The organism is Micromonospora sp. NBC_01405, from assembly GCF_045040155.1.
Lineage (GTDB): Bacteria > Actinomycetota > Actinomycetes > Mycobacteriales > Micromonosporaceae > Micromonospora.
In genome coordinates this window covers 4,246,515-4,303,039 of the sequence record NZ_CP109532.1, presented here as the reverse complement: position 1 = coordinate 4,303,039, position 56,525 = coordinate 4,246,515, and the positions used below count along the sequence as shown (strand labels likewise).

The window sequence follows — 56,525 nt, the reverse complement described above, 5'->3', positions numbered from 1 at the left end:
CGCCACGGCGCTGACGGTGGACGGCCCGTGGACCTTCAGCACGTCGAGCATGCGCCGACGCAACGGATGCGACATGGCCGCCAGGACGCGGGAGTCGGTGATCTGACGGATGCCGGCTGTGTCCACGCCTGCACGTTTTCAGGTAAACGCATGTTGCGCAAGAGTTGTCGTGCAACTTGGCCGCCCCATCGTGACGCCGCTGGCAGGCACCGGAACGCAACCGCCTCGCTCTCGACTCAGGCGTACCCGGCACGCCGCCGGCCCGTCGATGACCAGATGCCCCGACCAGAGGCCGAGTTCGATGCGGGGCACGCCCCGCCCGACCGCCCGCCCGGGGGCGCGTCCGGCGACGAAGGCGGCGACGACGCCACCGGACGGCACCCGGGACGGACGGGACGGGCGGGGCTGGCAGGCAGGGCCGGTCGGCGTACCGTCCCTGCCTCCCCCGCGTCCGTGGTGCGTGGTGCGTGTGCCTGGTGCGTGGTGCCGTGGTGCGCGGGCTCCCGGCGCGGCCGGGGAATCCCGGTCCGGCCGCACCGGACGACCGTCCTGCTCTCGTACGGCGCGGGCCGCAGCCCGTCGTCGCACGCCCTCCGGAGCCGACCTCGTCCCCGCCGCGGGGCGCAACCGCGGCGGGTCCCTCGCCGGTCGGTCCGGAGAACCTCTCGGGCGGTGGCGACGGCACGCGCCGCCACCGCGGTTCCTTCACCGGCCGACGGTCGTCGCCGGTGTGCCCGGCGGTGGCGACCAGGGGCCGCCTCCGCCGAGGCGCGTTCAGGCGGGAACCGCCTCCAGCGTCGGTTCCACGCCGGTCCACGAGGAGCCCAGCTCCGCCGAGCGGATCACCGCGTCCAGCACCAACTGGACCTGCAAACCGTCGGCGAACGAGGGCGCCGGGTCGACGCCGGTGGCGATCGCCTCGACGAAGTCCCGCATCTGGTGGGTGAAGGAGTGCTCGTAGCCGATGATGTGGCCGGGCGGCCACCACGCCGACATGTACGGGTGGTCCTCCTCCGTCATCAGGATGCGCGTGAAGCCCTGCTCGGCGGCCGGCCGGGTGGCGTCGTAGAACTCCAACTCGTTGAGGCGTTCCAGGTCGAAGGCCACGGTGCCGAGCGAGCCGTTGATCTCCACCCGGAGCGCGTTCTTGCGCCCGGTGGCGAACCGGCTCGCCTCGTACGTGGCCAGCGCCCCGCCGTCGAGCCGGGCGACGAAGACCGCCGCGTCGTCCACGGTCACGGTGCCGGTGGCCGGGCCGTGGCCGTCGAGGGGACCGGTGCCGTTGGTGGCCTGCGCGGCCAGGCCGCTCGACGCCGCCGACAGCGGACGCTCCTTGACGAACGTCTCGGTGACCGCGCTGACCCCGGTGATCCGCTGACCGGTGACGAACTGGGTCAGGTCGATGATGTGCGCGCCGATGTCGCCCAGCGCGCCGGAGCCCGCCCTGTCCCGCTGCAACCGCCAGACCAGCGGGAACTGCGGGTCCACGATCCAGTCCTGGAGGTACGCCGCCCGGACGTGCCGGATGGTGCCGAGCCGGCCGTCGGCGATCAGCCGCCGCATCATGGCCACGGCGGGGACCCGGCGGTAGTTGAACCCGCACATGGACCGTACCCCCGACGCCCGCGCGGCTTCCCCGGCGGCGGCCATCGCCCGGGCCTCGGCCACCGTGTTGGCCAGCGGCTTCTCGCAGAGCACGTGCTTGCCGGCGGCCAGGGCGGCGAGCGCGATCTCGGCGTGGCTGTCGCCCGGTGTGCAGATGTCGACCACGTCGATCTCGTCGGACTCGACGAGGCGACGCCAGTCCGTGGTGTGCGCCTCCCAGCCGAGCCGGTCGGCGGCGGCGGCCACCTTCGCGGTGTCCCGGCCGCAGACCAGCGACATCCGGACCCGCGCCGGCAGGTCGTACACCCGGTTCACGGTGCGCCACGCCTGTGAGTGCGCGGCGCCCATGAACGCGTAGCCGACCATGCCGACCCGCAGGTGACTGTGGTGAGTGGACAAGGTGGGTCTCCCCCCGTGTGTCAGAACCCGAGCTTGAGGTAGCTGCTCGCGTTCTCCTTGGTGATCGTCTCGGAGGCCAGCACGATCTCCTTGGGTACCTGGAGCTCCACCAGGTCGGACATCCCCCTGCCCTGGCCGATGAGCCGGGCCAGCGAGATCGCGGAGGACGCCATGGACGGGCTGTAGGTGACGGTGGCCTTCAGGACCGTGTTGTCGGCCTGGATGTCCTCCATCGCCTTCTTCGAGCCGGCGCCGCCGACCATGAAGAACTCCTTGCGGCCGGTCTGGTTGACCGCGGCGAGCACGCCGATGCCCTGGTCGTCGTCGTGGTTCCAAACTGCGTCGATCTTGGGCAGGGCCTGGAGCAGGCCGGTGGCCGCCTGCTGGCCGGAGTCGGCGGTGAACTCGGCCGGGCGGCGGTTGGCCACCTTGAACCCGGCGGCGGCGAGGGTGTCGGCGAAGCCCTTGGAGCGTTGCTGGGTCAGCTCCAGCGAGTCGATGCCAGGGATCTCGCCGATGATCGGGCTGCTGACGCCCTTGGCCTTGAGCTGCGCGACGATGTAGTTGGCCGCGGCCACGCCCATGCCGTAGTTGTCGCCCATGATCTGTAGGCGGTAGGCCAGCGCGTCGGGGAAGGCCCGGTCCAGGTTGACCACCGGGATGCCGGCCTTCATCGCCTCCAGGCCGGCCGCGTTGAGCTCCTTGCCGTCGTGCGGAAGCATGACGATGACGTCCGGCTTCTGCGCGATCAGCGTGGACAGCGCCGCCCGCTGGGCCGCCGCGTCCGCACCGGCCTCGACGGTCTTGAAGTCCACGTCGGAGTACGCGCCGGCCTGGGCCTTGGCGTTGGCGGTGATGGCGGCGAGCCAGCCGTGGTCGGCGGCCGGGGCGGAGAAGCCGATGGTCACCTTTTTGCCGGGGGTGCTGTTGCCGCCGGCGGCGTTGTCGGCCGCCTTGGTCTGCGCCGCCGTGGGCGCCGCCTCGTTGCTGGTGCACCCGACGAGCAGTGCGCCGGCGCCGAGGGCGGCCCCGCCGAACAGCAGCCGGCGGCGCGACAGGTCCCGACTGTGCTGGGTCATGACGACCTCCTGGGAAGGGGTGGTGGGTGGAAAAGGGTGTGCGGGGCCCGGCCACCGTCGGTGCGACGGCGACCGCTGTGGTGCGGGGTGGAATCCGGTGGTGGTGCCCGGTCGTTGGATCAGCCGGTGGTGAGCCGGTTGCGGCTCAGGAACTGGGTGAGGCTGCGGAACTGGAACTGCTGGACCAGGACGGCGGCGACGATGATGCCGCCCTTGACCATGTTCTGGGCCTCGGTGGACAGGCCGTTGATGGCGAAAAGGTTGGTGATCGTGGAGAAGATGATCACCCCGAGCAGGGAGCCGACGATCGTGCCCCGCCCGCCGCTGAGCAGCGTGCCGCCGATGATCGCGGCGGCGATCGCGTCCAGTTCGTAGAGGTTCGCCATCGCCGCCTGGGCGGAGGTGGCCTGCGCGGTCAGCATGACCGCGGCGATGCCGCAGCAGAGGCCGGAGAGCGCGTAGAGCAGCACGGTGTGCCACCGGACGTTGATGCCGGCGAGCCGGGCGGCCTCCGGGTTTCCGCCGACGGCGACGGTGCGCCGGCCGAACGTCGTCCGGTTCAGCAGCACCCAGCCGGCGACCACCACGGCGGCGAGAATGTAGACCAGCAGCGGGATGCCGAGCAGATCGGTGCTGGCGATGCCGTTGATCGTCGCGTTGTCCGACACCTGGGTCTGCTTGCCGGAGATCTGGGCGGCCAACCCCCGGGCGGCCACCATCATGGCCAGCGTGGCGATGAACGGCACCAGCCTCCCGTACGAGATGAGCAGGCCGTTGACCAGGCCCACGCACAGGCCCACGAGGAGCGCGGTGAAGATCATGCCGCCCGCGCCGTAGCTCTGGGTGGCGAGCGTGGTGGACCAAACGCCGGCGAGCGCCACGATCGCGCCGACCGACAGGTCGATGCCGCCGCCGATGATCACGAAGGTCATGCCGACGGTGACCACGCCGACCACCGAGGCGAGCTTGAGGATGGTGAGGATGTTGTTCCACACCCAGCCGGAGTCGCCGTACAGGTCGGGCCGGGTGGCGATGCCGATCAGGATCAGCACCACCAGGACCCCGATCAGGGCCAGGTTGCGCCGGGCGCCCTCGCCGCCGTCGCCGCGCCACCAGGAGAGCCGGCCGGTTCCGCCGGACCCGTGGCCGGGGCCCTTGCCGACCGCCCCGGTCACGGCCGGGTCCACCGGCGGGGACTGGGCCGGCAGCGCCCCCGGCCGGTCCGGGGTGGCGGTGGGTGCGCTGTCGCTCATGCGGGTGCGCCTTCCATCAGGGACCCCGCCATGACGAGGTCGAGCACCGTGTTCTCGTCCAGTTCGTCGGCGGGCGCCTCGCGCACCGTCCGGCCCTCCCGCAGCACCAGCACCCGGTCGGCCAGGCCCAGCACCTCCGGCACCTCGCTGGAGACCAGCAGGACCCCGACGCCCCGGGCGGCCAGCCCCCGGATCACCTGGTACAGCTCGGCGCGGGCGCCGACGTCCACCCCGCGGGTGGGCTCGTCGAGCAGCAGCAGCCGGATGTCCCCGAGCAGCCAGCGCCCGACCACCACCTTCTGCTGGTTGCCCCCGGACAGGGTGCGCACCGGCCGCCGCACGTCGCGGGGGCGCAACTCCAGGGAGTCCGCGATCCGGCCCGCCTCGGCCCGTTCCCGCCCTTCGTTCGTGAAGCCGAGGCGGGCGTACCAGCCGAAGGTGGCCAGGGTGACGTTGCGGTAGATCGGCTCGCCGAGCAGCAACGCCTGGCTCTTGCGCTCCTCGGGTGCCATTCCCATGCCGGCCCGTACCGCCGCGCCGACGCTGCCCGGGCGCAGCTCGCGCCCGCCCATCCGGACCGTCCCGGCGTGCGCGCGACGCGCCCCGTAGATGGTCTCCAGCAGCTCGGACCGGCCGGAGCCGACCAGCCCGGCGATGCCGACGATCTCGCCGGCCCGCACGCTGAGCGAGATGTCGGCGAACTCGCCGGACCGGGTCAGGCCGTCGACCCGGAGCAGCTCCGCGCCCGCCCCGGAGCCTGCCGGGCGGTCCGGGAAGACGTACTCGATGGTGCGGCCGGTCATCCGGGCGACCAGGTCGCGGGTCGGGGTGTCGCGCGCCGGCAGGTTCGCCGCGGTGGTCCGGCCGTCCTTGAGCACGGTGACCCGGTCGCCGATCTCCCGGATCTCCTCCAACCGGTGGGAGATGTAGATGACGGCGATGCCCTGCGCGGTCAGCTCCCGGATGATCCGGAACAGGTTGCCCACCTCGTCGTGGGCCAGCACCGCGCTCGGCTCGTCCATGATGATCAGCCGGGCCTCGTGGGACAGCGCGCGGGCCATGCTGACGATCTGCTTGCCGGCCGCCGGCAGCGCCCGGACCATCCGCCCCGGCGGGATCTCGCCGTGGCCGAGCCGGCCGAGGATCTCCCGGGTCCGGCGGGCCATCCGGCCGCGGCGGACGAAGCCCGCCCGTCGGGGCTCGTGGCCGAGGAAGGCGTTCTCCGCCACCGACAGGTCCTCGACGAGGTCGAGCTCCTGGTAGATGGTGGCGATGCCGGCGCGCATGGAGGCCTGCGGGTTGGCGAACTCGGCGGGCTGCCCGCGCCACTCGACCTGGCCGGAGTCGGGGCGGTGCACCCCGGCGAGGACCTTGATCAGGGTGGACTTGCCGGCCCCGTTCTGCCCGAGCAGGCAGTGCACCTCGCCGGCCCGCACCTCCAACTGCACCCCGTCCAGCGCCCGTACGCCCGGGAAGGTCTTCACCACGTCGGTGAGGCGCAGCACCACCTCGCCGGGAACGGCGTCGGCGGGCGCCTCGACCAGCGGGCCGTCCGCCGGGCCGGCGGGCGCCTCGACCAGCGGGCCGTCCGGGCCGGGGGCGTCGGCGGGCGTGGTCATGACGCCTCTGCGAAGGCCACGTCGCTGGCGAGCACGGCCGCGCCGGCAACCCCGGCGCGCGGGCCCAGCTCGGACAGGACCACCGGCAGGTTGCCGGTGGCCAGCGGCAGCGAGCGGCGGTACACCACGCTGCGGATCTCGGCGAGCAGGATGTGGCCGAGCTGGGCCAGCCCTCCTCCGATCACGATCATCGACGGGTTGGTGAAGCTGACCAGGCCGGCCAGCACGCCGCCGACCCGCCGGCCGCCTTCGCGGATGAGCTGGATGCAGGTCACGTCCCCCTCGACGGCGCCCTCGGCGACGTCCCGGGCGGTGACCACGCCCCGGTTGGCGAGCCGGTCGGCCAGGGCCGGGGACGCCCCACTGCGGGCGGCCACGTTCGCCTCCCGGGCCAGCGCGGCACCGCTGAACAGCGCCTCCAGGCAGCCGGCGTTGCCGCAGGAGCACATCGGACCGTGCGGGTCGACCTGGATGTGCCCGATGTCGCCGGCGCAGCCGTCGGTGCCCCGGTAGACGCCACCGCCGAGGTAGATCCCGCACCCTATGCCGGTGCCGATCTTGATGAACAGGAAGTCGTCCACCGAGTGGGCGACCCCGCCGTGCCGCTCGCCGATCGCCATGATGTTGACGTCGTTGTCGACCACCGCCGGGCAGCCGTGCTCGCGGGTCAGCAGCTCACGGACCGGGAACCGGTCCCAGCCGGGCATGATCGGCGGAGAGACCGGCACCCCGTCGCGGAAGCTCACCGGCCCGGGCACCCCGACGCCGACCGCGTGCAACCGGTCGTAGGCCCCGTCGACCCGCGCCTTGTGCAGCAGCTCGTTCACCCGGTGCAGGATCACCTTGGGGCCTCGGCGGATGTCGGCCGGCTCCGCGTACGCGGCGACCGTCTCCAGCCTGCCGTTGACCACCTCGACGTCGATCGAGCTGGCCCCGAGGTCGACCGCCGCGAAGCGCAGCTGGGGGTGCAACTCCACCAGCGTGGACCGGCGCCCACCCCGGGAGGCCGCGAGACCGGCCTCGGCGACGTAGCCGAGGCCGACCAGCCGTTCCAGCTCGGCGAGCAACCGGGGACGCGGCATCTGCAACCGGTCCCCGAGTTCCGCCCGGGACACGGCCCCCTCGTCGCGGAGCAACCGCAACAGCCGCAGGTGCAGGGGCTCCACCGTCCGCACCGGCACTCACCTCCGCCTCGATTCAGATCGACAAGCACGTCGATGTGTTGTGTCCGACACAGTAGGAGGCTTCCGTACCGCCTGTCCAGAGCTTCGGCCATCCTGGATCCAACTTTTGTCTGTTCGAACAAAAGCCGACAGTTGATCTGGGAAGGCCGACGGGTTCACGCAGCCGCCCCGCCTCGCGGGGCGAGACGGGGCGGCGGGCTTCGATGCGGCGGGCGACGGCCCTGGTGGGAGGGGAAGGTCAGCGTCCGGCGGCGGAGTTGCGCTTCTTCTTCAACTTACGGTCGTCGCGCAGCTCGACGTACGGCTCGACCTCGGCCGGGTGCCCGGCGGCGATCGCCCGGCTGCGCTCCAACTCCGCGTCGAACTCCGCGCCCAGCAGGATCGCGATGTTGCTCAGCCACAACCAGACCAGGAAGATGATCACACCGGCCAGCGCGCCGTACGTCTTGTTGTACGAGCCGAAGTTGCCGACGTACAGGGCGAACAGCCCGGAGACCAGCAGCCAGATCAGCACGGCCAGCACCCCGCCGGGGCTGACCCAGCGGAACCCGCCGTGCCGGGCGTTCGGCGACGCCCAGTAGAGGATCGCGAACATCAGGCTGACCAGCACCAGCAGCACAGGCCACTTCGCGATGTTCCACACCGTCACCGCGGTGGAGCCGATCCCGATGGCGCTGCCCGCCTCCTCGGCGAGCCGGCCGGTGAAGACCACGATCACCGCGCTGGCCAGCAGCAGGACGCCGATCACGGCGGTCACCCCGACCCGGATCGGCAGGGTCTTCCAGATCGGCCGCCCCTCCGGAACGTCGTAGATGCTGTTGGAGGCGCGCATGAACGCGGCGACGTACCCGGAGGCGGACCAGAACGCGGCGAGCAGACCGATGATGGCGGCGACGCTGGCCAGCCCGCCGGCACCGGACGCCTGGTCGATCGCGGCCGAGATGATCTGCCGGATGTTGCCCTCCGGCACCGCCTGGTTGACGGTGTCCCTGACCCCCTCGGTGGCGCTCGGTCCGAGCAGGCCGAGGATCGAGATGAGCACCAGCACGCCGGGGAAGATCGACAGCACCCCGTAGTAGGTCAACGCCGCTGCCCAGTCGGTCAGGCTGTCGTCCTGGAACTCCCGCACGGTGCGCTTCAGCGTCGCCAGCCAGCCGGTGCCCGACAGCTCCGTCGGGCTGTCCGGCCCCTCGTCCGGACCGACCGGCCGAGCCCGGACCGCGCCACGCCGGTCGCGGTCCGCGCCGCTCCGGTCCCGGTCCGCGTCCGGCCGGTCCTGGTTGCGGCCGGTCCCCGCCTGATCAGCGTCGATCCGGCTGTCGGCGCCCGGCCGGGCCGCGCCCGCGGTGCGGGCGCCGTCCCGGTCGCGTCCGGCGCGGACGGAAGTCTCGTCGGAGGCCATCGCCCCTCCTCATGGTCGCGGTGTCCACTCGGACATGCCCCGGGAAGGAGGCCACTAACCGCTGACGGTGGAGCAGACGTTCCATCCGGCGGGCCGCCACCACCAGCCCCGGCACGGTCGCCACCAGCAGGCGCGCCACGTTCAGCGGCCAGGACGGCGTCAGCCGGCCGGCCGGGGCGCGGTGGCCAACGTCCACACCGCGTACGCCCAGAGCAGCAGCCCGGCACCGATGCCGACGACCAGGCCCGGCACCACGGCCGAGGCGAGCCCGGTGACCAGGCCGGCGAGCGCGACCAGGCACATCGCGACGCCGAGCAGCCGCAGCCGGGGGTCGCGCAGCAGCGGGGTGAGCGGGAAGAAGTGGGCGCCGACGACGGCGCAGACCAGCACCGGGGCGTACGCCGAGCGCCCGAGCACCGCCAGCAGCGCCGCGCCGAGCCCCGCCGCGGCGAACTCGGCCACCACGATGATCAGGTACCGGCGGTCCGACGCCCGGTCCCCGACGGCACCCGCCTCGGGACGGCTGCGCGCGACGACCACGGCACCGACCACCGCTGTACCCAGGGCCGCGACGCTCGCGACAATCAGCAGCGTTCGCAGTGGCTGGTCGGCTGCCGGCACGCTGAACCAGATCGTCGCGAAGACGCCGAGGTAGAGGGCGGTGAGTCCGGCCTGGCGCCGGGGGACAGTAAGCACGAGGGGGTTCGCTTCCGGTAGGGGCCAGTCGACGAGGGTGCGGCCGGTGAGCTGTAGGAAGACGTCTCCTCAGGCTGCCGCTCCGCACCAGCACGGTAACCGGGGTGAGGCCGAGCGCGGGCTGCCGAAGCAGCGGCCGAAGGTGGTCAGGTCGCCGCACGATCAATCTCGGGATGAAGATTGCCCAACTACGGGCAGACAGGCAGGGTCATGATCGCCTGCTGAGAACGGACACGACACACCGTGCCAATTCTCTCTCACCGACAGACGATCATGAAACGGGTAGGGCCGCGGGGCGGGGCGGCTAGAGGTTGGTGGGGGTGATGGCGGCGCGGGCGGTGGCGACCAGGCGGTCGGTCTCGGCGACCACCGGCTCGTCGTCGGCCGGGGTGCCGGGGTCGTAGCGGACCGTCCAGGTCAGGCCGTCCTCGCCGGGCACCCGGCGGGCGGCGATCCGGCCGGCGCCGCCGGGCACCGGGTGCTGCTCGGTGTACGCGACCGAGTTGGTCACCCGTGTACGTACCTGGTGCGGCAGCTCCCCCGGGTCGAGCAGCAGGTACGTCTCGGCCGGGCAGTCGGCCACCACCAGGTAGCCGTCCCGCTCGGCGACCCGCTCGGCGGGCGTGACGGTCAACTCCCGGCCCGACCAGCCGGCCTTGAGGATGTCGTGCCAGCCCAGCCGGTGGCCCCGCCCGGGGAGCCAGAGCCCGAGGTTGCTGGCGACCACCACGCCGTCGCCCTCGCCGTCGCCGACCGCGGCCCAGGCGAGCACCCGCTCGTCGTCGGCGAGCGGCGGGCGGGCCGCCGGGGGCAGCTTTGGCCTACGGTTGAACAGTCCCATCAGAGCCCTCCCGCAGCCTGCTCGCGCAGCGCCCGTGCGTGCTGCTCCAACGAGAGCAGCTCCCCGAACAGCGCGAAGTACTCGTCCTTGTCGCTGACCGGGTTGATCCGCTGGATCTTGGACTTGAGGTCCCTGATCCGGCCGGTCACCGAGCCCCACTGCAACCGCGCCATGGTCACCGAGACGTACCGCGGGTCGGGCTCGCCGTCGATCCGCAGCGGCTCGACGGCCAGCTCGCCGACCAGGGCCTGAGCGGCAAGGTCGGCGCACGCGTCGCGGACGGCCTCGACCCAGACGGCCCCGCCGGTGGCGCCGGCGGCACCGCCGGCCGCCGCGACCGCCTCCCGCACGGCCACGTGCAGCGGGTGGCGGTACTCCGACGCCTCGACCGCGTCGAACATCGGGCCGGCCAGCACCGGCTCCTGGACGGCGAGCTTCAGCGCCTCCCGCTCGACCAGCGACAGCGGGCTGTCCACGGCGGGCACGCCCCGGGCCCCGCGGGCCTGTGGGGGCGCCGCCTGCCCAGCGGGCTGGCCCGAGGCGGCGGCGAGCACGGCCCGCTGCACCGGCTCGATCTCCATGCCGAGGTCACCGGCGAGCTTGCGCACGTACTCGGGGCGCTTCTCCCGGTCCTTGAGCTTCGCCACCAGGGGGGCGGCCCGGCGCATCGCCTCGACCCGGCCGTCGACGGTGTCGAGGTCGTACCGGTTGATCAGGTGGCGGAGCGCGAAGTCGACCAGCGGCTCGCGGCGGGCGACCAGGTCGCGGACCGCCAGGTCGCCCTTGGCCAGGCGCAGCTCGCAGGGGTCCATGTTGTCGGGGCTGACCGCGATGAAGGTACGCCCGACGAAGCGCTGGTCGTCCTCGAAAGCACGCAGCGCGGCCTTCTGCCCGGCGGCGTCCCCGTCGAAGGTGAAGATGACCTCGCCGGCCACGTCGTCGGTGTCCAGCAGCAGCCGGCGCAGCACCCCGATGTGGTCGGAGCCGAACGCGGTGCCGCAGGTCGCCACGGCCGTCGGCACGCCGGCGAGGTGGCAGGCCATCACGTCGGTGTAGCCCTCGACGACGACCACCTTGCCCTGCTTGGCGATCTCCCGCTTGGCCTGGTCGATGCCGTAGAGCACGTGCGACTTCTTGTAGATCGGCGTCTCGGGGGTGTTCAGGTATTTCGGGCCGTCGTCGTCGTCGAACAGCTTTCGGGCCCCGAAGCCGATCACGTCGCCGGTGATCTCCCGGATCGGCCACATCAGCCGCCGACGGAACCGGTCGATCAGCGTGCCGGACCGCGACGGACGCGACAGCCCGGCGGTGACCAGCTCGTCGTGGCTGAAGCCCTGCTGGCGCAGGTGCTTGGTGAGCAGGTCCCAGGCGTCCGGGGCGAAGCCGCAGCCGTACCGCTCGGCGGCGGCCCGGTCGAAGCCGCGCTGCGCCAGGAACTCCCGGGCCGCACGGGCGCCGGCCGTGCCGAGCTGGGACCGGTAGAAGTCGACGGCGGCGGCGTGGGCGGCCACCAGGCGCTGCCGCTGCCCCTGCTGCGGGCGGGCGCGCGGGGTGGTCTGGTCGTTCTCGACGTAGCGGAGCTGGAGGCCGGCGCGGGCGCCGAGCCGCTCGACGGACTCGACGAAGCTGAGGTGCTCGGCGTCCATCAGGAACTTGATCGCGTCGCCGCCGGCCCCGCAGCCGAAGCAGTACCAGACGTTGCGGGCGGGCGAGACGTTGAACGAGGGGCTCTTCTCGTCGTGGAACGGGCAGAGCCCCTTGAGGTTGCCGCCGCCGGCCGACTTGAGGGTCACCGTGTCCGAGATGACCTCCGCGATCGAGGTGCGTTCCCGGACCAGCGCGATGTCCTCGTCCCGGATCCGCCCAGCCATCCGCCACCCCCTCGGCCCCACATCCTGCCCTGCCGGGGGCGGCGATCCGGCGTCGGGGGGCGGGTCGGGTCAGCGGGGGCGGCGGCGAAGGTACCGGGCGATGGGCGGGGGGTCCTCCTCCTCGTACGACCGGGCGGCCCGCACGGCGGCGGCCAGCCCGTACCGGCGGGTCCGGGTCCGCCGCGGGTTGACCGCCGGGTCGCGGGACAGGTCCCGGACCAGCGCCACGGCCAGGCCCAGCAGCACCACCAGGAACGGCAGCGCGACCAGGATGGTGGCCTGTTGCAGCGCGTCCAGCCCGCCGGCCAGCAGCAGCGCGGCGGCGACGGCGCCGATGAGCACGCCCCAGAGCACCACCAGCACCCGGTGCGGTCGCAGCGCACCACGGGAGGTCAGCGAGCCCAGCACCAGCGACGCCGAGTCGGCGCTGGTGACGAAGTAGAGCGCGATCAGCACCATGGCGAGCACGCTGGTCGCCGCCGCGAACGGCAGCGCGTCGAGCAGCCCGAACAGCGCCTGCTCGGTGCCGGCGGCCACGTCGGCGACCAGGTCACGGGTCCCGGTGGCCTGTGTCCGCAACGCGGTGCCCCCCATGATCGTGAACCAGACCGCGCTCGCACCGCTGGGCACCAGCAGGACACCCGTGAGGAACTGCCGCACCGTACGCCCCCGTGAGATGCGCGCGATGAACGTGCCGACGAACGGGGCCCAGGAGATCCACCACGCCCAGTAGAAGATCGTCCAGGCACCCAGCCAGGCCGGGTCGGAGAAGGCCCCGGTGCGGGTCGACATCACCACGAGGTTGCCCAGGTAGTCGCCGATCGCGGCGGGCAGCACCTCCAGCGTGTAGATCGTAGGCCCGACCACGAAGACGAAGAGCATCAGCAGCACGGCGAGGATCACGTTGACGGTGGAGAGCCACTTGACCCCCCGGTGCAGCCCGGAGAAGGCGGACACGACGAAGGCCAGGGTCAGCGCGCCGATCACGATCAGCTCCACCGCCCGGGTGTCCGGGATGCCCGCCACCAGGTCGAGCCCGGCGGCGACCTGGAGCGCGCCGAGGCCGAGGCTGGTCGCCGAGCCGAACACCGTGGCGAAGACCGCCAGCAGGTCGATCGCCCGGCCGGCCGCGCCGTCGGCCCGCGCGCCGATCAGCGGGTGGAAGGCGGCCGAGATGCGGTTGTCCCGCCCCTTGCGGAACATCGAGTACGCCAGCGCGAGCGCCGCAATCGCATAGATCCCCCAGGGGTGCAGGGTCCAGTGGAACAGCGTGTACCGCATCGCCGCCGCGCCGGCCGCGCCGGTCTGCGGCGGCACCCCGCTGACCGGGGGCGGGGCGGCGTAGTGCTGGATCGGCTCGGCCACCGCGAAGAACACCAGGCCGATGCCCATCCCGGCGCTGAACATCATGGCGATCCAGACCAGCGTGCCGAACTCCGGCTCGTCGTCGTCGGCGCCGAGCCGGATCCGGCCGAACCGCGACAGCGCGAGAACCACGGCGAGCACCAGGAAGGCATCCGCGCCGACCACGAAGAACCAGCCGAAGGTGTCGATCGCCCAGGCCAGCCCGGACTCGCCGAACCGGGCCAGCGAGTCTCGGGCCAGCACCCCCCAGGCCACCACGGCGAGCACCCCGGCGACGCCCGCCCCGAGCACGACCGCGTCGGGGCGGTAGCTCGTCGCGCTTACGTCTTCCGCCTGCTCAGTCATGGTCACCCCCGGTGCCCATGCTGATCCGGCAGGGGTGCGCCGGGACGCGTTTCGGGGATTTACCCACCCACCGGCATGCCCCGGGGCGGTGGGTGGGCCCGCGCCAGGGTCGCTCAGGCGGCGGAGGTCTCCTCCGCCTCCACCTGGCGGTTCCAGTCGGCCTTCGTCGAGCGCCAGCCCTCGTCGTCCATGCCGCGCCGCCAGTAGCCGGAGATCGACAGCCGCTCCCGGGGCACGGCGTGCTCGACACGCAGCAGCCGGCGCAGCTCGCGGACGAAGGTCGCCTCGCCGTGCACGAAGGCGTGCACGTCGCCGGCCGGGAAGTCCAGCGCCGTCACGGCCGCCACCAGCGCCTCGCCGACCGGCCGGTCGGCCCGGTGCAGCCAGGTCAGCTCCACCGCGCCCGGGCTGGGCAGCGGCTGCTCGTCGGCGGCGTCGGCCACCTCGACGAAGACCTTCGCCGGGGCGTCGAGCGGCAGCCGGGCCAGGGCGGCGGCGATCGCCGGCAGGGCGCTCTCGTCGCCCACCAGCAGGTGCCAGTCGGCGTCCGGGCTCGGCGCGTACGCCCCGCCGGGGCCGGTGAACAGCACCGGGTCGCCGGGGCGCAGCCGGGCCGCCCACGGGCCGCCCACCCCCGCGTCGCCGTGGTGCACGATGTCGATGGTCAGCTCGCCGGCCAGCGGGTCCCAGGACCGCAGGGTGTACGCCCGCAGCCGGGGCCACTGCTGCGAAGGCAGATCCCGGCGGATAGCGGCGAGGTCGACCGGCTCCGGATAGGTCACCCCGGGCGGCGCGAAGACCAGCTTGACGTAGTGGTCGGTGTACTCGCCCACCGGCAGGCCGGTCAGCTCCTCGCCGCCGAGCACCAGCCGGACCAGGTGCGGGGTGGGCCGCTCGGTCCGCAGGACCCGGGCGGTGGTGACCTTGTTCGGGCGATCCGTCATGGTGCTTAGGCTAGCCTAAGTAAGCCCCGGCTCCTACTGGCTGCTCGGGCCCGTCGGCCAGCCGCCCCGGCGGCTCAGTCGGCGAGCAGCCGCTCGTGCCAGGCCAGCGCGGCCGGGTCGGTGAGCGAGGCGACCTGGTCGATCACCACGCGCAGCCGCGCGCCGTCGTCCGGGGCGGCCCGCCACAGCGGGGCGAAGACCTCGTCGAGCGCCTCCGGCGCCCGTTGGGTCAGGGCGGAGACCAGCTCGGCGAGGATCTGCCGCTGCCGCTCGTACCGGCACCGGGACCCGGGCCGGCGCATCACATAGCGCAGTGCGATCCCCTTGAGCAGCGCGCACTGCGCCCGGACCAGGCGCGGCACCACCAGGTCGGCGGCGTACCGGCGCAGCGGGCCGGGGCCGCGGCGCTCCCCGGTGGCGGCCAGCACGGTCGAGACGAAGCGGCCCGTCAGCACGCTGGTGGTGGCCTTCAGCGCGGCCTGGGCGCGGTGGCTGCCGTCGTACCCGAGGAGCGGGGCGAGCACCGGGTCGGCGAGCAGCTCGACCAGCACCTCACCCAGATCGGCCGGGGACTCCCCCGAGTACGCGGCGGCCACGTCGGCGCAGAGCGCGGCCCGCTCGTCGGGGTCGGCCAGCAGCGAGCGCAGGGCGACGTACCCGCCGTGGATGCCGTCCTCGACGTCGTGCACCGAGTACGCCACGTCATCGGCCCAGTCCATCACCTGCGCCTCCAGGCAGCGCCGCCCGCCGTCCGGGGCACCGGCGCGCAGCCAGTCGAAGACCGGCCGGTCGTCGGCGTACACCCCGAACTTGCGCTCGCTCGGGCGGCGCGGCCAGGGGTACTTGCCGGTGGCGTCGAGCGACGCCCGGGTCAGGTTGAGCCCGACGGAACGCCCGTCAGGGCCGAGCACCTTGGCCTCCAGCCGGGTGAGCACCCGCAGCGTCTGGGCGTTGCCCTCGAAGCCGCCGCAGGCCGCGGCGAGCCGGTCCAGCTCGGCCTCGCCGTTGTGCCCGAACGGCGGGTGCCCGAGGTCGTGAGCCAGCCCGGCGGTGTCCACCACGTCGGGGTCGCAGCCGAGCCGGGCGCCCATCTCCCTGGCGATCTGCGCCACCTCCAGCGAGTGGGTCAGCCGGGTACGCAGGAAGTCGTCGGTGCCGGCGACGTGCACCTGGGTCTTCGCGGCGAGCCGGCGGAACGCCGCCGAGTGCAGCACCCGAGCCCGGTCCCGCTCGTACGGTGAGCGGCCGTGCGCGGCGTCCTTGGGCGGCTCGGCGACCCAGCGCGCGGAGTCGGCCGGCTCGCCGCCGGGGACGCCCTCGTGCCGATCGCTCACCGCACTACCCGCGCTGCCGTAGCACGCAGAACTCGTTGCCCTCCGGGTCGGCCAGCACCGTCCAGCCGACGTCGCCCTGGCCGACGTCGACGTGCCGGGCGCCCATGTCGACCAGCCGCTCGACCTCGGCCTCCTGGTCGGCCGGGCGCAGGTCGAGGTGCAGCCGGTTCTTGACCTGCCGGTCGTCGGGGACCGGCAGGAAGACGATGCCGGGGAGCTGGTCGACGGACTGCCGGATCTCCACCTCGTCGGGCTGGTTGTTGACCACCTGGTAGCCCAGGACCTCGGCCCACCAGCGGGCGAGCCGGGCCGGATCCCGCGCGTCGACGGTCAGACTTTCCCAGACGCTGGCCATGCGGTCCACCTTCCACCGGCGATACGACACACTCGCGCGCTCAGGTTACGCCGGAGCGGCCCGCTCGGCTCAGCGGGCAAGGTGAGGGTTTTGCAACAGCCGATCAGTCGAGAGTTGTCGACCGATCGCCGACCGTCGCGGGGGTCGCGGGCCGCCGTGGCGGCGGGTAGCGTTTCCGGAGCAGAACGTTACCGAAGATCCGCACATCTGAATGCACGACGGGAAGTGACGCTCGTGGACGCTGACGCGGTGCTGGGAACGGAGTTGTGGGGGCTGCGCCGACGCCGGCCGGAGGTCGCCGGCACGGTGCTCGCCGGCACTGACGGCCTGCTCATCTCCAGCGACCTGCCGACGACCGACGCAACCCACCTGGCGGCCCTGGCCGCGGCCAGCTTCGGCCTCGGCAATCGGGTCGCCGACACGGTGCGGCACGGCGAGTTCCAGGAATCGGTGGTACGCACCGCCCGGGGTTGCGTGGTGACCTACCCGGCCGGCCGGCACGCCCTGCTCACCCTGGTCACCACGGCGGGCACCGACCTGGAGACGTTGCACACGGAGGCCCGGGAGGTGGCCGACCGGGCGGGTTCCGTCTTCGACCGGCAGCGCACGGCGGTCGTCCCGGGCCCGGTCCCGGTGCCGGACCCGCACGCGCCGCTGGCCATGCGGACCCCGATGGCGACGCTGCCCGGCCGGGCCCCCAACGCGTCCCGTGTCACCGGCTGGCGGCGTCCACCGATCTGAGCCCGTCGGTCCCGGTGGGGGTGCGTGCGGCTCACCCACCGGGACCGGCGCCGATCGGCCGACGCCGCGGGGCGGCGGCGCGGGTCGGTCGACGCCGGTCGTCAACGGCTGTCGTCAACGCCGGTCGTCAACGGCTGTCGGAGCCGTCACTCTCCACCACGGCGCGGCCCGCCTCCAGCCGGGCCACCGGGACGCGGAACGGCGAGCAGGAGACGTAGTCCAACCCCACCTCGTGGAAGAAGTGGACCGACTCCGGGTCGCCGCCGTGCTCGCCGCAGACCCCGAGCTTCAGCTCCGGCCGGGCGGCCCGGCCCTCCTCGGCGGCGATCCGCACCAGCCGGCCCACACCGTCGCGGTCGATCGACTCGAACGGAGAGATGCCGAAGATGCCCAGTTCCAGGTAGCGCCAGAAGAATGCGCCCTCGACGTCGTCGCGGGAGAAGCCCCAGCCCATCTGGGTCAGGTCGTTGGTGCCGAAGGAGAAGAACTGCGCCGCCTCGGCGATCTGGCCGGCGGTCAGCGCCGCCCGGGGCACCTCGATCATCGTGCCGATCAGCACCTCGACCCCGCTGTCCCCGACCACCTCGGCGATGATCTTCTCGGCCTCGGCGCGTACCGTCTCCAGCTCCTGGACCGCGCCGACCAGCGGGACCATGATCTCCGGGCAGGCCGCCCGGCCCTCGCGGGTGACCCGGACCGCGGCCTCCGTGATCGCCCGGACCTGCATGGCGAACAGGCCGGGGATGACCAGGCCGAGCCGGACCCCACGCAGCCCCAGCATGGGGTTCTCCTCGTGCATCCGCCGGACGGCGGCGAGCAGCGCCTCCTCCTTGGCGACGTCCTCGCCGCGTTCCTGGGCGACGGCGACGTCCACGGCGAGCTGCTCCAGCGGGGGCAGGAACTCGTGCAGCGGCGGGTCGATCAGCCGCACGGTGACCGGCAGCCCGTCCATCTCGCGGAAGATCTCCACGAAGTCGTCGCGCTGCAACGGCAGCAGCGCGGCCAGCGCGTCCTGCCGCTCGGTGTCGGTGCGGGCCAGGATCAGCCGCTCGACCAACTCCCGCCGGTCGCCGAGGAACATGTGCTCGGTGCGGCACAGCCCGATGCCCTGCGCGCCGAAGCGCCGGGCCCGGGCGGCGTCCGCGGCGGTGTCGGCGTTCGTCCGCACCGCCAGCCGCCGCCGCCCGTCGGCGTGCGTCATGATCCGGTGTACGGCCCGGACCAGCGCGTTGTCGATGTGTTCCGGGTCGAGGCTGCCCTCGAAGTACTGCACCACCTCGGACGGCATGACCGGCACCTCGCCGAGGTACACCTTGCCGGTGGTGCCGTCGATGGAAACGACATCACCCTCGGCGACGGCGCGCCCGCCGACGGTGAATATCTTCGCCGGCACGTTGACGTCGATCTCGTCGGCGCCGGAGACGCAGGTCTTGCCCATCCCCCGGGCCACCACGGCGGCGTGGCTGGTCTTGCCGCCCCGCGAGGTGAGGATGCCCTGGGAGGCGATCATGCCGTTCAGGTCGTCGGGGTTGGTCTCCCGGCGGACCAGGATCACCGCCTCCCCCGCGCCGGCCAGCTCGACCGCCCGGGCAGAGGTGAAGACCACCTTGCCGGACGCCGCGCCCGGCGACGCGCCGATGCCCTTGGCCACCGGCTCGAACTCGTGGTCCAGCTGGAACCGGGGAAACATGAGCTGGGCGAGCTGCGCGCCGTTGACCCGGTGCAGCGCCTCGTCCAGGTCGATCAGCCCTTCGTCGACGAGCTGCCCGGCGATGACGAACGCCGCCGCGGCGGTGCGCTTGCCGACCCGGGTCTGGAGCATCCACAGCTTGCCGCGCTCGATGGTGAACTCGATGTCGCACAGGTCCCGGTAGTGCTCCTCCAGCCGGGCCATGATGCCGAGCAGTTCGTCGTAGGACTTCTTGTCCAGCCGCTCAAGCTCCTGCAACGGCACGGTGTTGCGAATTCCGGCGACCACGTCCTCGCCCTGGGCGTTGGCCAGGTAGTCGCCGTAGATGCCCTGCGCGCCGCTGGCCGGGTCGCGGGTGAACGCGACGCCGGTGCCCGAGTCCGGGCCGAGGTTGCCGAAGACCATGGCCACCACGTTGACCGCGGTGCCCAGGTCGGCCGGGATGCGCTCCTGGCGACGGTAGAGCACCGCGCGCTCGGCGTTCCACGAGGCGAAGACCGCGCGGATGGCCAGGTCGAGCTGCTCGCGCGGCTCCTGCGGGAACTCCCGCCCGGTGTGCTTGGCGAAGATCTTCTTGTACGCGTCGACGAGCCCGCGCAGGTCGTCCGCGTCCAGATCGAGGTCGTTCTGCGTGCCCCGGGCGCGCTTGACGTCGTCGAGGGCCTGCTCGAACTCCTCGCCCGGCACCTCGCACACGGTCTTGCCGAACATCTGGATCAGCCGGCGGTAGGAGTCCCAGGCGAACCGGTTCGCGCCGCCGGAGGTGGTCTGGCCCGCACCGCCGCCCGCCTGGGCGCTGAGCCCGACGACGCTGCGGTCGTTGAGGCCGACGTTGAGGACGGTCTCCATCATGCCCGGCATGGAGAACTTCGCGCCGGAGCGGACGGAGACCAGCAGCGGGTCGTCGGGGTCGCCGAGCCGCCGGCCCATCCCGCGCTCCAGCGACTCCAGGTGCGCCTCGATCTGGCCGGCCAGCCCGTCCGGCTCCCGGCCGGTCGCGAGGTACGCCTTGCATGCCTCGGTGCTGATCGTGAAGCCGGGGGGCACGGGCAGGCCGAGGTTCGTCATCTCGGCGAGGTTGGCCCCCTTGCCACCGAGAAGCTCCTTGAGCTCCTTGTTGCCCTCGGAGAAGTCGTAGACGTACTTGCGATCGACCATCTCTTGCGCTGCCACCAGAGCCTCCCACGTGCGCCGGGACTGACACTTAACGAAGGTTCAGATCCTCCATACCCCGGGGCCGGCCACCGGCAATCCGATGTCGTCGCCGATCGGTGGGCGAAGGTTAAGCGAACATCGCCTGACCTGGGCCCGTTCGGTGACAATCGGCACAGCCATCCCGACTATGCGTGTCCGTACCGGCTTTTGGGACCGCTTCCACGCGCACCATCACGCATTTTCCCGCTCCTCTCGTACTCTTGACGCTGGTTCTGCCGAACCTCACCTTTGCCATATCACTCACAAATACACCCGGGAGTCGACGCCGTGCCGCCCGTCCCGCCCCGCGCCCCCGAGACCGGCCCCGACCCGCTTGCCCCGACCGACCTGGCCGGTCACCGGCCGGCCGCCGGCGAACTGGCCCGGGCCGCCGCCCAGGCGGCCGGCGACCGGCTCGCGCCGCCGGCCCCGGTCCGGCTGGGCGACGTGGTGCCCGCGCCGGAACGGGTCGAGCCCGACCCGGCCGCCGACTTCACGCTCCCGGCCGACGCGGTCGTCCGGGTCGACCCGGACCCGGCCGCCCGGGACGTCGCGGAGCAGCTCGCCGCCCTGCTCCGCCCGGCCACCGGCTACCCGGTCCCGGTCACCGACACCGTCGCGGACCCGCCCGGCGGCCTGACCCTCACGCTGTCCGGCGCCGGGCCCCACGCCACGGGACCGACCGACACGCCCGACACCGCCAGGCCCGACACCGCCGGACCTGCCGGGGCCGAAGCCCTCGGCGCGGAGGGGTACCGACTCGACGTCCGATCCGACGGGGTACGGCTCACCGCTGCCACCCCGGCCGGCCTGCTCCACGGCGTACAGACCCTGCGCCAGCTCCTGCCGGCCGCAATCGAGAGTCCCACCCCGGTGACCGAACGCTGGACGCTGCCCGGCGGAACGATCGTCGACCGGCCCAGGTTCCCGTACCGGGGCGCGATGCTCGACGTCGCCCGGCACTTCTTCGCCGTCGCCGACGTGCTGCGGGTCATCGACCACCTGGCCCGGTACAAGCTCAACCACCTGCACCTGCACCTGACCGACGACCAGGGCTGGCGGATCGCCGTCGATACCCGGCCCCGGCTGGCCACCGTCGGCGGGGCGACTGAGGTCGGCGGCGGCCCCGGCGGCTGCTACACCGCGGCCGACTACCGGCGCGTCGTCCGGTACGCCGCCCGCCGCCACGTCACGGTCGTCCCGGAGATCGACCTTCCCGGCCACACCAACGCGGCGCTGACCGCGTACCCGGAGCTTGCGCCCGAGAGGGTCGCGCCGCCGCCGTACACCGGCACCGCGGTCGGCTTCAGCTACCTCGACCCGGTCGACGAGCGCACGTACGCCTTCGTCGCCGACGTGCTCGGCGAGGTCGCCGCCCACACCCCCGGGCCGTATCTGCACATCGGCGGGGACGAGGCGTTCAAGGTCCCGCCCGACGTGTACGCCCGCTTCGTGGAGCGGTTGCAGGGCATCGTCGCCGACACCGGGAAGACCGTGGTCGGCTGGCACCAGATCGCCCCGGCCGGGCACGCCGAGGGGCGGATCCTCCAGTGGTGGGGCACGCAGGGCAACGACCCGGTGGCCGCCGAGGCCGTCCGGCGCGGCGCCCGGCTGATCCTCTCCCCCGCCAACCACGCCTACCTCGACATGAGGTACGCCCCGGACACCCCGATCGGGCACGACTGGGCCGGGCTGATCGACGTGGCCCGTGCGTACGACTGGGACCCGGGGACACACCTGGACGGCGTGCCGGCCGAGGCGGTGTTCGGCGTGGAGGCCCCGCTCTGGACCGAGTTCGTCACCTCGCTGGCCGAGATCGAGTTCATGCTGCTGCCCCGGCTCCCCGCCGTGGCGGAGCTGGCCTGGTCGCCCCGGCGTACCCACGACTGGTCCGCCTTCCGCGACCGCCTCGCCGGCCACGGCCCGCGCTGGAGCATCGCGGGCATCACCTTCCACCGCGCCCCGGAGATCCCCTGGCCGGCGGAGCCCCACGGCGCACCCCGTTTTCCCACCCAAACTCGCCCAAACGTCGCAGCCAAGGCCACCACAGCCCAGCCGGACGCGTCGGGATTCGCCGCGCCGTTGACGTGAACCTCTTGACCAAGCCAACGGGGTGATGGGTGGTTTGGGGTGGGGTGTCCGGTGGTCGGGGTCACCGTGGCGGCGGAATCGGTGGGGGGTCGGGGGCGTTGTACATGGTTCACCCGGGCGGGACCGGCCCGGGGCAGCCCTCGGAACCCTGGGCCCCCGGCGGAATGCCGACCCGGCCGGGATGGTTACACCCCCCGGACAACGCGAGCAGGTCCCCCCGGATCGCCGGGTTGTCCCCCTGATCTGATCCCCCCTTTCGCGGTGCACGTCGCTTCCTTGCGGGTGTTGCCGCGTGTCCCCCGAACCAGAGGAGCACGCTCATGCGTACCGATCTGATCCGTAGGACCGCTCTGGCCGCTGGTGTTTTCGCCGCCACCGCTGGTGGTATCGCCGCTCCCGCCGTCGCCGCCCACGCGGCCCCCACCGCCGAGAAGGCCCCCGCCGTGTCGGTGCACACCGACCGCAAGCCGGCCGGGGAACGGCAGCTCGACGTCCGGTATGAGGCGCAGCCGAACTTCTACTTCTGTGGTCCGGCCGCCGCCCGTAACGCCCTGTCGGTGCAGGGCAAGGCCATCAGCGTGGACGCGATGGCGAAGGAGATGGGCACCACCGAGGACGGCACCGACTCGATCAACGACATCACCCCCATCCTGAACAAGGAGACCGGTAAGGGCGACGCGTACCGCAGCGTCGAGATCAAGAGCGGTAAGGCCGACGACGGGCAGACCGACAAGCTGCGCGCCGACATCGTCCGTACGGTGGACGACGGCCGGGCTGTGGTGGCCAACATCGCCGGCACGGCAACCGACACCGACGGCACGGTCCATTCCTTCGAGGGCGGCCATTACATCAGCGTCGTGGGCTACCGCGACGACGGCCGGACGGTGAAGATCGCCGACTCGGCCAACCCCGCCCAGGCCAGCTACGACATCACCGTCGACAACCTGGCCGACTGGATCGCCACCCGCGGCTACGCCACCTCCTGACCCACACCCACAAACAACGACAAGGGCCGGCCCCCACCCGGGGAGCCGGCCCTTTCGGCGTACGTGGAGCGGGGCAGGTCGTCGGGCGTCAGCCGCCGGAGTCGGCCAGCTCCGCGCCCTCGGGCACGGTGTCGTCGTCCCGGCTGGCCAGCCAACCCTCGGGGAGGTACACCTTGCCCGGGGAGTTCGTCCGGCCGCGCGGCTGGCCGAGCGTCGCCACCGGGAACGGCTCCGCCGGGTCGAGCTTGCCGAGCAGGTCGTCGAGCTGGGCCAGGCTGTCGATCATGGCGAGGGAGCGGCGCAGCTCGCTGCCGACCGGGAAGCCCTTGAGGTACCAGGCGACGTGCTTGCGGAAGTCGGTGCAGCCGTCCCGCTCGCCCCTGGCCGGGTTCCGCGCCCCCGCCACGAACTGGTCGACCAGCAGCTCGGCGTGCCGGCGCATGGTCACCGCCACCTCTCCGAGGGTGGGCAGCCGCCGCTCCGGCCGCCCGTCGAACGCGGCCTCCAGATCGGCGAAGAGCCACGGCCGGCCCAGACAGCCACGCCCGATCACCACCCCGTCGACCCCGGTGTGGGCGACCATCCGCAGCGCGTCGTCGGCCTCCCAGATGTCGCCGTTACCGAGCACCGGCACGTCGAGGGCCTGCTTGAGGGTGGCGATCGCGTCCCAGTCGGCGGTGCCCGAGTAGCGCTGGGCGGCCGTACGCCCGTGCAGGGCGACCGCCACGACTCCGGCGTCCTGGGCGGCGAGCCCGGCCTCGACGTACGTCAGGTGGTCGTCGTCGATGCCCTTGCGCATCTTCACGGTGACCGGCACCCCGGCGGGCGACGCGGCGTCCACCGCGGCCTTCACCAGCCGGGCGAAGAGCCGACGCCGCCAGGGCAGGGCCGACCCGCCGCCCCTGCGGGTGACCTTGGGGACCGGGCAGCCGAAGTTCAGGTCGATGTGGTCGGCGAGGTTGCGCTCCACCACGATCCGCACGGCGGCGGCGGTGATCTCCGGGTCGGTGCCGTAGAGCTGGAGGCTGCGCGGCCGCTCGTCGTCGCCGAAGGCGATCATGCGCAGGGTCTTCGGGTTCCGCTGGACCAGCGCGATCGTGGTGATCATCTCGCAGACGTAGATGCCGCCGCCCTGCTCCCGGCAGAGCCGGCGGAACCCGACGTTGGTGATACCGGCCATCGGCGCGAGCACCACCGGCGGCCACACCTGGTGCCGCCCGAGGGTCAACGGACGCTGCGCGGGCAGGATCGGGGCGGTCACCGGACAAGTGTACGGGGCCCCGACCGGCACGTTTCCGCGCCGGCCGAGGCCCCGTGGACGGTGCTCAGCAGCCGGGGAGGCGCTCGATCAGGTAACGCTCGACCTGGTCCAGGGAGATCCGCTCCTGGGCCATGGTGTCCCGGTTCCGCACGGTCACCGCGTCGTCGTCGAGGGTGTCGAAGTCGACCGTCACGCAGAACGGGGTGCCGATCTCGTCCTGGCGGCGGTACCGGCGGCCGATGGCCTGCGAGTCGTCGAACTCGACCACCCAGCGCTTGCGCAGGTCGGCGGCGAGGCCCTTGGCCTTCGGGGAGAGCGCCTCGTTGCGGGACAACGGCAGGACCGCCACCTTGACCGGGGCCAGCCGGGGGTCGAAGCGCATGACGGTGCGCTTGTCCACGCCGCCCTTGGTGTTCGGGGCCTCGTCCTCGTCGTACGCCTCCAGCAGGAACGCCAGCACCGCGCGGGTGAGGCCGGCGGCCGGCTCGATCACGTACGGCATCCAGCGCTCGCTCTTGCCCTGGTCGAAGTACGACAGGTCGACGCCGGAGTGCTTGCTGTGCGTGGAAAGGTCGAAGTCGGTGCGGTTGGCGATGCCCTCCAACTCGGCGAACTCGCTGCCGCCGAACCGGAACCGGTACTCGATATCGACGGTGCGCTTCGAGTAGTGGGAGAGCTTCTCCTTGGGGTGCTCGTAGAAGCGCAGGTTCTCCTCGGACAGCCCGAGGTCGAGGTACCAGTTCCAACGCTCGGAGAGCCAGTACTCGTGCCACTGCTCGTCGGAGCCCGGCTCGACGAAGAACTCCATCTCCATCTGCTCGAACTCGCGGGTGCGGAAGATGAAGTTGCCCGGGGTGATCTCGTTGCGGAACGACTTGCCGGTCTGCGCGATGCCGAACGGCGGCTTCTTGCGGGCGACCGTCTCCACGTTCTTGTAGTTGACGAAGATGCCCTGGGCGGTCTCCGGGCGCAGGTAGTGCATGCCCTCGTCGCTCTCCACCGGGCCGAGGTAGGTCTTCATCAGGCCGTTGAACATCTTCGGCTCGGTGAAGGTGCCCTTGTTGCCGCAGTTCGGGCAGTTCAGCTCCGACAGCGAGGCCAGCGGCTTGCCGTGCTTCTCGGCGTACGCCTCCTCCAGGTGGTCGGCCCGGAACCGCTTGTGGCAGGACTGGCACTCCGTCAGCGGGTCGACGAACTCGGCGATGTGGCCGCTGGCCTCCCAGACCTTGCGGGAGAGGATGACCGCGGAGTCCAGGCCGACGACGTCGTCGCGCTGCTGGACCATGGTCTTCCACCACTGCCGGCGGACGTTCTCCTTCAGTTCCACGCCGAGTGGACCGTAGTCCCACGCCGACCGGGTGCCCCCGTAGATCTCACTGGAGGGAAAGACGAAGCCCCGGCGCTTGGCGAGGCTGACGACGGCGTCGATACGGTCGGCTGGCATGTTTCCTCCTACGCCGGCTGGCGGTCGGCGGGGGCGAGATGTGGATGGATCGGTCAGTTCGGGGACAACAGTACGACCGTACGGGCCCCGGGCCCAGCAGAATACCGGGGGCTGGGCCGACCACCCCCGCGAGCCTCCGGATGGCGGCCGGGGACGGGTGGTCAGCTCACCCCGCACACCTCCATGGCCCCGGTCTGCCCGTCGGCGGCGAGGGTGACCTCCTGGTGGCCCCGGTTGCCGCCGCTGAAGGTGACAGAGACCGGGGCGGTGAGGGTGGCGGGGTCCACCTCGCCCACCCGGTACGAGTCGATCTGCGGTTCGGCGGCGACCCGACGCTCGAACTCCGCCCGGGACTCGCGGCGCTGCGCGTCGTCGCAGAGCGTGTCGTACGACCTGCCGTACTTCCGCTCGACCAGCCCCTGGTAGTAGTCATCGGTCACCGCGCGGCCCTGCTCCCGCACCGCCTGCACGTTGCTGATCACCAGGCCGACCATGGCCGCCCCGCCCCCGCCGCAGCAGAGCAGCACGGCCAGCGCCCCGGCCCCGAGGCCGAGCCAGAGCCGGGCGCTGCGCCCCTCGGTCGGGGGCGCCACGAACGGCGGGGCCACCCCGGGGCCGGCCGGGGGCGCGGGCACCCCGGGCTCCAGGTGCGTCGGCGGCTCGTCCGGCCTGGGCGCCATGGGGTACGAGGGTGGACCGGCCGGTCCGGGTGCGGTCATAGGTGCAGGGTAGTGCCCGACGGCTCAGCGGTACGGGGCAGCGGCCCGATCACTGGGGTTCACCTCGACCGCCCCGCCGGGGGCCGCGGCGGCCAGCGCCTCGTACGCGGACGGCTCGTCGAGCGACTCGGCCAGCAGCGGCGTGGCGTGCACCTTGACGTCGAACCCGCCCAGTGCCCGCCGGTAGGCCCCGACGGACTCCCACTCGGTGACGAGACACCAGTGGCGCGGGTCGTCCAACGCCCGGAGCAGTTCCCCGCGCAGGTAGCCGGGGCGGGCGGCGAGCGCGGCCAGGGCGGCGTGCGCGCGTTCGGTGAAGGTGGGGGCGACGTCCTCGTCGACCACGAACCGGTTGGTGACCAGCACCGGGTCCTCCTCGTAGAGTCTGTGGGATGCAGCGTACGCAGCGCACCTTGCTGGGCCGGTTGGCCCGGGCGAACCCGACGACGATCTTCCTGGTCACGCTGGCGCTGGTGCTGGTGGCGCTGTTCACCCCGGGCGTGGCCGGCGGGGTGCTGCTGCTGGCCCTCGCCGCCGCCCTGGTCGCGCTGCTGCTGACCACGTGGGCGGTGCAGGCGCCGGCCACCCGGGTGATCCGGCTGGTGATGCTCACCCTGCTGGTCACCGCGGCGCTGACGAAGCTGCTCTGACAGCCATAGGGGCATCCACCGCAGTGCGGTGAACCGGCCCGTCTGAACGGGGCATTATCAGACACCCCGCTCGCATGCAAGCATGCGTTTTTGACAATCAATTTCGTTGTCACGGAGAGTTGGGGCATGAAGCTCCGCCGCTCCACCGCACGTGCCCTGGCCGCAGCGACCGCCCTGATAGCCCTCGGCACCCTCACCGCCTGTGCGGAGGACGGCGCTGGCGCAGACCCGCAGCGGGTCGACGTGGCCGCCGCCTTCTACCCGCTCCAGTTCGTCGCCGAGCGGGTCGGGGGCGACGCGGTCCGGGTGACGAACCTGACCAAGCCCGGCGCCGAGCCGCACGACCTGGAGCTCACCCCCCGCCAGGTCGGCGAGGTGAACCAGGCCGAGCTGATCATCTACCTCAAGGGCTTCCAGCCCGCGGTGGACGAGGCGGTCGAGCAGAACGGCGGCGACCGGGCCTTCGACGTCACCGGCGTGCAGCCGCTGCTGGCCGGGAACGCCGGCGGGCACGACCACGACGGTGAAGAGGCCGGACACGGGGGCGGGAAGGAGGGCGGCGGCCAGGACCCGCACCTGTGGCTCGACCCGACCCGGCTGGCCACCGTCGGTGACCGGCTCGCCGAGCGGCTCGGTCGGGTCGACCCGGACCGCGCCGCCGACTACACCGCCCGGGCGGGCGCGTTGCGCGCCGAGCTGGAGACGCTGGACGCCGAGTTCGCCGCCGGGCTGCGGACCTGCCAACGCCGCGAGCTCGTGGTGAGCCACACCGCGTTCGGTTACCTGACCGAGCGCTACCGGCTCGACCAGGTCGGCATCACCGGGCTGGCCCCGGAGAACGAGCCCTCCCCGCAGCGCCTCGCCGAGGTCGCCCGGGAGGCCCGGGAGCACCAGGCCACCACGATCTTCTTCGAGACCCTGGTCAGCCCGAAGGTCGCCGAGACCATCGCCCGCGAGGTGGGGGCGAAGACCGCGGTGCTCGACCCGCTGGAAGGCCTGTCCGCCGATCACGGCGGGGACTACCTTTCGGTGATGCGCACCAACCTGGCGACCCTGCGGACGGCGTTGAGCTGCTCGTGAACGCGCCTGTCATCACCGTCACCCGGGGGACGGTCGGCTACGACGGCCGCCCGGTGCTGCGCGACGTCTCGCTGACCGTCACCGCCGGCGAGGTGGTCGCCGTGCTCGGCGCCAACGGCTCCGGCAAGTCCACCCTGATCCGCGCGGTGCTCGGGCTGGTCCCGCTGCACGCCGGGTCGGTCTCGCTCTTCGGCGCCCCGCTGCGCCGGTTCCGGCAGTGGCAGCGGATCGGGTACGTCCCGCAGCGCCTCGGCGCCGGCGGCGGCGTTCCGGCCACCGTCCGCGAGGTGGTGGCCTCGGGCCGGCTCGCCCGCCGGGGCGTGCTGCGCCCGCCGGGCCGGGCCGACCGGGCGGCGGTCGACGCCGCGCTGGCCGCTGTCGGCCTGGCCGACCGGGCCGGCGACCCGGTGGCCACCCTCTCCGGCGGCCAGCAGCAGCGCACCCTGATCGCCCGGGCCCTGGCCGGCGAGCCGGAGTTGCTGGTCCTCGACGAGCCGACCGCCGGGGTCGACGCCGCCAGCCAGGAGGCGTTCGCCGGGGCGCTGCACGGCTTCGTCGACGGCGGCGGGACGGTGCTGCTGGTGGCCCACGAGCTGGGGCCGCTGCGACCGCTGATCACCCGGGCCGTGGTGGTGCACCACGGTGGGATCGCCCACGACGGCGCGGTCCCCGAGCCGGCCGGCCACCACGCCGACCCCGACCACGACCACGTGCACCCGCACGGACCCGACGAGCCCGCTGGGCTGTGGAGCAGTTGAGCATGGAGCTTTTCCAGTACCCGTACATGCAGCGCGCCCTGATCGGCGCGCTGGTCATCGGCCTGGCCGCCCCGGCGCTCGGCATCTACCTGGTGCAGCGCCGGCTGGCCCTGATCGGCGACGGGGTCGGCCACGTGGCGCTCACCGGCGTCGGCGCCGGGCTGCTGCTCAACCGCTCCCCGGTGCTGGTGGCCGTGGTCGTGGCGACGCTCGGCGCGATCACCATCGAACTGGTCCGGGCGCGCGGGCGCACCTCGGGCGACCTCGCGCTGGCGCTGCTGTTCTACGGCGGGATCGCGGGCGGGGTGACGCTGGTCGGGCTCTCCGACGCCACCAGCGCGAAGCTCAACGCGTACCTGTTCGGGTCGCTGACCACCATCTCGCCGCAGGACCTGACCACCATCGTGGTGCTCGGCGCGGCGCTCCTGGTGACCATGCTGGCGCTGCGCCCGGCGCTGTTCGCGGTCTGCCACGACGAGGAGTACGCCCGGGTCGCCGGGCTGCCCGTGCGGGCGCTGAACATGCTGCTCGCGGTCGGCACCGCGGTCACCGTGACGATCGCCATGCGGGCCGTCGGGGTGCTGCTGATCAGCGCTCTGATGGTGGTACCGGTGGCCACCGCCCAGCAGGTCACCCGGGGCTTCCGCAGCACGATGGCCGCGGCGATGACGCTCGGGCTGTTCGCCGCCGGCTCCGGGGTCTGGGTGGCCGCCAACGCCGACACCGCCCCCGGCGCGTCCGTGGTGCTGCTGGCGATCGCCTCGTTCCTCGTCGTCGCGGTCGCCGGCGCCGGCTGGCGGGCGGTGCGCCGACGCCGGACGACGGCCGGGACGGCGGTCGTCGAGCCGCCCGAAGTGGTGCTGCGTTGATCCTGCGCCCCGCCGGCCCGCTGGGACTGGTTATCGTTACAAGATGACCGACGGATCAGGATACGAGGCGTACGAGGATGCCGGTGAGCTGCTGCGCGCCCTCGCGGCCCCGATCCGGCTGGCGATCGTGAGCGAACTGGCGCAAGGTGAACGGTGCGTGCACGAACTGGTGGAGAAGCTCGGGGCGACGCAGCCGCTGGTCTCGCAGCACCTGCGGGTGCTGCGGGGGGCCGGCGTGGTCCGCGGCTCCCGGCGCGGGCGGGAAATCGCGTACGCGCTGGTCGACGAGCACGTCGCGCACATCGTGGCCGACGCGGTCAGCCACGCAGGGGAGGCATCGTGACCGAGGGGAACCCCGTCCGGAACACCCGGCAGCGCTCGGCGGTGAGCGCGCTGCTCGCCGAGGTCGAGGGGTTCCACAGCGCGCAGGACCTGCATGCCATGCTCCGCGAGCGCGGCGAGCGGGTGGGGCTGACCACCGTCTACCGCACCCTCCAGGGGCTCGCCGACGCGGGCGAGATCGACGTGATGCGCCCGCCCGGCGGCGAGCACCTCTACCGGCGGTGCAGCGAGGGCCACCACCACCACCTGGTCTGTCGGGCCTGCGGGCGCACCGTCGAGGTGGCCGGGCCGACCGTGGAGGCCTGGGCGGAGCGGGTGGCGGCGCAGCACGGGTACGCCGACGTCAGCCACACCCTGGAGATCTTCGGCACCTGCCCGGCCTGCGCCGCCTGACCCCGCCCGGCAGCCCTTCAGCCCTCCGACCCCTCGGCCCCACCGCCGCCGTACCGCGCCGGCCGGGAAAACCGACCCGTGCCGGGCGGGTCGGGCCGTGACACGCTGTCCGGCGTGAAGATCTACGCCGATCGCTTCCCGACCGCCGTCCGCCAGTTCCTGACCGACCTGCTCGTCGCCGTCTGGGTGTACGCCGCGATCCGCTTCGCGCTCTGGGTGCACGACCTGGTGCAGAAGCTCGCCGTACCCGGACAGAAGCTGGAGGGGGCCGGCGGCGGCCTCGCCGACAACCTGGCCGACGCCGGCGGCAAGATCCGCCGGGTGCCGCTGGTCGGCGACGAGCTGACCGCCCCGTTCGCGAAGGCCGCCGACGCCGCCCGGGCGATGGCCGAGGCGGGCCGGGACCAGCAGGAACTGGTCGGCCAGCTCGCCCTGGCGCTCAGCGTCGCGGTGCTGGTGTTCCCGCTCGGCCTGGTGCTGTTCGGCTGGCTGCCGCTGCGGCTGCGTTGGATGCGACGGGCCGCCTCGGCCAAGGCGCTGGCCGCCGTCCCGGCCGGGCGGGACCTGCTGGCCCTGCGGGCGCTGGCCGGTCAGCCGATCGGCAAGCTGACCCGGATCGCCCCGGACGTTGCCGATGCGTGGCGACGCGGCGACGACGCCACGGTCGAGGCGCTCGCCGCGCTGGAGCTGCGCGGACTCGGGCTCCGGGCTGGCCGCTAGGGTGGTCCGGTGCTCTACTTCCTGATCGTCGTCGCCGTGCTGCTGCTGGCCTATGCCGTCGTGCTGGTCAGCTTCGTCCGCCGGGGCCGCAAGATACCGCCGGCGGCGTACCTGGTGCTGGCGGCGCTCAACGGGCTGATCCTGGCCGCCGTGCTGGCCTGGGCCATCGCCCGGTGAGCCGGCGCCGGCCCGGGGCGCGCCGCTCCGGACGGGCCCCCTGCCGTGCCACGGGCGTCGGCGGGGGACCCTCTCTCGTCACTCGGGGCGGGGGATGCGGCGGCGGACGTCCTGGGCGGTGGACGGGCCGGGGGTCCAGTTGGCCACCCAGGGCAGGTCGGCCGGCGGGGTGATCACCCCGTCCTCCAGGGCCGCGTACCGACCGTCGAGGATCCGCTTCGCCGCCGCCACGTCGACGGAGTCGGTGTTCGCCCACAGGCCGGTGAACAGGGCGTCGACCCGCAGCCGGGCCTGGCGGCAGAACAGGTCGGCCAGCTCGACGTTCTCCGGGCGGGTGTCCTTCTCCGCGTACGCCCGGACGCAGACCGCGGACATCGCGAACAGCTCCGCGCCGATGTCCACCACCCGGCCGAGAAACGCCTGCTTGCGCTCCATCTTGCCCTGCCAGCGGGACATCGCGTAGAACGTCGACCGGGCCAGCTTGCGGCTGTGCCGCTCGACCTGGCGCAGGTGGCCGGCGAGCGGGCCGAACTCGGCGTACGCCCTCGGCGCCTGGCCCCGGCCGACGGCGAGGGTGGGGAGCCACTTCGCGTAGAAGGCCCCGGCCCGCGCGCCGGCCTTCGCCTTGCGGCCGAGCCCCGCGTCGGGGTCGATGATGTCCCCGGCGACCGAGAGGTGGGCGTCGACCGCCTCGCGGGCGATGAGCAGGTGCATGATCTCGGTGGAGCCCTCGAAGATCCGGTTGATCCGCAGGTCGCGCAGCATCTGCTCGACCGCGGCCGGGCGCTCGCCCCGGGCGGCCAGGGAGTCGGCCGTCTCGTAGCCGCGCCCGCCCCGGATCTGGAGCAGCTCGTCGCCGATCTTCCAGGCCATCTCGCTGGCGTAGAGCTTGACCAGGGCCGCCTCGATCCGGATGTCGTTGCGGTCGTCGTCGGCGAGCAGGCAGCACAGGTCCAGCATGGTCTCCATGCCGTACGTGGTGGCGGCGACGAACGCGAGCTTCTGCGCGACGGCCTCATGCGCGCCCACCGGCCGGCCCCACTGGACCCGGTCGGCGGCCCAGTCCCGGGCCACGTTCAGCGACCACTTTCCCGCGCCGACGCACATCGCCGGCAGCGACAGCCGCCCCGTGTTCAGCGTGGTCAGGGCGATCTTCAGCCCCTTGCCCTCGCCGCCGATGACGTTCTCGTTCGGCACGAACACGTCGTGGAACCGGGTGAGGCTGTTCTCCAGGCCGCGCAGGCCGGTGAACTCGTTGCGCCGCTCCACCGTGATGCCCTCGGCGTCGCCGTCGACGACGAACGCGGTGATCCCGCCGCGCCGCCCCTCGCCGGCCGGCACCCGGGCCATCACCACCAGCAGGGTGGCCACGGTGCCGTTGGTGGCCCACAGCTTCACCCCGTTGAGCCGGTACCCTGCGCCGTCGGCGGTCGGCTCGGCCGTGGTGGCCAGCCGTGCCGGGTCGGAGCCGACGTCCGGCTCGGTGAGCAGGAACGCCGACACCTCGCCGGCGGCGAGCCGGGGCAGGAAGCGCTGCTTCTGCTCGTCGGTGCCGAACATCTTCAGCGGCTGCGGGACGCCGATCGACTGGTGGGCCGACAGCAGCGCGCCGATCGCCGGGCTGACCGACCCCGCCAGCATCAGGGCCCGGCAGTAGTGCAGGTTGCTCAGCCCGAGCCCGCCGTGGGACCGGTCGATCTTCATGCCGAACGCGCCGAGCCGGGCCAGCCCGTGGAACACCTCGTCGGGGATGCGGGCGTCGCGCTCGATCGCCGCCCCGTCCACCTCGGACTCCAGGTATGCCCGCAGCCGGCCGAGGAACTCCTCGGCCCGGGCGTCCTCGGCCGGGTCGGTACGCGGCCAGGGGTGGATCAGGTCGATCCGGAGCCGGCCGAGGAACAACTCCTTGCCGAAGCTCGGCCGGTCCCACGCGGACTCGCGGGCCGCCTCGGCGACCTGCCGGGCCTCCTTCTCCGACACCTGACCGGCCTCCGTCGGCAGCGCCCCCGCGCCCCCGGCGGCGTCGACGGCGGCGGCGTCGGCAGTGGCCTCGGCGGTGACAGCCTCGGCGGTGACGGCGTCGGCGGGGCCCGGGACGGCCGGGGCCGGATCGTCGATCGGCGCGACCCGGCCGGTGGGGCCGCCCGCCGGGTCTCCTCCCGCCGGGTCGGGCGTGGGTCGGTTGTTCTGCGTCGTGGTCACGGCGGCCCCCTCGAACCTCGGTCCGGATGCGTCAACGTGCTCGACAAAAGCAACGCTACCCCCGGCTGTTACCCAGGGGTAGCGTTGCGTGCACCTCGGATTTTCCCCAGCGTCCGCGCTGGTCGGCGGGATCAGCCGCCGGTGAGCACCTGCGGATCGTCATCGTCGTCGTCGTCGTCGCCCCAGTTGCGGCGGGCGAACGGCAGGACCACCCAGAAGGCCAGGAACCAGACCGCCGTGATCCCGGTGAGCACGAAGGCGATGCCCCGGTCCAGCACGAAGTCGGTGATCAGCAGGACCGCGCTGACCATCGCGATGAGCATGAAGGCGAGCCCGCCGCTGGCCATCCGGTGGGCGAACCGGACCAGCTCCGGCTTGCGCCCCTGCCGGAACAGCGCCCGGTGGAAGGCGACCGGGGAGATGATCATGGCGGTAGCACCGGCCGCCGACAGCAACGCGACGATGTAGACGTCCCTCTGGAACTCGCTGGTGTGCGTGAAGCCGTTGCTGAACGGCAGGGTCAGCAGGAACGCGAACAGGATCTGCACGCCGGTCTGCGCGACCCGCAATTCCTGGAGCAGGTCGGCGAAGTTGCGCTGCCAGCGCTGCTTCTCGGTTTCCTTCGACACGCGCTACCTCCGGGGTGACGGTACTGCCGGCGGGATCCACCCCGCCGGCAGCATCGGCTTTGCCCCGTCGGGCGAACGGCGAAACCGACTCACGACCGCACCCCGCCCGGCGCGGTCAGGACCCCCGGCGGATACGGCCGGCGTACGGGGCCTCCAGCTCGTTGTTGTGCTCGTCGCCGCCGGGCGATGTTGGCCGACAGGTGGACCGGGGGTCGCTCCCCCGCCGCGAGCAGCCGGGACACCACCTCGACCGTGAGCTGCTGCGCCAGCAGGGCGGCGGTGATGGAGGAGACCGCGCCGACCGCGCCGCCGCCCGGCAGCGGCAGGGTCGCGGCACCGTACGGAGCGCCGTTGTCCAGCACCACGTCGGCGAACTCGGCCAGCGTCACCACCGCGAGGTAGTCCTCGCCGCTCACCGTCCTCCGTCCTCCGTCCGCCGGTTGCGGGCCAGCCAGTCCACCGCGAAGTCGACCGCCGCCCGCTGGCGCATCGACCTGCCCGTCCCGTCGCCGACCGGGCCGATCCGGACCGCGCCGGTCGACTCCAGGTCCGCCCCGAGCCGGGGGAAGTCGGCCGAGTCGACCGCCACGTCCTCCCACCATGCCCAGTCCTGGCCGCCGTCGCGGGTGCGAACCGCCGCGCCCACCCGTTCCCTCGGCGGGGCGGCCTGCCGGTACTCCGCCAGGTGCAGCGACGTGTTGCAGCCGTGGTCGACGCCGAGCAGCAGCACGTCGGCGTCCAGGTCGTACAGCCGGCCCAGCGGCGAATCGGAACCGAGCATGTCGGCCAGCGGGTGCCCGGCCACGATCTCCTCGGCGGCGGGCCCGAGCGCGGCGAACGAGACGTGCGGGTGGTCGCTGCGCCGGGCCCCCGGCCAGCCCCGGACGGTCTCGGCCAGCGCCCCCATGAACCGGCTCGGGGTGACCGCCGGGTCGAAGCCGGGAGTCTCCGCGCGGATCACCGGCCACCAGTCCGCCGGCACCGGCGGGTTGCTCCACCCGGCCGGGTCGCTGTTCTCCGGCGTGTGGGTCGGCACCACCAGCGTGCCCTCGGGGCCGAGCACGTCGAGCAGGGCGAGGGCCACCGCCTGCGGGCCGCCGCAGACGAACCCGAGTGCCCGCAGTCCGGCGTGCACGAGCACGATGCCGCCGGGGCGTACCCCCAGGTCGTGGAGCTGCGCGGCGAGCGACGCGCGGGTGTGCGGCCGGGCCGCCGCGACGCCGCCGCCCGCCGCGCCCGGCGGACCCGGGACGGACGACGGCGGGGCGGACGACGGCGGGGCGGACGACGGCGGGGCGGACGAGGACGGGGCGGGGGTCACCGCGCGACGCCCGTGCGGGCCAGGATCGCCTCGGCGAGCGGACCGGGCGCCTCGTCGGGAATCCAGTGCGAGACGCCGGGCAGCTCGACGAGGCGGTAGTCCCCGGTGACGTGGGCGGCGCACGCCTCGGCGGCGGTGCGGCCGATCGCGATGTCCCTGCTGCTCCACACGAACGCGGTCGGCACCGGCACCGGCCCGACCGCCGCGAGGTCGGCCCGCGACATCGCCCGGTACCAGTTCAACGCGGCGGTCAGCGCGCCCGGCTCGCGCATCGGCTCGGCGTACCGGGCCACCCGGGCGGCGTCGCCGACCCCGCCGAGCAGCTTGCGCAGGGCGGCGGCCCGCAACGCCAGCAGCACCTTCTCCGCCTTGCCCGGCTTGCGGAACAGGGCGATGTACGACGAGCGGGCCTTCTGCTCGGTGTCCGTGGCCAGCGCGTGCGCCATCGCGGCGGGGTGCGGGACGGACACGGCGGTGAGGGTGCGCACCCGGTCGGGGTGGCTCGCGGCCAGCCCCCAGGCCACGATCGCGCCCCAGTCGTGCCCCACCACGTGCGCCGCGTCGACGCCCAGCGCGTCGAGCAGGGCCGCCGCGTCGGCGACCAGCTCGGGGAGCCGGTACGCCTCGACCGCCCCGGGCCGGGCGAGCGGCGAGTAGCCCCGCTGGTCCGGCGCGTACGTGCGCAGCCCGGCGGCGTGCAGCGCCGGCGTCACCTCATCCCACTCGCCGCCGTGCTGCGGGAAGCCGTGCAGCAGCAGCACCGGTTCGCCGTCGGCCGGCCCGCCGGTGCGGGTCTCGAACGTCAGCCCCCGCGCCTCCACCTGCATGATCGGCAGCCTACCCAGCGGGCCCGGCGGGCGGCGGGGAGCGGTCGGTCGGTGCCGTCACGGCTCGCCCCCTGGTGTCCGGCAGTTCGGCGGCGCGACAGTATCGCGCGCGACGGGCCGGGTCGACGAAGTACGGCGAGATGACGGTTTCCGCATCGGGGGTGAGCTGCGATTGGATCACATTGCCCGGCGATCTTTCGAGGTGTTAGCGTCGGCGAGACAACTTCATATCCGACAGGGGAGCGCACAGCGCTGAGAGTGCGGGCACCGCCCGCAGACCCTCGAACCTGATCTGGGTAATGCCAGCGCAGGGAGTTCGGTCGACCTCCAGCCGCGCCGCCGTCCGGTAGCCCGGGCGCGGCGTGCGTCTTCTCCTGGTTCACTCAGAACTGGGAGCCATCACATGAACAACATCGACAGCAACCGCTGGCGCACGATCGACATCGTGGTCGCCTCGGTGATCGCGGTCGCCTTCGGCGTCATCTTCTGGGCCTGGGGCCTGGTCTGGAGCGCCACCGAGGGGGCGTTCGCGTTCTTCCCGCCCGCGCAGACCCTGCTCTACGGGGTCTGGCTGATGCCGGCCGTGGTCGGTGGCCTGGTGATTCGCAAGCCGGGCGCGGCCCTGTACTGCGAGACCGTCGCCGCCGTCCTGTCCGCCCTGCTGGGCAGCCAGTGGGCCGGCACGGTGATCCCGCAGGGCATGGTCCAGGGCATCGGGGCAGAGCTGGCCTTCGCGGCGTTCCGGTACCGCTCGTTCCGGCTGCCGACCGCGCTGCTCGCCGGGGCGCTCACCGGCCTCAGCGCCGCCCTGTTCGACTTCCTCGTCTGGAACGCCGAGTACGACCTGACCAGCTACCGCATCCCGTACGCCCTGCTCACCATCGTCAGCGCCACGGTCGTCTCCGGCGCCGGCGGCTGGGCCCTCACCCGCGCCCTGGCCGGCACGGGCGTCCTGGACCGCTTCCCCGCCGCCCGCGACTACCGCGCCCCCGTCTGATCGGGTTGATCAAGAGGTTTGCGTCAGCCGAACCCGGTTCTCCGGACGCAAACCTCTTGATCAACCAGGCTGTTCGGGTGGGGGTGGGGTTGAGGGGGTCGGGGTGGGCGGGGTCGGGTTGCGGGGGTTCGGCTGGCGGCACGCCGGGCGGCGGGCCTGGGCGGTGCGTGGGGTGGACCTGCGCGTCGAGCGTGGCGAGCGGGTGCTGTTGCTCGGGCCGTCGGGGGCGGGCAAGAGCACGCTGCTGGCCGCGCTGGCCGGGCTCCTGCCCGAGGACTCGGGCGAGCAGGAGGGCACCGTCGAGGTCGACGGGGTCGACCCGCGCGCGAACCGGGAACGGGTCGGCATCGTCTTCCAGGACCCGGAGACCCAGCTCGTCATGGCCCGCTGCGGCGACGACGTGGCCTTCGGGCTGGAGAACCGGGGCGTACCGGCCGACGAGATCTGGCCCCGGGTGGACGAAGCGCTGCGCCGCGTCGGCTTCCCGTACCACCGGGACCGGCCGACCGCCGCCCTCTCCGGGGGGGAGCAGCAGCGACTCGCCCTGGCCGGGACGCTCGCCCTGCGGCCGGGTCTGCTGCTGCTCGACGAGCCGACCGCGAACCTCGACCCGGCCGGGGCGGCGCTGGTCCGCCGCGCGGTGGCCGACGCGATGGACGGCGACACCACGCTGATCCTGGTCGAGCACCGGGTCGCCGAGGCGTTGCCACTGGTCGACCGGGTGGTGGTGCTGGAACCCGGCGGCGGGGTACGCGCCGACGGGCCGCCGGAGGCGGTCTTCGCCGCCCACGGCGACGCCCTCGCCGCCGAGGGAGTCTGGGTGCCCGGCCGGACCGTGCCGCCCCGGCACGCCGCCGCGGCTCCGGGTGACCTGCTGATCACCGCCGACCGGGTCGCCGTGCCACCCCGCCTCGCCCCGATCGACCTCGCGGTACGCGCCGGCGAGGCGCTGGCCGTCCTCGGCCCCAACGGCGCCGGGAAGTCCACCCTGGCCCTGCTGCTGGGCGGCCTGCTCCGGCCGGGGACCGGCCGGGTGGCGGCGACCGGGGAGCTGGCCGGCAGGGATGCCCGAACTCCCCCGTACCGCTGGCGGGCCCCCGCCCTGGCCGGCCGGATCGGGTCGGTCTTCCAGGACCCGGAGCACCAGTTCGTCACCGGAACGGTCTTCGACGAGCTGGCCCTCGGGCCGCGCCGCACCGGTCGGCCCGAGACCGCCGTCCGGGCCACCGTGGACGGACTGCTGGATCGGCTGCGCCTGGCGGCGCTGGCCCGCGCGAACCCGTACACCCTCTCGGGTGGGGAGGCACGGCGGCTGAGCGTGGCGACCGCCCTCGCCACCGCGCCCCGGCTGCTGGTCTGCGACGAACCCACCTTCGGCCAGGACCGACGGACCTGGCTGGAACTGGTCGACCTCTTCGCCGAGCTGCGCGACGCCGGGCACGGCGTGGTCACCGTCACCCACGACCCGGACTTCGTCGCGGCCCTGGCCGACCGGCGGATCACCGTGACCCGCGCGTCCGGCGGGGTGGTGGAGGCCACGTGATCAGCATCGAACCGGTGGCGACGCCAGGCGCGCCGCTGGCCCGACGCAACCCGGTGGCGAAGGTCGCGGCGGCGTTGGTCTTCTCGTTCACCCTGCTCGCCACCCTGGACCCGGTCGCCCCGGCGATCGCCCTCGTCATCGAGCTGGCCGTGCTGCCGCTGTTCGGCATCCGGTACCGGGTACTCGCCCGGCGGGCCGCGCCGCTGCTGCTCGGCGCGGTCGGCATCGTGGCCACCCTGGTCCTCTTCGCCGCCGATCGCTCCGGCCGGGTGCTGGTCGACGCTGGGCCGGTGCTGGTCACCACCGGGGTGCTGCTCACCGCGCTCGGGCTGGCGCTGCGCATGCTGGCCGTGGCACTGCCCGGCGTGATCGTCTTCGCCACCACGGACCCGACCGACCTGGCCGACGCGCTGATTCAGAACGCGAAGGCGCCGGCCCGGTTCGCGATCGGTGCGCTGGCGGCGTTCCGGCTGGTGCCGTTGCTGGGCCAGGAGTGGCAGATGATCAGCATGGCGCGGCGGGCACGCGGGGTCGACGCCGGGCGCAATCCCCTGGCCCGGATGCGGCTGTTCGTCTCGACCGCGTTCGCGCTGCTGGTGGGGGCGATCCGGCGCGGCACCCGGCTCGCGGTGGCGATGGACGCCCGCGGTTTCGACGCGGGCACCCCACGCACCGTCGCCCGGCGGCAGCGGTTCCGGGCCGCCGACGGCCTGCTGATCGCCGGGGCGGCGGCCCTGGCCGGGGCGGCGCTGGCGGTCAGCGTCGCGCTGGGCGCGTTCCGCCCGCTGATCGGCTGACCGCCCGGCGGGCGGACGATGGCGTCCCGCACCCCTTCGGGGACCTGCCCTTCGGCTCCTACGGAGCTGCCCCGTTTGTGCTCCCGCTCCACTGACAGCACAAACGGGGCAGCTCCATAGGGGCCGACGAAGGGTAGGTCGACCCGGCTGAGCCGACGGCGCCGAGGTGAGCCGACGTGCGCCGACCTCGGCCCGGGCCCAGCCCGAGGTGTGCGGATCAGCTGCGACGGAAGGCGTACCGGCGGGTCTGGCCGGCGCGCTGGGTGCGGCCGGCAGGGTACTTGGCTCCGCCGGCCGGCGGGCCGGTCCTCGGCGGGGGCGGCGTCTCCACCGTGGGCGACACGTCCAGGGGCTCCGCCTGCGGCGACACGCGGAGCGAGTCCCCCGTGGGCGAGAGGAGCGGAGACGCCGTCCCCGGCTGCGGGGAGACGCCAGCCGCGACGCCGAGATCCGGCGCGGTCACCTCCGGAGGAGACGATCCCGGGGACGAACCCGCGGACGAACTCGACGACGAACCTGGGGACGGCTTGCGGGACTTGCGGGGCTTACGGGAACTGGGCTTGGCTGGCATACCCGGCCTCCTTACTGCTGGTGCCGACCGCACGGCGAGCGGCTGACGCCGACTGCGCGGCGCGGCGCTGCCGTCGGGCGACGGCGGGGCGAACGGGAACGGGGAGCGCCCGGGCGTCCGGCCACAACAGGTGCCGCGCAAAGCGGCGGCGGTGGGAATGCGGACGCCCGGAGCGCCGGACCCGCGGCGAGAACGGCGGGTCGGCTTTCCGAAAGAGGGGCGTCAGTTACGCATGTACGTGACAGTAGTCGGCCGTCCCGCCCGCCGCACCCGAATTACCGGTCGCGGGCGGCCGCCGCCCCGACGCACCACATCGTGACACCGTGTCCGCCACCGGGCCCCGCCGCCCGCCCACCGCGATACGGTCGCAGCACCACGGGCGACGCGAGAGGTGGCGGAAACGAATGACGCAGCAGGCGAGGGCGCAGATCGGTGTGACCGGGCTGGCGGTGATGGGCAGGAACCTGGCCCGCAACCTGGCCCGCAACGGGTTCACGGTGGCGGTGCACAACCGGTCCCCGGAGCGCACCCGCAGCCTGGTCGCCGAGCACGGCGACGAGGGCACGTTCGTGCCGTCGGAGTCCCTCGCGGACTTCGTGGCATCGCTGGAGCGCCCCCGGGCGGTGATCGTGATGGTCAAGGCCGGCGCCCCGACCGACGCGGTGATCGACGAGCTTGTCCCGCTGCTGGAGGAGGGCGACATCGTCGTCGACTGCGGCAACGCCCACTTCGCCGACACCCGGCGACGGGAGGAGGCGCTGCGCGGGCACGGGCTGCACTTCTCCGGCACCGGCGTGTCGGGCGGCGAGGAGGGTGCGCTGCGCGGGCCGAGCATCATGCCGGGCGGCTCCGCCGAGTCGTACGCGAAGCTCGGCCCGATGTTCGAGAAGATCGCCGCCCAGGTCGACGGCACGCCGTGCTGCCGGCACATCGGCCCGGACGGCGCCGGCCACTTCGTGAAGATGGTGCACAACGGCATCGAGTACGCCGACATGCAGCTCATCGCGGAGGCGTACGACCTGCTGCGGGCCGGGCTGTCGGCGAGCCCGGCGGAGATCGCGGACATCTTCCGGGAGTGGAACACCGGCGAGCTGGAGTCGTTCCTCATCGAGATCACCGCCGAGGTGCTGGGGCACACCGACGCGGCGACCGGGCGGGCGTTCGTCGACGTCGTGCTGGACCAGGCCGAGCAGAAGGGCACCGGCCGCTGGACGGTGCAGAGCGCGCTGGACCTGGGCATCCCGATCACCGGCATCGCCGAGGCCACCTTCGCCCGGTCGCTTTCCGGGCACGCCGACCAGCGCGAGGCCGCCCGCCGGGCGTTCGGCGACGCCGGGGAGAAGTGGCAGGTCGAGGACCGGGACGCCTTCGTCGAGGACGTGCGGCGCGCACTGCTGGCCAGCAAGATCGTCGCGTACGCGCAGGGCTTCGACCACATCCGCGCCGGCAGCCGGGAGTACGACTGGGACATCGACCTGGGCGGCACCGCGACGATCTGGCGGGGTGGCTGCATCATCCGGGCCCGTTTCCTGGATCGGATCAAGGAGGCGTACGACGCCCAGCCGGAGCTGCCGTCGCTGCTGGTGGCGCCGTGGTTCGCCGAGGCGGTCAGCGCCGGCGTGCCGAGTTGGCGACGGGTGGTGGTCGACGCGGCCCGGGCCGGCGTGCCGACTCCGGCGTTCTCCTCGTCGCTGGCGTACTTCGACGGGCTGCGCGCCCAGCGGCTGCCCGCCGCGCTGATCCAGGGGCTGCGGGACAACTTCGGCGCGCACACCTACCAGCGGGTGGACCGGGAGGGGTCGTTCCACACGCTGTGGGCCGGCGACCGCTCCGAGATGCGGGCATGACGCGCGCGTCGCGCTGAAACGCGTCAGCGCCGCCCCCGGTGCGGGGGCGGCGCTGACGGACGGCTCACCAGAACCGGCGGCGCTTCGCCTTCTGCGGGCGCAGCAGGTCGGCGCCCTTGCTGAGCACCCGGGTCACGCCGGTCGGGCCGCGCCGGGCCTCCAGGGTGTGGCTGAGCCGGCGAGCTCCGGCCGCGGCCAGCGGCACGGCGACCGCCATGACCGCCCACTGGCCTATCCGCTTCTGAATCATGTGGGTTCACCTCCGCGTCGTGGCTGCTGAGAAGGTGATACCCAGCCGGGCCCGCCGGTAAGCCTGGGCTCAGGTCGACGGGGCGACCGGGTTGGGCAGCGCCCCGCCGAAGCGCCGGTCCCGCTGGGCGTACAGCTCGCAGGCGTACCAGAGGTGGCGACGGTCGAAGTCCGGCCAGAGGGTGTCGAGGAACACCAGCTCCGCGTACGCGGTCTGCCAGAGCAGGAAGTTGGAGATCCGTTCCTCGCCGGACGGGCGGAGGAAGAGGTCCACCTCGGGGATCTCCGGGTGGTAGAGGTACTTCGCGATCAGCTTCTCGTTGACCTTGCCCGGGTCGAGCCGGCCGGCCGCCACGTCGCGGGCGATCGCGGCGGCGGCGTCGGCGATCTCCGCCTGCCCGCCGTAGTTGACGCAGAACTGGAGGGTCAGCGTCGAGTTCCCCCGGGACATCTCCTCGGCGGTCTGCAACTCGGAGATGACGCTCTTCCACAGCCGCCCGGCCCGGCCGGACCAGACGACCCGGACGCCGAGGTCGACGAGCTGGTCGCGGCGGCGGCGGATGACGTCCCGGTTGAAGCCCATCAGGAACCGGACCTCGTCGGGCGAGCGCCGCCAGTTCTCCGTGGAGAACGCGTACGCCGAGAGGTAGGGCACGCCCAGCTCGATCGCGCCCTCGATGGTGTCGAAGAGGCTGAACTCGCCCGCCTCGTGGCCCTTGGTGCGGGGCAGCCCGCGCTCCTTGGCCCACCGGCCGTTGCCGTCCATCACCACGGCGACGTGCCGGGGCACCGCTGCGGGGGGCAGCGCCGGGGGCCGGGCGCCCGACGGGTGCGGAGTCGGCGGCACCGGCTCGCGCCGGCCGGCCCTCATCGATCGGATCACTCGGCTCTCTCCCTGCTCACGTCCGGCACCCCCGGGCCGGCGACCGCACCGCCCCGGTCGACCAGCGGCAGCGAGCGTAGCGCGCGTTCCAGGTGCCACTGCAGGTGCGCCGCGACCAGGCCGCTGCACTCCCGGCGTACGCCGGTCTCGGTGGCGTCGGCGAGCACCCAGTCGCCGGTGGTCAGCGCGGACATCAGGTCGACGGTGGCCGGGGCGGGGTGGGCCGCGCCGGGGGGCCGGCAGTCCGGGCAGACCGCGCCGCCGGCCGGCACGGAGAACGCCCGGTGCCGCCCCGGGGTGCCGCAGACCGCGCACGCGGTCAGCGCGGGGGCCCACCCCGCGAGGGTCATCCCGCGCAGCAGGTACGCGTCGAGCACCAGCGTGGTGGCGTGGTCGCCCCGGGAGAGGGACTTCAGCGCGCCGAGGGTGAGCTGGAACAGCCGCAGCGAGGGCTCCCGCTCGACGGGGGTGAGCCGCTCGGCCGTCTCGGCGATCGCGCTGGCCGCCGTGTAGCGCGGGTAGTCGCCGAGGAACCGCTTGCCGTACAGGTCGATCCCCTCGACCTGGCTGACGCTGTGCAGCGAGCTGCCGGTGTTGCCCTTCGGGTCGCCGGCGAGTTGCACGTCGACGTGGCCGAACGGCTCCAGCCGGGCGCCGAACTTGCTGGTGGTGCGGCGGACCCCCCGGGCCACCGCGCGGAGCCGGCCGTGCCGGCGGGTGAGCAGGGTGATGATCCGGTCGGACTCGCCGAGCTTCTGCACGCGCAGCACCACCGCGTCGTCGCGGTAGAGCTGTCGGCGGTACCCGGGCATCCGGTCATTCTCCTCGGGGTGCGAAATCAGGGTCGGTTCGGGGTAGCCGGCGCGCGATCCCGGATGCGCCCCGGGCCGGCCCGGCCGTAGCGTGCCGGCATGGCTCCGCATCCCACCGCCGCGCCCACCCGGGCCGCCACGCCCCGCCGTGCCGCCGTCGCCGTCCGCCGGCCGGTGACGCGCGCCGCCGTCGCCGCCGGCGCCGCCGCCGCACTGATCCTCGTCGCCGGGTGCGACACCCTGTCGATGCGCCAGCTCGACTTCGACACCACCGAGACCGCCACCGTGGCCCGGGTCGTCGTCCGCCAGGGTTCGGGCGACGTGACGGTACGGGGCACCGGCCCGACCGGTGAGGTACGCGTCAAGCGGGTGCTGCGGTACCACGGCGCCCAGCCCGACACCCGGCACGAGGTGCACGGCGACGAGCTGGTGCTGGACACCGACTGCGGCCGCCGCTGCTCGGTGTCGTACGACGTGACCGTGCCCCCGGGGACGACGGTGCGCGGCGAGGGCGGCTCGGGCGACATCAACCTGTCCAAGGTCGGCGCGGTCGAGCTGCGGCTCGGCTCGGGCAACATGTACATCGACGGGGCCGCCGGCCCGGTACGGGCCGAGACCGGCTCCGGCAACGTGGAGGTGGACGACGTGCCCGGCGCGGCCATCCTGCGGGCCGGCTCCGGCAACATCACGGGGCGGGGCCTCAGCGGTCAGGTCGACGCCGAGACCGGCTCGGGCGACGTCGACGTGGAGCTGTCCGCCCCCGCCTCGGCGCGGGCCCACGCCGACAGCGGGAACGTGGACCTGGTCGTGCCCGCCGGCCGGTACCGGGTGCGGTCGAGCGTCGGGTCGGGCGATACCGACCTCGGCGTCCCGGACGACCCGGCCGCGCCACTGCTGATCGACGTCGCCGCCGGCAGCGGGAACGTGACGGTCAGCGCACGCTGATCCTGAGGGTGTGCTCCTCGGAGGCCCGGGGCGCCGGCACCACCGCCCGCCCCGCCGGAGCGGGACTGACCGGCACGACGGAACCGCCGGCCGGGGCGCGGGGTCGGCCGCCCGGAAGCAGCTCCGGGGGCCGGCGGGCCGCCACATCCTCCACCCAGCCGACCAGCACGGTGGCCACGCCGACCAGCGCGAAGACCAGCGCCACCCGGATCGCCAGCCCGACCGGGTCCTGGTGGGACCAGCCGACGACGTCGACCAGCGGGGTGAGCGCCACCACGAACGGCATGTGCCAGAGGTAGCAGGTCAGCGCCCGCCGGTTCAGCACGGTCACCGCGCGGCCGAGCAGCGCGTTGCGGTCCACCCAGGCCGCCGACGCCGGGGCCCGGCCGATCGCCACCAGGATGAAGGCCGCCGACCAGAGCGCGTTGCCCAGCGGCATGTCGTTCAGGTCGTACCCCCGGGGGCCGGGGTGGGTGACGATCCAGGCCGCCCCGGCGGCGCCGAGGGCGAGCGCGGTCGGGACCAGCACCCGGGTGGCCATGCGGCGCAGCAGGCCGTCGTGGTGGGCGAAGCCGAGCAGCCAGGCCCCGAAGTACAGGCCGAAGTCCCGCAGCACCGTCGGCGCGTTCGGCAGCATGCCGACTTCGATCGCGGCCAGCAGGGCGTACGGGGCGAGCAGGGTGGGCCACGGTGCCCGCCGGAACAGCCAGAGCGCGAGGGGCGAGGCGAACACGAACCAGAGGTAGTCACGCAGGTACCAGATCGGGCTGAGCGCCAACGCCCCCCAGTAGTTGGCCGGTGGGTCGGCGACCGGGAACGCCCAGAGCAGCACCTTCGGCGTCAGCGGCAGCCCGGTGAGCAGCATGGCGGGTACGAAGATCGCGGCCAGCACCCACAGCGACGGCAGCAGGCGGCGCAGCCGCCGGCCCACCGCCGGTGCCCCGGACCTGTCCAGCGACGCCGCCATGAGCGATCCGGCAAGCGCGAACATCACCGACATGGCCGGGAAGAGCAGCGTCAGCGTGCCCCATCCGGTCACGTGGTAGACCACGACTCGGATGATCGCCAGGGAGCGCAGCAGGTCCAGGTATCGGTTTCGCATCAGCCTGCTTCAATGTCAGGGGGCAGGGCGCAAACGTTCCCTACCCTCCGACCGGACGCCGGCAAACGCCCACCATCGCGGGCTTAAAGTGAAAAAGGCCATACCCGGGCCTGACCCGGAGGTGGATCAGCGCGACGGCGGGGCGGCGACGAAGCAGCGCCAGTCCCCCGGGGCGAACGCGAGCACCGGGCCGGCGACGTCCTTGCTGTCGCGCACCAGGACCCGGCCCGGCAGGTTGTCGGCCACCTCGACGCAGTTCCCGCCGTTCGCGCTCGACCGGGTCGACGTGCGCCAGCGCGGATCGGTCATCGCTCGTCCACCAGCTTCCTGATCAGGTCGCGCGAATGGGCGCGCGGCAGGGCCTCGGCCCGGACAGCCTCCCACGTCCGCTCCAGCGCGGCAACGTGCTCCGAGTCCAGCACCACCCGGCCCGCGAGCTGGTCGTCGAGGTAGCCGACCGGGTCCCCGTCGGGCAGGCTGGCCAGCACGAACGCGCCGGACTGGCCGAGGTGGAGCCCGGCCGTCGCGGGCACGACGTGGATCAGGACGCGGGGGCGAGTCGCGGTCGAACACCAGCGCCGGGCGGCCCATCCGCAACTCCACCGTCCGGGCCTGTTCCTCGGGCGGGGCCAGCCCGGTCGCCAGGATCGCAGAAATTCCCCAGATCCGCCCCGCACGTCGGCCAGCCCGGCGCGCGGGGCGGCTCCGGGTCAGAAGCCGAGCTTGCGGAGCTGGTTGGGGTCGCGCTGCCACTCCTTCGCCACCCGGACGTGCAGGTCCAGGTAGACCCGGGTGCCGAGCAGCTCCTCGATCTGCCGGCGGGCGGTGATGCCGACCTGCTTGAGCCGGCTCGCCTGGTGACCGAGCACGATCGCCTTCTGGCTGGACCGCTCGACGTAGACGTCGGCGTAGATCTTCATGAGCTGACCCTCGGGGATCATCTCCTCCACCACCACGGCGATGGAGTGCGGCAGCTCGTCGCGGACCCCCTCCAGGGCCGCCTCCCGGATCATCTCGGCGATCAGCACCTGCTCCGGGTCCTCGGTGAGCATGTCGTCCGGGTAGAGCTGCGGCGACTCCGGCAGGTAGCCGGTCATCACGTCGACCAGGGTGTCGACCTGGTGACCGGAGACCGCGCTGACCGGCACCACCTCGGCGAACTCGCCCAGCTTGCTGACCGCGAGAAGCTGCTCGGCCAGTTTCCGCTTGTCCACCAGGTCGGTCTTGGTCACCACGGCCATCACGGTGGCCTTCAGCTCGGCCAGCTCGCCGGTGATGAACCGGTCCCCCCGGCCGACCGGCTCGTTCGCCGGGATGCACAGGCCGATCACGTCGACCTCGCTCCAGGTGGCGCGGACCAGGTCGTTCAGGCGCTCGCCGAGCAGCGTGCGGGGGCGGTGCAGGCCCGGGGTGTCGACCAGGACGAGCTGCGACTCCGGCCGGTGCAGCACGGCCCGGATGATGTGCCGGGTGGTCTGCGGCTTGTTCGAGGTGATCGCGATCTTCGTGCCGATGATGGCGTTGGTCAGCGTCGACTTGCCGGCGTTCGGCCGCCCCACGAAGCAGGCGAACCCGGCCCGGTACGGGCTGGCCCCCGGCTCGCCGCCGCCGGGCACGCGGCCATCGGCGGACACACGGCCACCGGCCGCAGCGCCACCGTTGTCGCGGCCACCGGTTGCAGCGCCCCCGCCACCGCCGTCGCGACGGCCGGCTGCGGGACGGCCGGTCACTCGACCACCGTGCCGAGGATGGTGCCGTCCGGGGCGGCCACGTGGACCGGCGCGTCGGCGGTCAGGTCTCGGACGGCGGCGTGCCCAGCCCCGTCCAGGGTCGACGCCTCGGTCACCACCACGGCGGCCTCCAGTCGGGTGGCCCCGGCCGCCACGGCGGAAGCCACCGCGAGCTGGAGGGCGGTGAGGGTGAGCGAGGGCAGCGAGACGCTCGCCGCCGCGTACGTGCGGCCGTCCTGGTCGCGTACCGCCGCTCCCTCCACGGCGCCCACCCGGCCCCGCGCGCCGCGCGCCAGGACGACCAGCTTGCCGTCCTCGGCGGTCAGCTCGACCGGCGCGGTCGGGGTGGGCAGGGCTGCGGGTGCGGCGGGTGACTCAGGCATCGGCGGATTGCCTCTCCTCGGATCGGTTCTGGTTGCCCCGGTGGTCGGCGGGCTCGCCGCGCCCCGGGGTGGTGTCGGGATGGTCGGTCGGCTCGACCCGGCTGACCAGCACGGTGTCTATCCGGTTGCGCCGGCCGGTGGTGCCCTCGGCGTGCAGCCGGAGCTTGGCCACGTCAGCCTCCGCGCCGGGGATCGGAACCCGGCCAAGGGCCTGGGCGAGCAGGCCGCCGACCGTCTCGACCTCGTCGGCGGGCAACTCGACGTCGAACAGCTCGCCGAGGGTCTCGACCGGCAGCCGGGCGGTGACCCGCACCGAACCGTCCTCCAGCCGCTCGACCGGCGGGCGCTCGACATCGTACTCGTCGGTGATCTCCCCGACGATCTCCTCGAGGATGTCCTCGATGGTGACCAGGCCGCCGGTGCCGCCGTACTCGTCGACGACGATGACCAGGTGGTTGCGGGCCGCCTGCATCTCCGACAGCAGGTCGTCGACCGGCTTGGACTCCGGCACGAAGGTCGCCGGGCGCATCAGCTCGGCCACCGGCAGCCGGGCCGCGGCGGGATCGCCGCCCCGGGTACGCCGGATCAGGTCCTTCAGGTAGAGCACGCCCAGCACGTCGTCGACGCTCTCCCCGATCACCGGGATGCGGGAGAAGCCGGAACGCAGGAACAGCGTCAGCGCCTGGGAGAGGGTCTTGCTCTCCTCTATCCACAGCATCTCGGTGCGCGGCACCATCACCTCGCGGGCGATGGTGTCGCCGAGCGCGAAGACCGAATGGATCATCTGCCGCTCGCCGTGCTCCACGACGCCGCGCTGCTCGGCCAGGTCGACCAGCTCACGCAGCTCCACCTGGGTGGCGAACGGCCCCTCCCGGAAGCCGCGCCCCGGGGTGACCGCGTTGCCGATCAGGATCAGCAGCGAGGCGAGCGGGTTGAGCGCCCGCCCGAGCCAGCGCACCAGGGGGGCGACCGCCCGGCCGACCGCGTACGCGTGCTGCCGGCCGATGGTGCGCGGGCCGACGCCGACCACCACGAAGCTGATCACGGTCATCGCGCCGGCGGTGATCAGGGCCGCCCGCCAGCCCGCCCCGAACGTGTCGACCGCCACCAGCGCGACCAGCGTGGTGGCGGTCAGCTCGGCCAGCAGCCGGAGCAGCAGCAGCAGGTTGAGGTGGCGGACCACGTCGCCGGCGACCGCCTGGAGGGTGCGGGCGCCCCGGGCGCCGTCGCGGGCCAGCTCGGCCGCCCGGGCCGGGGACACCGCGGCGAGCGCCGCCTCGGTCATCGCGATCAGGCCGGCGAGCACCACCAGCCCGGCCGCGAAGACGAGCAGTTGCAGGTCGGGAAGGCCGGCAGTGGCGCCGGCCGCCGATATCGGGGTGGGCATCACCGGGACCGGGTCGACCGCCAGCCGGCCAGCAGCCGGGCCTGGAGCTCGAACATCTCCCGCTCCTCCTCCGGCTCGGCGTGGTCGTACCCGAGCAGGTGCAGGACCCCGTGCACGGTGAGCAGGTGCAGCTCGTCCGCCGCCGCGTGGCCGGCGGTCGCGGCCTGCTTGGCCGCCACCTCGGGGCAGAGCACGATGTCGCCGAGCAGGGCCGGTTCTCCGCCGGACGCGCTGGTCTCGCCCGGCCCGTGGTCGACGCTGCCCTCGTCCATGGGGAAGGCGAGCACGTCGGTCGGGCCGTCGCCACCCATCCAGCGGTGGTTCAGCTCGGTCATGTAGTCGATGTCGACCAGCAGCACGGACAGCTCGGCGAGGGGGTTGACCCCCATCTCGTCGAGGGCGTACCGGGCGACGGCGAGCACGGCGTCGGTGTCGACCTCGACACCGGACTCGTTGGCGATCTCGATGGACAACTGGGTTCCCTAGGTCTGGCGGCGCCGGCCGGCCCGACGGCCCTGGGCGGTCTGCCCCGGCACGGCGTGCGCGTCCTGCGCCTGCTGATTCTCCCGCTCGGCGTCCCAGCGGGCGTACGCGTCGACGATCTCCCCGACCAGTCGGTGACGCACCACGTCGGAGCTGGAGAGCTGCGCGAAGTGCACGTCCTCCACGTTCCCCAGGATCTCCCGGACGATCCGCAGGCCGCTGGTCGTCCCGCCGGGAAGGTCCACCTGGGTGACGTCGCCGGTGACCACGATCTTGGAACCGAAGCCGAGTCGGGTGAGGAACATCTTCATCTGCTCGGGCGTGGTGTTCTGGGCCTCGTCGAGGATGATGAACGCGCTGTTCAACGTGCGACCGCGCATGTATGCCAGTGGCGCGACCTCGATCGTCCCCGCCGCCATCAGCTTCGGGATGGTCTCCGGGTCGAGCATGTCGTGCAGCGCGTCGTAGAGCGGGCGCAGGTACGGGTCGATCTTCTCGTTGAGCGTGCCGGGCAGGAAGCCGAGCCGCTCCCCCGCCTCGACCGCCGGCCGGGTCAGGATGATCCGGTCGACCTGCTTGGCCTGGAGCGCCTGGACGGCCTTGGCCATCGCCAGGTAGGTCTTGCCGGTGCCCGCCGGGCCGATGCCGAAGACGATGGTGTGCGCGTCGATGGCGTCGACGTAGGTCTTCTGCCCGAGGGTCTTGGGGCGGATGGTGCGACCGCGCCGGGAGAGGATGTTGTGCGTCAGGACCTCGGCGGGCCGCTCGGCGCCGCCCTGCTCGAGCATGCCGACGGTACGCCGGACGGCGTCAGTGGTCAGGGTCTCGCCTTTCTCGATCAGTTCGAGCAGCTCGCTGAAGAGGCGCTCGGCGAGGGCGTTGTCCGCGGGAGCACCGGTGATGGTGATCTCGTTGCCGCGGACGTGCACGTCGCTGGTGACCGAGCGTTCGACGAGTCGCAGGATCTCGTCGCCCGCGCCCAGCAGGTTGACCATGATCTTGGAATCCGGAACGGTGATCCTGGTCTGCACCCGGGGCGGGCCGGGAGGTGGGGTGCCGGTCATAGGTCGGGCCGAGGGGCCCTGCGCCACCTGCTCTCACTCTCGGCGCCGGGCCTGGCGGGCGCGGCGGTCGGACGTTGCCTCCATCCTATCGTTTCCCGCGCGGTGACACCTCTGCCATTACCCGGGCCGCCGACCCGCCCCGCCTGCCGCCGAGCCGCCCCACCCGGGGCGGGGGCCAGCGACGCGCGGGGCGGGGTCAGCGACGCTCCGGGGCGGGGGTCAGCGCCGGAAGTCGTACCCGTCGAAGGTCTCCTGGCCCCGGGTTAACCGGTAGGTGGCCCAGTGCAGCCGGACCACCGTCCCGTCCGCGTCCCGGGTCAGTCGGAGCAGCTCGCCGACCTCCCGCCCGGACACGGTGCGGAACACGTCCGGCCGCTCCGGCACCGGGGCGAAGACCGCCGGGGGCTTCCCCGCCGGGTCGTCCGCGCCCCGGGCCCGCAGGGCCCCGTCGTGCCAGCCGAAGACGTACTCGAAGCCCTCGCCCCACCAGCGGCCCAGCATCCCGCGCAGGTGCGCCGGGGCGGGCTCCCCCGGCAGCCACGGCTCGACGTCGGCAGGGTCGTGCTCGGCGGACGCCGCGAGCAGCCGGTGCGGCAGGTCCATCACCTGCACCCCGGTCCCGGACGAGCCGAGCACCGCCGCGCCCATCGCCCCGGCGGTGCCGTCGCCGCCGCGCCGGCCGTAGACGGCGGCCAGGAAGCCGGGCATCGCCCCGTCGTGCCCGACGTGCACCACCCGCTCGCCCTGCGGCACGAGGATGAGCCCCAGCCCGAAGCCCGCGCCCCAGGACGTCTCGTCGGTGACGGTCAGCGGCCAGCGCATCTCGTCCAGGGTGGCCGGGGCGAGCACCGCGCCGGCCGGGTCCAGCGCCGCCGGGTCGGCCAGGAACGCCGCCCACCGGGCCATGTCCGAGGCGGTGCTCCAGAGCTGGGCGGCCGGGCCGACCGCGCCGAAGTCGGTCGGCGGCTCCGGGTGCGCCTCGTCGGAGTACGCGTCGACCAGGAACCCGGTGGCCGCCGCCGGGCCCGGCCGGTCGGTGGTGGCGGCCAGGCCGAGCGGGGCGAGCACCCGCTCGCCGAGCACCTCGGCCCAGGTGCCGCCGCGCAGCCGCGCGACGAGCTGGCCGAGCAGCGCCATGCCGAGGTTGGAGTAGTGGTAGCGGCGGGCCGGCGGCAACACCCGCTCGGCCCGGGCCAGGTCGGCCAGCAGCGCGCCCACGTCGGGGGCGGCCAGGGTGTCCCAGACGTCGCCGTGCGGTTCCCGTTGCAGGCCCGAGGTGTGCGACAGCAGCCGGCGCACGGTCAGCTCGCCGTGTGCCGGGACGTCGAGGTGCCGGCTGACCGGGTCGTCCAGGTCGAGCAGGCCCGCGTCGCGGCACTGGAGGACCAGCACGGCGGTGAAGGTCTTGGTGACCGAGCCGATCCGGAACAGCGTCTGCGGGCCGAGGACGCCGTCGTTGCCGGTGCCGCCGACCGCGCACGTCCACGCCGGCCGGTCGGCCCGGTGCAGGGCGGCCGACACGGCCGGCACCCGCCCGTCGGCCTGGACCCGCCGCACCATCCGCTCCAGGCGGCCGTCGATCTCGCTCACCACCGCCCGCCTACCGGCAGATCATCGGGCCGAGCGGCGCGCCGCCGAGCACGTGCGCGTGGACGTGGAAGACCTCCTGGCCCCCGTACGCCCCGGTGTTGAACATCAGCCGGTAGCCGTCGCCGAGCAGCCCCTCGTCCTCGGCCACGACGGCCGCCGCGGCCAGCAGCTCCCCGGCCAGCGCCGGGTCGCCCTGGCCCAGGGTGGCCACGTCGGCGTAGTGCTCCTTGGGGATTACCAGCACGTGCACCGGGGCCTTCGGGGAGATGTCCCGGAACGCCAGGGTGGTGTCGGTCTCCCGGACGATGGTGGCCGGGATCTCCCCGGCGACGATTCGGCAGAACAAGCAGTCGGATCCCATCGGGGCATGGTAAGGCGTGCCGGCCTGCTCAGGCATGATGGCGGCGTGACTTCACGGGCGGTACTGGTGACGGGGTCCTCGCGCGGCATCGGGCGCGCGGTGGCGGCGAGGTTCGCGGCGGGCGGGGACCGGGTGGCGATCCACCACCGGGACTCGGCGGAGCTGGCCGAGCGGCTGCGCGCCGAACTGCCGGGTGACGGCCACGTCGTGGTCCGCGCGGACCTGACCGACCCCGACGCGGTACGGGCGATGGTCGACGACGCGGCGGCCCGCCTCGGCGGCCTGGACGTGCTGGTCAACAACGCCGGGGTGTACGGCGAGCGGGACGCCCCGCACCCGGTCTTCGGCACGTCCTACGCCGACTGGCAGCGGCGCTGGCGGCAGGTGCTGGAGACCAATCTGACCGGGGCGGCCAACGTGACCTGGTGCGCCGCCCAGCACATGCGCGAGCGGGGCGGGCGGATCGTCAACGTCTCCTCCCGGGGCGCGTTCCGGGGCGAGCCGGACCAGCCGGCGTACGGGGCGAGCAAGGCGGGGCTGAACGCGCTCGGCCAGTCCCTCGCGGTGGCCCTCGCCCCGTACGGCATCGCGGTGGCCACGGTGGCCCCTGGCTTCGTGGAGACGGACATGACCACGGAGCACCTGGCCGGCGAGCGGGGCGCGGCGATCCGCGCCCAGAGCCCGTTCAACCGGGTGGCCCGCCCCGACGAGATCGCCGCCACCATCCACTGGCTGGCCGCCCCCGAGGCGGAGTGGACCTCCGGCACCATCATCGACCTGAACGGCGCCAGCTACCTCCGCACCTGACCCCCCTCCCCTTCCCCCGTCACCAGCTCGCGCACTTTCACGGAATGAGTGGCTATCCCACGTGGGATAGCCACTCATTCCGTGAAAGTGCGGGCTAACGCCCCGGGGGGAGGGGGTGGGGTTACCAGCGGGGGAGGCGGGTGGAGAGGACCGAGAGGGCGGCCACGCCGGCCGTGGAGGTGCGCAGGACCGACGGGCCCAGGCGGACCGGGCGGGCGCCGGCGGCGGCGAAGGTGGCCAGCTCGGGCTCGGCGATGCCGCCCTCCGGGCCGACGACCAGCACGATCTCGCCCGCGTCGGGCAGCTCCACGGTGGTCAGCCGGTCGTCGGCCTCCTCGTGCAGGACGAACGCGGCGGTGGACCCGGCGATCCGCCGGGCCACGGCGGCGGTGGACTCGTCGGGGGACCCGGCCAGCACCGGCAGCCACGCCCGGCGGGCCTGCTTCGCCGCCTCCCGGGCGGTGGCCGCCCACTTCTCCCGCGCCCGTACGCCCCGGTCGCCGCGCCACTGCACCACCGAGCGTGATGCCCCCCACGGGACGATCTCGTCCACCCCGACCTCGGTCATCGCCTGCACGGCCAGTTCGCCCCGGTCGCCCTTGGCGATGCCCTGCACCACCACGAGCCGGGGCACGGACGCGTCGACGTACCCCCGGGAGGTGACGTCGAGCTCCAGGCTGCCCCGGCCGACGGCGGTGACCACGGCGGACGCGGTGCCGCCCCGGCCGTCGGCGAGCAGCAGTTCCTCGCCCACCCGCAGCCGCTGCACGGTGGCGGCGTGATGCCCCTCGGGGCCGTCCAGGGTGAGCTGGGCAGCGGTGGGCAGCGACTCGACCAGGAACAGCGGCGCGGACACGACGATCAGGTTAGCCGCCCCGGCAGGAACCGGGGCGGCGAGGCTGGAGGACCGGGGTCAGGGGTGCCCGTTGAACGCGTCGCGCATCCGGGAGAAGAAGCCACCCTGCTTGGACAGCTCGGCGACCTCCTCGCCCCGGGTCTTGGCGAAGTCGCGGAGCATCTTCTCCTGGTCGGCGTCGAGCTTGGTCGGGGTCCGCACGTCGAGGTGGACGTAGAGGTCGCCACGGCCGGTGCCGCGCAGGTGCGGCACGCCCCGGGCGCGCAGCCGCAGGGTGCTGCCCGGCTGGGTGCCGGCCTTGACGTCGACCGTCTCCTCGCTGTCCAGCGTCTTGATGGTCAGCCGGGTGCCGAGCGCGGCGGCGGTCATCGGGACGGTCACCCGGCAGTGCAGGTCGTCGCCCTTGCGGGAGTAGACGTCGTGCGTGCGTTCGTGGATCTCCACGTACAGGTCGCCGGCGGTGCCGCCGCCCGGGCCGACCTCGCCCTGCTGGGCCAGCCGGATCCGCATGCCGTCCTCGACCCCGGCCGGGATCTTCACGGTCAGCGAGCGGCGGGTGCGCACCCGCCCGTCGCCGGCGCAGGTCGGGCAGGGGTGCGGGATCGTGGTGCCGTACCCCTGGCAGACCGTGCACGGCCGGGCGGAGACCACCTGGCCGAGGAACGTGCGCTGCACCGACTGGACCTCGCCCCGGCCGCCGCACGCCTCACAGGTGGCCAGGTGGGTGCCGGCGGCGGTGCCCGCGCCGGAGCAGGTGGTGCAGAGCACGGCGGTGTCGACGGTGATCGGCGCCTCGACGCCGAACGCCGTCTCGTGCAGGTCCAGCTCCAGCCGCAGGATCGCGTCGGCCCCCGGCCGGGTACGCGGGCGGGGCCCGCGCGCGCCGCCGGCCGCGCCGCCGAAGAAGGCGTCCATGATGTCCTGGAAGCCGACGAACGGGCCGGCCCCGCCGGGGCCGCCCGGACCCGCTCCCCCGCCGCCCGGGGCCAGCGGGTCACCGCCCAGGTCGACGATCTGCCGTTTCCGGTCGTCCGAGAGGACCTCGTACGCGGCGTTGATGTCCTTGAACTTCTCCTGTGCCTCCGGGTCCGGATTCACGTCCGGGTGGAACTGCCGCGCCAGCTTGCGGTAGGCGCGCTTGATCTCGTCGTCGGAGGCTTCCCGGCCTACGCCGAGGATGCCGTAGTAGTCCCTGGCCACTGCGTTCCCGTGTCCTCATGTTCGTCTCGCGTTGCGCCGGTCGGCGGCCGGAGCCGGCCGTCGGCCCTGACTGGTCAGTTCTGGGCCAGCAGCTCGCCCACGTAGCGTGCCACGGCCCGCACCGTGGCGATGGTGCCGGGGTAGTCCATCCGGGTGGGGCCGAGCACGCCCAGGCCGCCGAGCGCGGCCGCCCCCGGCCCGTACCCGGTGCTCACCACCGAGGCGGCGCGCAGGTTGTCGATCTCGTTCTCGTCGCCGATCAGCACCCGGGTGGTGGTCGACTCGGCCTCGCCGATGAGTTTGAGCATCACCACCTCCTCCTCCAGGGCCTCCAGGATCGGCCGCAGCGAACCCTGGAAGTCCAGCAGGCCGCCCCGGGTGAGGTTGGCGGTGCCGGCGAGCGCGATGCGTTCCTCGTGCCGCTCGACCAGCGTCTCCAGCAGCACCGTGGACAGCGTGGTCATGGCCGGACGCAGGTGCGCCGCCGACTCCTCGACCAGGGCCTGCACCAGTGGCGGGGTCTCCGACAGCC

57 protein-coding genes, 1 pseudogene and 1 riboswitch (2 of these 59 cut by a window edge) are annotated in these 56,525 nt (G+C 73.5%); of the genes and pseudogenes, 17 read left to right on the top strand and 41 right to left on the bottom strand.

The features are described from left to right. From OG559_RS18800 to OG559_RS18735, 14 genes are all read right to left on the bottom strand, one after another. Positions 1-126, bottom strand: partial view of an ArsR/SmtB family transcription factor gene (locus tag OG559_RS18800; RefSeq protein ID WP_405105474.1) — the beginning only. The gene continues 450 nt to the left of window position 1, outside the view; 126 of the gene's 576 nt are visible here — the first part of the coding sequence; its start codon is at positions 124-126; the stop codon falls past the left edge of the window. 648 nt (positions 127-774) lie between these two features. Then, on the bottom strand, positions 775-1,971 hold the full coding sequence (locus OG559_RS18795) for a Gfo/Idh/MocA family protein (RefSeq protein ID WP_405116786.1): 1,197 nt from the start codon (positions 1,969-1,971) through the stop codon (positions 775-777). A 53-nt stretch (positions 1,972-2,024) separates the two neighbouring features. Next, positions 2,025-3,083 carry a substrate-binding domain-containing protein gene (locus tag OG559_RS18790; protein ID WP_405105472.1) on the bottom strand — a complete coding sequence of 353 codons (1,059 nt, stop codon included), beginning with the start codon at positions 3,081-3,083 and terminating at the stop codon, positions 2,025-2,027. A 119-nt stretch (positions 3,084-3,202) separates the two neighbouring features. Then, entirely contained in the window at positions 3,203-4,336 is a 1,134-nt protein-coding gene (locus tag OG559_RS18785; protein ID WP_405105470.1) for an ABC transporter permease, read from the bottom strand. Next, a complete protein-coding gene (locus tag OG559_RS18780; RefSeq protein ID WP_405116783.1) occupies positions 4,333-5,844 on the bottom strand; it encodes a sugar ABC transporter ATP-binding protein in 1,512 nt (503 codons plus the stop codon). Before OG559_RS18780 ends, OG559_RS18785 begins: the two co-directional genes overlap by 4 nt. 107 nt (positions 5,845-5,951) lie before the next feature. After that, positions 5,952-7,130, bottom strand: a complete 1,179-nt coding sequence (locus OG559_RS18775) for an ROK family protein (protein ID WP_405105468.1) — start codon at positions 7,128-7,130, stop codon at positions 5,952-5,954. 247 nt (positions 7,131-7,377) lie between these two features. Next, a complete protein-coding gene (locus OG559_RS18770; protein ID WP_405105466.1) occupies positions 7,378-8,541 on the bottom strand; it encodes a YihY/virulence factor BrkB family protein in 1,164 nt (387 codons plus the stop codon). Positions 8,542-8,700: 159 nt separating this feature from the next. Then, positions 8,701-9,237 (bottom strand): hypothetical protein, encoded by a 537-nt coding sequence (locus tag OG559_RS18765; protein ID WP_405105464.1) that lies wholly within the window; start codon positions 9,235-9,237, stop codon positions 8,701-8,703. Between the two features lie 304 nt (positions 9,238-9,541). Beyond that, a complete protein-coding gene (locus OG559_RS18760) occupies positions 9,542-10,078 on the bottom strand; it encodes a hypothetical protein (protein WP_405105462.1) in 537 nt (178 codons plus the stop codon). Next, entirely contained in the window at positions 10,078-11,949 is a 1,872-nt protein-coding gene (dnaG, locus tag OG559_RS18755) for a DNA primase (protein ID WP_405105460.1), read from the bottom strand. The genes OG559_RS18760 and dnaG overlap by 1 nt, the downstream gene beginning before the upstream one ends. Positions 11,950-12,018: 69 nt before the next feature. Then, positions 12,019-13,659: a BCCT family transporter gene (locus OG559_RS18750; protein ID WP_405105458.1), complete on the bottom strand. Its 1,641-nt coding sequence runs from the start codon at positions 13,657-13,659 to the stop codon at positions 12,019-12,021. Between the two features lie 113 nt (positions 13,660-13,772). Beyond that, complete coding sequence (locus OG559_RS18745; RefSeq protein WP_405105456.1) at positions 13,773-14,603, bottom strand: siderophore-interacting protein; 831 nt, start codon at positions 14,601-14,603, stop codon at positions 13,773-13,775. A 74-nt stretch (positions 14,604-14,677) separates the two neighbouring features. Beyond that, complete coding sequence (locus OG559_RS18740; RefSeq protein WP_405105454.1) at positions 14,678-15,937, bottom strand: deoxyguanosinetriphosphate triphosphohydrolase; 1,260 nt, start codon at positions 15,935-15,937, stop codon at positions 14,678-14,680. Between the two features lie 4 nt (positions 15,938-15,941). Continuing rightward, positions 15,942-16,292, bottom strand: a complete 351-nt coding sequence (locus tag OG559_RS18735; RefSeq protein WP_405105452.1) for a VOC family protein — start codon at positions 16,290-16,292, stop codon at positions 15,942-15,944. Positions 16,293-16,526: 234 nt separating this feature from the next. On the opposite strand from OG559_RS18735, the gene OG559_RS18730 reads away from it, so the two are divergent. Beyond that, on the top strand, positions 16,527-17,033 hold the full coding sequence (locus tag OG559_RS18730; protein WP_396671400.1) for a roadblock/LC7 domain-containing protein: 507 nt from the start codon (positions 16,527-16,529) through the stop codon (positions 17,031-17,033). A 127-nt stretch (positions 17,034-17,160) separates the two neighbouring features. Here the strand turns inward: OG559_RS18730 and ppdK are convergent, their stop codons facing one another. After that, on the bottom strand, positions 17,161-19,896 hold the full coding sequence (gene ppdK, locus OG559_RS18725) for a pyruvate, phosphate dikinase (protein ID WP_405105449.1): 2,736 nt from the start codon (positions 19,894-19,896) through the stop codon (positions 17,161-17,163). Positions 19,897-20,265: 369 nt separating this feature from the next. On the opposite strand from ppdK, the gene OG559_RS18720 reads away from it, so the two are divergent. Together OG559_RS18720 and OG559_RS18715 are read left to right on the top strand one after the other, a co-directional pair. After that, on the top strand, positions 20,266-22,008 hold the full coding sequence (locus OG559_RS18720; protein WP_405116782.1) for a beta-N-acetylhexosaminidase: 1,743 nt from the start codon (positions 20,266-20,268) through the stop codon (positions 22,006-22,008). A 320-nt stretch (positions 22,009-22,328) separates the two neighbouring features. After that, positions 22,329-22,994, top strand: coding sequence for a C39 family peptidase (locus OG559_RS18715; protein ID WP_405105447.1), 666 nt, complete (start codon positions 22,329-22,331; stop codon positions 22,992-22,994). An 88-nt stretch (positions 22,995-23,082) separates the two neighbouring features. On the opposite strand, the gene dusB is transcribed toward OG559_RS18715, so the two are convergent. The 4 genes from dusB to OG559_RS18695 form a co-directional block, all read right to left on the bottom strand. After that, on the bottom strand, positions 23,083-24,255 hold the full coding sequence (gene dusB, locus OG559_RS18710; protein WP_405105445.1) for a tRNA dihydrouridine synthase DusB: 1,173 nt from the start codon (positions 24,253-24,255) through the stop codon (positions 23,083-23,085). 64 nt (positions 24,256-24,319) lie between these two features. Beyond that, complete coding sequence (locus tag OG559_RS18705; protein ID WP_396671405.1) at positions 24,320-25,699, bottom strand: glycine--tRNA ligase; 1,380 nt, start codon at positions 25,697-25,699, stop codon at positions 24,320-24,322. A 161-nt stretch (positions 25,700-25,860) separates the two neighbouring features. After that, positions 25,861-26,334: a hypothetical protein gene (locus tag OG559_RS18700; RefSeq protein WP_405116780.1), complete on the bottom strand. Its 474-nt coding sequence runs from the start codon at positions 26,332-26,334 to the stop codon at positions 25,861-25,863. 108 nt (positions 26,335-26,442) lie between these two features. Beyond that, positions 26,443-26,784 (bottom strand): antibiotic biosynthesis monooxygenase family protein, encoded by a 342-nt coding sequence (locus OG559_RS18695; RefSeq protein ID WP_405105443.1) that lies wholly within the window; start codon positions 26,782-26,784, stop codon positions 26,443-26,445. Positions 26,785-26,810: 26 nt separating this feature from the next. Here OG559_RS18695 and OG559_RS18690 point away from each other — a divergent pair, with 26 nt between their 5' ends. From OG559_RS18690 to OG559_RS18655, 8 genes are all read left to right on the top strand, one after another. After that, positions 26,811-27,068: a hypothetical protein gene (locus tag OG559_RS18690; protein ID WP_405105441.1), complete on the top strand. Its 258-nt coding sequence runs from the start codon at positions 26,811-26,813 to the stop codon at positions 27,066-27,068. 126 nt (positions 27,069-27,194) lie between these two features. After that, positions 27,195-28,148: a metal ABC transporter substrate-binding protein gene (locus OG559_RS18685; protein WP_405105439.1), complete on the top strand. Its 954-nt coding sequence runs from the start codon at positions 27,195-27,197 to the stop codon at positions 28,146-28,148. Further along, complete coding sequence (locus OG559_RS18680; protein ID WP_405105437.1) at positions 28,145-28,906, top strand: metal ABC transporter ATP-binding protein; 762 nt, start codon at positions 28,145-28,147, stop codon at positions 28,904-28,906. The genes OG559_RS18685 and OG559_RS18680 overlap by 4 nt, the downstream gene beginning before the upstream one ends. A 2-nt stretch (positions 28,907-28,908) precedes the next feature. Next, the gene (locus OG559_RS18675; protein WP_396671410.1) at positions 28,909-29,775 is read left to right on the top strand and encodes a metal ABC transporter permease; all 867 of its coding nucleotides are present in this window, start codon (positions 28,909-28,911) and stop codon (positions 29,773-29,775) included. Between the two features lie 43 nt (positions 29,776-29,818). Then, entirely contained in the window at positions 29,819-30,118 is a 300-nt protein-coding gene (locus OG559_RS18670) for an ArsR/SmtB family transcription factor (protein WP_405105435.1), read from the top strand. Then, positions 30,115-30,510 (top strand): Fur family transcriptional regulator, encoded by a 396-nt coding sequence (locus OG559_RS18665; protein ID WP_405105433.1) that lies wholly within the window; start codon positions 30,115-30,117, stop codon positions 30,508-30,510. Before OG559_RS18670 ends, OG559_RS18665 begins: the two co-directional genes overlap by 4 nt. 114 nt (positions 30,511-30,624) lie before the next feature. Beyond that, a complete protein-coding gene (locus OG559_RS18660) occupies positions 30,625-31,230 on the top strand; it encodes a hypothetical protein (RefSeq protein WP_405105431.1) in 606 nt (201 codons plus the stop codon). Positions 31,231-31,239: 9 nt separating this feature from the next. Continuing rightward, positions 31,240-31,407: a hypothetical protein gene (locus OG559_RS18655; protein ID WP_387024991.1), complete on the top strand. Its 168-nt coding sequence runs from the start codon at positions 31,240-31,242 to the stop codon at positions 31,405-31,407. A gap of 78 nt (positions 31,408-31,485) precedes the next feature. On the opposite strand, the gene OG559_RS18650 is transcribed toward OG559_RS18655, so the two are convergent. The 5 genes and pseudogenes from OG559_RS18650 to OG559_RS18630 all read right to left on the bottom strand — a co-directional run bounded on the left by OG559_RS18650 (position 31,486) and on the right by OG559_RS18630 (position 36,386). Next, positions 31,486-33,609, bottom strand: coding sequence for an acyl-CoA dehydrogenase family protein (locus OG559_RS18650; protein ID WP_405105429.1), 2,124 nt, complete (start codon positions 33,607-33,609; stop codon positions 31,486-31,488). Between the two features lie 131 nt (positions 33,610-33,740). Next, positions 33,741-34,238 carry a DUF6328 family protein gene (locus tag OG559_RS18645; protein ID WP_405105427.1) on the bottom strand — a complete coding sequence of 166 codons (498 nt, stop codon included), beginning with the start codon at positions 34,236-34,238 and terminating at the stop codon, positions 33,741-33,743. Between the two features lie 115 nt (positions 34,239-34,353). Next, positions 34,354-34,621: pseudogene (locus OG559_RS18640) on the bottom strand (sugar isomerase); the annotation flags it as partial. Positions 34,622-34,650: 29 nt separating this feature from the next. Next, positions 34,651-35,559, bottom strand: coding sequence for an aminoglycoside N(3)-acetyltransferase (locus OG559_RS18635; protein WP_405105425.1), 909 nt, complete (start codon positions 35,557-35,559; stop codon positions 34,651-34,653). Further along, complete coding sequence (locus OG559_RS18630; protein ID WP_405105423.1) at positions 35,556-36,386, bottom strand: alpha/beta fold hydrolase; 831 nt, start codon at positions 36,384-36,386, stop codon at positions 35,556-35,558. The genes OG559_RS18635 and OG559_RS18630 overlap by 4 nt, the downstream gene beginning before the upstream one ends. A gap of 226 nt (positions 36,387-36,612) precedes the next feature. After that, positions 36,613-36,718, top strand: a riboswitch (TPP riboswitch). Positions 36,719-36,789: 71 nt separating this feature from the next. Here OG559_RS18630 and OG559_RS18625 point away from each other — a divergent pair. From OG559_RS18625 to OG559_RS18615, 3 genes are all read left to right on the top strand, one after another. After that, on the top strand, positions 36,790-37,383 hold the full coding sequence (locus OG559_RS18625; RefSeq protein ID WP_405105421.1) for an ECF transporter S component: 594 nt from the start codon (positions 36,790-36,792) through the stop codon (positions 37,381-37,383). Between the two features lie 103 nt (positions 37,384-37,486). Next, positions 37,487-38,926: an ABC transporter ATP-binding protein gene (locus OG559_RS18620; RefSeq protein WP_405105419.1), complete on the top strand. Its 1,440-nt coding sequence runs from the start codon at positions 37,487-37,489 to the stop codon at positions 38,924-38,926. After that, positions 38,923-39,723 (top strand): energy-coupling factor transporter transmembrane component T family protein, encoded by an 801-nt coding sequence (locus tag OG559_RS18615; RefSeq protein ID WP_405105417.1) that lies wholly within the window; start codon positions 38,923-38,925, stop codon positions 39,721-39,723. The genes OG559_RS18620 and OG559_RS18615 overlap by 4 nt, the downstream gene beginning before the upstream one ends. A 217-nt stretch (positions 39,724-39,940) precedes the next feature. Here the strand turns inward: OG559_RS18615 and OG559_RS18610 are convergent, their stop codons facing one another. Next, positions 39,941-40,186, bottom strand: coding sequence for a hypothetical protein (locus OG559_RS18610; protein ID WP_405105415.1), 246 nt, complete (start codon positions 40,184-40,186; stop codon positions 39,941-39,943). A 512-nt stretch (positions 40,187-40,698) separates the two neighbouring features. On the opposite strand from OG559_RS18610, the gene gndA reads away from it, so the two are divergent. Further along, positions 40,699-42,141: an NADP-dependent phosphogluconate dehydrogenase gene (gndA, locus tag OG559_RS18605; protein ID WP_405105413.1), complete on the top strand. Its 1,443-nt coding sequence runs from the start codon at positions 40,699-40,701 to the stop codon at positions 42,139-42,141. A gap of 64 nt (positions 42,142-42,205) precedes the next feature. On the opposite strand, the gene OG559_RS18600 is transcribed toward gndA, so the two are convergent. From OG559_RS18600 to recO, 3 genes are all read right to left on the bottom strand, one after another. After that, positions 42,206-42,391, bottom strand: a complete 186-nt coding sequence (locus OG559_RS18600) for a hypothetical protein (RefSeq protein ID WP_405105411.1) — start codon at positions 42,389-42,391, stop codon at positions 42,206-42,208. 69 nt (positions 42,392-42,460) lie between these two features. After that, positions 42,461-43,261, bottom strand: a complete 801-nt coding sequence (locus OG559_RS18595; protein WP_405116778.1) for an isoprenyl transferase — start codon at positions 43,259-43,261, stop codon at positions 42,461-42,463. A gap of 8 nt (positions 43,262-43,269) precedes the next feature. Next, complete coding sequence (recO, locus tag OG559_RS18590) at positions 43,270-44,085, bottom strand: DNA repair protein RecO (protein WP_161691863.1); 816 nt, start codon at positions 44,083-44,085, stop codon at positions 43,270-43,272. A 99-nt stretch (positions 44,086-44,184) separates the two neighbouring features. Between recO and OG559_RS18585 the strand changes: the two genes are divergently transcribed. Continuing rightward, positions 44,185-45,030: a DUF4097 family beta strand repeat-containing protein gene (locus OG559_RS18585; RefSeq protein WP_405105409.1), complete on the top strand. Its 846-nt coding sequence runs from the start codon at positions 44,185-44,187 to the stop codon at positions 45,028-45,030. Here the strand turns inward: OG559_RS18585 and OG559_RS18580 are convergent. From OG559_RS18580 to OG559_RS18535, 10 genes are all read right to left on the bottom strand, one after another. Next, on the bottom strand, positions 45,017-46,132 hold the full coding sequence (locus OG559_RS18580; protein ID WP_405105407.1) for an acyltransferase: 1,116 nt from the start codon (positions 46,130-46,132) through the stop codon (positions 45,017-45,019). The two genes, OG559_RS18585 and OG559_RS18580, sit on opposite strands and share 14 nt — an antisense overlap. Positions 46,133-46,258: 126 nt before the next feature. Further along, a complete protein-coding gene (locus tag OG559_RS18575; RefSeq protein WP_405105405.1) occupies positions 46,259-46,441 on the bottom strand; it encodes a DUF397 domain-containing protein in 183 nt (60 codons plus the stop codon). Next, positions 46,438-46,809 carry a Scr1 family TA system antitoxin-like transcriptional regulator gene (locus tag OG559_RS18570; protein ID WP_405105403.1) on the bottom strand — a complete coding sequence of 124 codons (372 nt, stop codon included), beginning with the start codon at positions 46,807-46,809 and terminating at the stop codon, positions 46,438-46,440. The genes OG559_RS18575 and OG559_RS18570 overlap by 4 nt, the downstream gene beginning before the upstream one ends. Positions 46,810-46,842: 33 nt before the next feature. Next, positions 46,843-47,748, bottom strand: coding sequence for a GTPase Era (era, locus tag OG559_RS18565; RefSeq protein ID WP_405116776.1), 906 nt, complete (start codon positions 47,746-47,748; stop codon positions 46,843-46,845). A gap of 110 nt (positions 47,749-47,858) precedes the next feature. After that, positions 47,859-48,245, bottom strand: a complete 387-nt coding sequence (locus tag OG559_RS18560; protein ID WP_387025024.1) for a cytidine deaminase — start codon at positions 48,243-48,245, stop codon at positions 47,859-47,861. After that, on the bottom strand, positions 48,238-49,656 hold the full coding sequence (locus tag OG559_RS18555; RefSeq protein WP_405116774.1) for a hemolysin family protein: 1,419 nt from the start codon (positions 49,654-49,656) through the stop codon (positions 48,238-48,240). Before OG559_RS18555 ends, OG559_RS18560 begins: the two co-directional genes overlap by 8 nt. Then, positions 49,632-50,105 carry an rRNA maturation RNase YbeY gene (gene ybeY, locus OG559_RS18550; RefSeq protein ID WP_350887230.1) on the bottom strand — a complete coding sequence of 158 codons (474 nt, stop codon included), beginning with the start codon at positions 50,103-50,105 and terminating at the stop codon, positions 49,632-49,634. The genes OG559_RS18555 and ybeY overlap by 25 nt, the downstream gene beginning before the upstream one ends. Positions 50,106-50,114: 9 nt before the next feature. Then, positions 50,115-51,179, bottom strand: a complete 1,065-nt coding sequence (locus OG559_RS18545; protein WP_405105400.1) for a PhoH family protein — start codon at positions 51,177-51,179, stop codon at positions 50,115-50,117. Positions 51,180-51,398: 219 nt separating this feature from the next. Then, on the bottom strand, positions 51,399-52,739 hold the full coding sequence (locus OG559_RS18540) for a serine hydrolase domain-containing protein (RefSeq protein WP_405116771.1): 1,341 nt from the start codon (positions 52,737-52,739) through the stop codon (positions 51,399-51,401). Between the two features lie 40 nt (positions 52,740-52,779). Continuing rightward, a complete protein-coding gene (locus OG559_RS18535) occupies positions 52,780-53,130 on the bottom strand; it encodes a histidine triad nucleotide-binding protein (protein WP_350887224.1) in 351 nt (116 codons plus the stop codon). Between the two features lie 45 nt (positions 53,131-53,175). Here OG559_RS18535 and OG559_RS18530 point away from each other — a divergent pair, with 45 nt between their 5' ends. Then, the gene (locus tag OG559_RS18530; RefSeq protein WP_405105398.1) at positions 53,176-53,937 is read left to right on the top strand and encodes an SDR family NAD(P)-dependent oxidoreductase; all 762 of its coding nucleotides are present in this window, start codon (positions 53,176-53,178) and stop codon (positions 53,935-53,937) included. 121 nt (positions 53,938-54,058) lie between these two features. Here OG559_RS18530 and OG559_RS18525 read toward each other — a convergent pair whose 3' ends face one another. The 3 genes from OG559_RS18525 to hrcA form a co-directional block, all read right to left on the bottom strand. Continuing rightward, positions 54,059-54,793 carry a 16S rRNA (uracil(1498)-N(3))-methyltransferase gene (locus OG559_RS18525; RefSeq protein ID WP_405105396.1) on the bottom strand — a complete coding sequence of 245 codons (735 nt, stop codon included), beginning with the start codon at positions 54,791-54,793 and terminating at the stop codon, positions 54,059-54,061. Between the two features lie 57 nt (positions 54,794-54,850). Continuing rightward, positions 54,851-55,993 (bottom strand): molecular chaperone DnaJ, encoded by a 1,143-nt coding sequence (gene dnaJ / locus OG559_RS18520; RefSeq protein WP_396671432.1) that lies wholly within the window; start codon positions 55,991-55,993, stop codon positions 54,851-54,853. A gap of 74 nt (positions 55,994-56,067) precedes the next feature. Then, positions 56,068-56,525, bottom strand: the 3' portion of a protein-coding gene (hrcA, locus tag OG559_RS18515; RefSeq protein WP_387025034.1) for a heat-inducible transcriptional repressor HrcA. Its footprint extends 565 nt past the window's final position; 458 of the gene's 1,023 nt are visible here — the last part of the coding sequence; the start codon falls outside the window, past its right edge — the gene reads right to left on this strand; it ends in the stop codon at positions 56,068-56,070.

Excerpts from the sequence above, each read along its gene's own strand:
- recO (WP_161691863.1), bottom strand. The coding sequence starts at position 44,085 with ATGCCCGGGTACCGCCGACAGCTCTACCGCGACGACGCGGTGGTGCTG.
- OG559_RS18545 (WP_405105400.1), bottom strand. The coding sequence starts at position 51,179 with ATGACCGGCACCCCACCTCCCGGCCCGCCCCGGGTGCAGACCAGGATC.
- OG559_RS18595 (WP_405116778.1), bottom strand. The coding sequence starts at position 43,261 with ATGAGGGCCGGCCGGCGCGAGCCGGTGCCGCCGACTCCGCACCCGTCG.
- dnaG (WP_405105460.1), bottom strand. The coding sequence starts at position 11,949 with ATGGCTGGGCGGATCCGGGACGAGGACATCGCGCTGGTCCGGGAACGC.
- OG559_RS18670 (WP_405105435.1), top strand. The coding sequence starts at position 29,819 with ATGACCGACGGATCAGGATACGAGGCGTACGAGGATGCCGGTGAGCTG.
- OG559_RS18560 (WP_387025024.1), bottom strand. The coding sequence starts at position 48,245 with ATGCCTGAGTCACCCGCCGCACCCGCAGCCCTGCCCACCCCGACCGCG.
- OG559_RS18785 (WP_405105470.1), bottom strand. The coding sequence starts at position 4,336 with ATGAGCGACAGCGCACCCACCGCCACCCCGGACCGGCCGGGGGCGCTG.
- OG559_RS18715 (WP_405105447.1), top strand. The coding sequence starts at position 22,329 with ATGCGTACCGATCTGATCCGTAGGACCGCTCTGGCCGCTGGTGTTTTC.
- OG559_RS18735 (WP_405105452.1), bottom strand. The coding sequence starts at position 16,292 with ATGGCCAGCGTCTGGGAAAGTCTGACCGTCGACGCGCGGGATCCGGCC.
- OG559_RS18750 (WP_405105458.1), bottom strand. The coding sequence starts at position 13,659 with ATGACTGAGCAGGCGGAAGACGTAAGCGCGACGAGCTACCGCCCCGAC.
- OG559_RS18770 (WP_405105466.1), bottom strand. The coding sequence starts at position 8,541 with ATGGCCTCCGACGAGACTTCCGTCCGCGCCGGACGCGACCGGGACGGC.
- OG559_RS18685 (WP_405105439.1), top strand. The coding sequence starts at position 27,195 with ATGAAGCTCCGCCGCTCCACCGCACGTGCCCTGGCCGCAGCGACCGCC.
- OG559_RS18540 (WP_405116771.1), bottom strand. The coding sequence starts at position 52,739 with ATGGTGCGGCGGGTCCAGGCCGACGGGCGGGTGCCGGCCGTGTCGGCC.
- OG559_RS18675 (WP_396671410.1), top strand. The coding sequence starts at position 28,909 with ATGGAGCTTTTCCAGTACCCGTACATGCAGCGCGCCCTGATCGGCGCG.
- OG559_RS18575 (WP_405105405.1), bottom strand. The coding sequence starts at position 46,441 with ATGACCGATCCGCGCTGGCGCACGTCGACCCGGTCGAGCGCGAACGGC.
- OG559_RS18690 (WP_405105441.1), top strand. The coding sequence starts at position 26,811 with ATGCAGCGTACGCAGCGCACCTTGCTGGGCCGGTTGGCCCGGGCGAAC.
- OG559_RS18585 (WP_405105409.1), top strand. The coding sequence starts at position 44,185 with ATGGCTCCGCATCCCACCGCCGCGCCCACCCGGGCCGCCACGCCCCGC.
- OG559_RS18580 (WP_405105407.1), bottom strand. The coding sequence starts at position 46,132 with ATGCGAAACCGATACCTGGACCTGCTGCGCTCCCTGGCGATCATCCGA.
- OG559_RS18535 (WP_350887224.1), bottom strand. The coding sequence starts at position 53,130 with ATGGGATCCGACTGCTTGTTCTGCCGAATCGTCGCCGGGGAGATCCCG.
- OG559_RS18795 (WP_405116786.1), bottom strand. The coding sequence starts at position 1,971 with ATGGTCGGCTACGCGTTCATGGGCGCCGCGCACTCACAGGCGTGGCGC.
- gndA (WP_405105413.1), top strand. The coding sequence starts at position 40,699 with ATGACGCAGCAGGCGAGGGCGCAGATCGGTGTGACCGGGCTGGCGGTG.
- OG559_RS18625 (WP_405105421.1), top strand. The coding sequence starts at position 36,790 with ATGAACAACATCGACAGCAACCGCTGGCGCACGATCGACATCGTGGTC.
- OG559_RS18745 (WP_405105456.1), bottom strand. The coding sequence starts at position 14,603 with ATGACGGATCGCCCGAACAAGGTCACCACCGCCCGGGTCCTGCGGACC.
- OG559_RS18600 (WP_405105411.1), bottom strand. The coding sequence starts at position 42,391 with ATGATTCAGAAGCGGATAGGCCAGTGGGCGGTCATGGCGGTCGCCGTG.
- OG559_RS18790 (WP_405105472.1), bottom strand. The coding sequence starts at position 3,083 with ATGACCCAGCACAGTCGGGACCTGTCGCGCCGCCGGCTGCTGTTCGGC.
- OG559_RS18760 (WP_405105462.1), bottom strand. The coding sequence starts at position 10,078 with ATGGGACTGTTCAACCGTAGGCCAAAGCTGCCCCCGGCGGCCCGCCCG.
- OG559_RS18705 (WP_396671405.1), bottom strand. The coding sequence starts at position 25,699 with ATGCCAGCCGACCGTATCGACGCCGTCGTCAGCCTCGCCAAGCGCCGG.
- OG559_RS18630 (WP_405105423.1), bottom strand. The coding sequence starts at position 36,386 with ATGCAGGTGGAGGCGCGGGGGCTGACGTTCGAGACCCGCACCGGCGGG.